Here is a 48,042-nt window from a genome sequence, read left to right on the forward strand (position 1 = left end):
TGTTGTGCAGGCGTTTCGTCGAAGAGGGCGACACGGTGCTGGCGCTCGACATTGACGCGGCGGCGCTCGATCGCCTCGCAAAGCAGTTGGGTGAATCACGCGTAATTCCGCTGGTTGCGGATCTCGGCGACGCCGCCGCGGTGCAGCAGGCGGTGTCCGCCGCGGTGGCGAGGCGCGGCCCCGTGGATGTGCTCGTCGCAAACGCGGGCGCCGCTGAAGGGCTTACGCTCGCCACCACGGACGTGGCGAGCTGGCAGCGCGATATTCATCTCAACCTGAACGGCACTTATCACACGGTCGAGGCCGTGCGCGCTTCCATGATCGAACGCGCGCGTGGCGCGCTCGTGCTGATCGGCTCGGTGAACGGCATGGCCGCGCTTGGCCATCCCGCGTATAGCGCGGCCAAAGCGGGCTTGATCAGTTATACCAAAGCGCTCGCGCTCGAACTGGGTCGCTATGGCATCCGCGCGAACATCGTGTGTCCGGGCACCGTGAAGACCCAGGCATGGCAGGCGCGCGTGGACAAGAACCCGCAAGTCTTCGAGGACCTGAAGAAGTGGTACCCGTTGCGCGATTTCGCCACGCCCGACGATATAGCCGACGCCGTACTGTTTCTCGCTTCGCCAATGGCGCGCGTCATTACCGGCGTCGCGCTGCCGGTCGACGGCGGCTTGATGGCCGGCAACCGTTTGATGGCGCAAGAACTGACGCTCGAATCGCTTTGACCTAAACCCGCACACGATGAGGACAGCATGGCAGCAGTGCAACTGAGCGGCATCTACAAACGCTACGGCGATACGCAGGTGGTGCACGGCATCGACCTGCACATCGACGACGGCGAGTTCGTCGTGCTGGTCGGTCCGTCCGGCTGCGGCAAGAGCACGCTCATGCGCATGGTGGCGGGGCTCGAGGAAATCAGCGGCGGCGATCTACTGATTGGCAAAACGCGCGCCAATCATCTCCCGCCGCAGCAGCGCAATATCTCGATGGTGTTCCAGAGCTACGCGCTATATCCGCATCTGTCGGTCTATGAAAATATCGCGTTCGGTCCGCGAATCCGCAAGGAAGCGCCGGCCAGTTTCAAGCCGCGCATCGAGGCCGCCGCGAAGATGCTCAACCTCGGCGGCTATCTCGACCGCCTGCCACGCGCGCTGTCGGGCGGTCAGCGCCAGCGCGTCGCGATGGGCCGCGCCGTAGTGCGCGAGCCGTCGCTGTTTCTGTTCGACGAGCCGCTCTCCAACCTCGACGCCAAGCTGCGCGTGCAAATGCGCACGGAGATCAAGGCACTGCATCAGCGCCTGAAAAACACGGTGATTTACGTGACGCACGATCAGATAGAAGCGATGACAATGGCCGATCGCATCGTCGTGATGAACGCGGGGCGAATCGAACAGATCGGGCGTCCGCTCGAACTGTATGACCGTCCCGAGAATCTGTTCGTCGCGAGTTTCCTCGGCTCGCCTTCAATGAATTTCGCAGAAGGCATCGTGGTGAAGCACGCGCATGCTTCCGGGCTCGCATTGAAACTCGCGGACGGCAGCGAGATCGTGCTGGAACGCGCGCCCGCGTCGGCCACAACGGGCGCGAAGGTGACGCTGGGCGTACGCCCCGAGCACATTGAAACCGTTACGCAGACGCCCGACGTCACCATGCAGGTCGAGGTAATCGAGCCGACTGGCGCAGAGACGCACTTGTACGGGAAAATAGGCGGCAATACGTGGTGCGTGACGACGCGTCAACGCTCGGAGATGCAGCCGGGCGAGCGCGTCACGCTGAGCCTGCCCGCGGCTCACATTCACCTGTTCGATACGGAGAGTGGACGCAGGCTGGTCTGAGCCGCGTGTTGCCGATTGAAGCTGCGAGCGACGCGGATTCATCTAACCCTTGAGGAACACCGGGTGTCCGCACCGAACTTGATTCCCCACATCCGCAGCGCACTGGCCAGTTTGCGGCCCGCCGAACGCAAGGTCGCCGACATGGTGTTGAACGACGTCGACTTTGCCATGCGCGCGAGCATCACTGAACTCGCGCAGCGCGCGGACGTCTCCGAGCCTTCGGTTACACGCTTTTGCCGGGCCATCGGTGCGCATGGACTGCGCGACTTCAAGATGCAACTCGCGCAGAGTGTGGCGGGCGGGTTGCCGTATTCGTCCGCCGCAATTGCGCGCGACGACGACGTACAAACGTTGATGGACAAAGTGGGCGAAGCCGCGGTCGAGGGCATCACGCACGCGCGCGGCGCGTTGGACCCCGCCGTGGTGGAAAGCGCGATTGCGGCGCTCGCTAGCGCGCGGCGTGTGTTCTTCTTTGGCGTCGGCTCCGGGTCGGGGCTCGTCGCACAAGATGCGGCGCTACGCTTGCTGCGCCTCGACATCGCGGCCAGCGCGTTTACCGACGCGCACCTGCAACGCCTCTACGCCGGCATGATGGAGCCAGGCGACGTGGCCTTCGGCATTTCGCACTCGGGGCGCAGCGTCGAGGTGAACGAAAGCATTCAGATCGCAAAGGAACGCGGGGCGACCACCATCGCACTGACCAATGTCGGCTCGCGCCTCGCGTGGCTCGCGGACATTGCGCTGCTGCTGCGCGTGCCCAGCCCCATCGATCCGAATACGCCGGGCGTGTCGCGGCTCGTGCATCTTTGCATCATGGACGCACTCGCCATTGGCGTCGCGCTGAAGGCCGGCCCGAAGACGCTGGAGAAAATGCGGCATGCGAAGGCGCGGTTGTCGTCGCATGAGCCGCAAACGGGCGATTAGGAAGGCAGACTAACTAACGCCTGCGCCGCGGGGTTTGTGGGTGTGGCCGTGGCTGTGGCCTGTGTTGCCGCTGCGGCCTGCGTTGCCGCTCGCCAATCCGTAGCTCACCCCATCCACCCGAATCGGCGCGACAGGCGCAGCGTTGCCGTGCGCAACGTCTGCGCGGGCCCGGCTGTCACGGCGCTGTCGAAGCTGCCGCTCGGCCCCATCAGCGCGAGCACGAGGCAGATGCTGCCGGTGTGATCGAACACCGGCGCAGCGAGTGTGTCGATGCCCGGTACGGGGCGGCTCAGCGCCGTGTCGATGCTGTCCGCGCGGATCTGGGCAAGGCGTTGCGCGTAGGTGTTTTTCAGCGCCGGCGGCGTGCCTTGGTCTGCGAAAACGTCGGCTTCGTACGCTCCTGCGAGGCGCAACGGGTCCTGCGCGAGCAGCCCGGCGCGCACGTCGTCTGCGATATGTGCCGCGAAGACTCGCCCGATCGCCGTGTTCACCAGCGACATCACCGTGCCTACGCGCAAACTCACGTGCAATGGACGCGGCGATTCCTCCAGCCGCACCACAGTCGGCCCGAGCGGACCAAGCACCGCCATTGCGACGCTCATCGCAGTGGATGCCGCCAGTTCCACCACTTCGGGCTCGGCCTCGCGCGTCGGCGAAAGGCGCTGCAGGCTGATCAAACCAAGTTCCAGTGCGAGCGGCCCAGCCTCGAAACAGCCGGACGCGTCGCGGCTCAGCAAGCCGGTCTTCAGGAGGCTCACGAGATGCGGAAACGCTTTTGCCGGCGGCATACCTGCTGCGGCTGCGAGGTCGCGCAAGCTTAACGGCCGCGCCGCCGCGACGAGCGCGGCGAGCAGTTCACCGGTACTGTCGAGCGACTGGATGCCGCGCTGCGGTTTCGCATCTGCGGAAACGGGAGAAGAATGGTCGGTCACGATGCGGACGATGCCAGCAGTGAAGGTTCAAGAGCGAGTTGCGCGCCGATTTCGCGAGCGGTGGCAACGAGAGCGCGCGCGGTCGGGCCGTCGGCGGCCACGTTGATTGCGCCCGTGGAGCCGATCACTGTCAACGCCAGCGCCAGATGCCCGCGCTCGTCGAACACCGGCGCGCTCAGACTGCTGATGCCGGGGCTCGGCGCGTCCACACTGCACTCCAGCCCGCGCGCGCGGATTCTCTCAAGCGACGCCTGAAATGCGGCGTCCCGCGGCGCGCTCGCCCCGCTTTCTGCCGCGCCCGACTGGTTTGCCCACATCGCCTCGAGCGTTTCGCGCGGCAGGTAGGCGCAGAACACGCGTCCCGTCGACGTCGCCGGCAGCGACATGACCGTGCCCACATGCAGATTCACATGCAGCGGAAAACCCGCATGCTCATACCGGACAATGGTCGGTCCTTGCGGCCCGGCAATACAAATGGCCACGCTAAAACCGATTGCTTCGGCGAGCGCAGCCACGCGCGGCACGGCGGCACGAAACGCCGGCTGATGTTCGAGATGCAGCAGCCCAAGCCGCAATGACAATGGTCCCGGCTCATAGCGGCCCGACAACTCGTCGCGCTTGACGAGACCGAGGCGGCTCAGGCTCACCAGATAAGCATGCGCCTGCCCCGGAGCCAGTTCGGCGGCAACGGCCAGGTCGGACAATGCAAGCGGCACGCGCGCCTGTGCCAGCGCGACCAACAGTCGTCCGCCCACTTCGACGCTCTGAATGCCGCGCTGCGTCTTGCTGCCTTCCGCTGTCTCGTTGACGCCCGGGCCTTTGCCCCTGACGCCTTCGGCTGCTTTCACTGCTTTGCTCACACCCGCGCCTGTCCGTTAAAAAGGTCCATGTTAACCGAACCGCCACCGCGCGCCGCGGCTGTCCCTGCCCTTCATGTTAGTCATTGTTGAATTTGCGTATAGCGATACATTTCGCTATTGACAAATAAACAGGCGCAGTCCTAAGATGCATTTACCCCGACATACACCGTCGCAGTCGCAGAATCAAAAATGGGGCGAGACAACCTTCAATACCGTCAGCCGGCGCCGCACGGCCGGCCGTCTCGCCTCACGTCCAACTTTTGAGGGAGACGAGCATGGCAAAGGCATTCGCATCGCAGGCCGATCTGGAAGTCAAGAAAGTCACGTGGACGCAGTTGTCCGAGAACGCCTACGCCTACACGGCGGAAGGCGATCCGAACTCGGGCGTGATCATTGGCGACGACGGCGTGCTGATCGTGGACACCACCGCCACGCCGGCCATGGCGCAAGACCTTATCGCGAAGATTCGCAGCGTGACCGACAAGCCGATCAAATACGTCGTGCTGTCGCACTATCACGCGGTGCGCGTGCTGGGCGCATCGGCTTATTTCAAGGAAGGCGCGCAGGAAATCATTGCGAGCCGCGGCACCTACGAGATGATCGTCGAGCGCGGTGAAGCAGACATGAAGTCGGAAATAGAACGCTTCCCGCGTCTTTTCGCCGGCGTCGAAACAGTGCCGGGGCTGACGTGGCCCACGCTCGTCTTCGAAAAGGAAATGACGCTGTTCCTCGGCAAGCTGGAAGTGCGTATCGCGCATCTGGGCGCCGGCCACACGAAGGGCGACACGGTGGTGTGGCTGCCGTCGCAAAAGGTGCTTTTTTCGGGCGATCTGGTCGAATACGACGCAGCCTGCTATTGCGGCGACGCGCAGCTCGAACAATGGCCGGCCACGCTCGAAGGTCTGCGTGCGCTGAATGCCGAAAAACTGGTGCCGGGCCGCGGCCCCGCGCTGACCACGCCCGAAGACGTCAACAAAGGTCTCGACTACACGAAGGATTTCGTCACGACGCTCCTGCAGCGAGGCCGTGAAGCCGTCGCTCAGAAGCTGGACCTGAAGGCCGCTATGGCGCACACGCGCAAGGCAATGGACCCGAAGTTCGGCCATGTGTTCATCTACGAACATTGTTTGCCGTTCGACGTTTCGCGCGCTTACGACGAAGCGAGCGGCATCACCCATCCGCGTATCTGGACCGCGCAGCGCGACAAGGAAATGTGGGACGCGCTGCAGGCCTGAGCGGCATGAAACTTTAGAAGCGAAGCGCAGCAGAGCCAGCCGAGCAAAGCGGGGATGGACGGAGACACAAGATGAGCATCAACTACCAGACGCTGTCGTTCGAATACCAGCCGTGCCGCGAGCAGGACCCGCGCAACGGTGGCGAGCAGGCGGTCTACCCGGTAATCGTGGTCGGTGCGGGGCCCGTGGGCCTTGCAACAGCAATCGACCTCGCGCAACAGGGCGTGCCGGTGATACTCGTGGACGACGACTGCTCGCTGTCTACGGGCTCTCGCGCAATCTGTTTCTCGAAGCGCTCGCTCGATATTTTCGATCGGCTCGGGTGCGGTCAGCGCATGGTGGACAAGGGCATTAGCTGGAATGTCGGCAAGGTGTTCCTGAAGGACGAGCTCGTCTACACGTTCAATCTGCAGCCGGAGGCGGGTCATCATCGGCCCGCGTTCATCAACTTGCAGCAGTACTACGTCGAAGGATTTCTGCTCGAGCGCGCGCAGGAAATGCCGAACATCGAGATTCGCTGGAAAAGCAAAGTGGTCGGCATAGAGCAGAGCGGCACGCCGGGCACGTGCGACGCCGCCGTCACGCTGACTGTCGAAACGCCTAACGGTCAGTACGCATTGCGTGGCCGCTATGTGGTTGCCGCCGACGGCTCGCGCAGTCCGATCCGCAATCTGATGGGACTCGACAGCAAGGGCGTGACGTTCAAAGACCGCTTCCTGATTGCCGACGTGAAAATGGAAGCGGATTTTCCGACCGAGCGCTGGTTCTGGTTCGACCCGCCGTTTCATCCGAACCAGTCGGTGCTGTTGCACCGTCAGCCTGACAATGTGTGGCGAATCGACTTTCAGCTTGGTTGGGACGCCGATCCGGTGCTCGAAAAAACGCCTGAGCGCGTGATTCCGCGTGTGCGCGCATTGCTCGGACCAGATGCGAAATTCGAGCTGGAATGGGTCAGCGTCTATACGTTTTCGTGCTTGCGCATGGAGCGCTTCCGGCACGGCAACGTGCTGTTCGCTGGCGACTCCGCACACGGGGTGTCGCCGTTCGGCGCACGCGGCGCGAATAGCGGCGTACAGGACGCGGAAAACCTCGCATGGAAGCTGGCGCTGGTGCTGGAAGGCAAGGCGTCGGACGCGTTGCTCGACACCTATGCGAGCGAACGCGAATATGCCGCAGACGAAAACATCCGCAACTCCACGCGCTCGACCGATTTCATCACGCCGAAAAGCCCGGTGAGCCGCGTGTTTCGCGACGCCGTACTGAAGCTCGCGCGACATCATCCGTTTGCGCGGCAGTTGACGAACAGCGGCCGCCTCTCTGTGCCTGCGGTACTGAACGATTCGCCACTCAATACGGCGGATAGCGACGCTTTCCAGGGCCTCATGGTGCCCGGCGCCCCGTGTGTCGATGCGCCGGTGCAGGCGCATGGCGAACCGGCATGGCTGCTCCAGCATCTCGGCCAGCAATTCACCGGCGTGCTCTTTTGCGACGACGAAGGCCCCGACGCGGCAGCTGCAACCGCGCTGAATGTACTTCGCACAAGCGCGATTCCGTTGAAGCTCGTAGTGGTCACGCGCGGTGAAACGCAGCCCGCAGGCATCGCGAACGCGACCCTTCTGCGCGACGCCGAAGGTCTTGCAAGCGCGCGCTATGACGCGAAACCCGGCACGTTCTATCTGATCCGGCCAGACCAGCACGTGTGTGCGCGCTGGCGGCAACTCGAACCGCTAAAGGTCGAGCAGGCATTAAAGCGCGCGTTGTGTGTGGAAGGCACTGCCTGAACACTGCGGCCTGAATGCAAAAATTAGAATCTGGAGACACACCGTGGCACTGAACACTCAACCCAATCTCGCGCGGCCGGACGATTTTTATGAGGCGCTGATCGACATGCATCGCGACCTCGACGACGCGCGCAGCCAGTCGGCCAACGCTCAACTCATTCTGCTGCTTGCCAACCATATCGGCGACCATGCGACGCTGCTCGAAGCAATCCGGCATGCGCGCGAAGGCGTGGCGGATGTGTCGCCGCAAGGCGGCGAAGTCCATCCGCTTGCCGCCTGATTTGCAAACGATGTAGAAGGAACGCGCGCGGCTCGTCAGGCGGCGCGCTGTTCACAGCGCCGGCAAGCAGGCCGACGTGCAAGTCCACCGGCAGGTTGCATATGACTGCGCGGCACAACTGCGCGACGTGACTGCGTGACGTGACTGCGTGACGTCACTGCGCGGTCCATCGACACCGCACGGCAACGCTACACAACAACACGGCGATTCACCACGCCGGACCCGCGGGTCCGTTGGACCCATCACGCCTGAAGTCTGGAGATAACCGATGAGTCAATCCCTCGCACCCGCACTCGAGCCGGCCTCGAGCGCCGCCGCGCACGACGATCTGCTGTATCGCAAGGTGTCGCTGCGCATTATTCCGTTCCTGTTTCTTTGTTACGTGGTGTCGTTTCTCGACCGCATCAACATCGGCTTTGCGCAGCTGCAGATGAAGCACGACCTCGGCTTTAGCGACGCCATGTATGGTCTGGGTGCGGCCGTGTTCTATGTCGGCTATGTGCTCTGCGAGGTGCCGAGCAACCTGCTGCTCGCCAGGTTCGGCGCGCGTCGAACGTTTACGCGCATCATGCTGCTGTGGGGCATGGCTTCGGTCGGCATGATGATGGTGTCGACACCCGCGCACTTCTATCTGCTGCGCTTTTTGCTCGGCGTGTTCGAGGCGGGCTTCTTTCCGGGCATCGTGCTGTACCTCACGTATTGGTATCCAGCCCGGCGGCGCGCAGCGGTGCTGTCGATCTTCTTTGCCGGTGTAGCGGTGGCGGGCGTGCTGGGCGGCCTCGTGTCAGGGTGGATCATGCGCGATATGGGCGGCGTGCTGGGTCTGTTCGGCTGGCAATGGATGTTCGTCATAGAAGGAGCGCCGGCGGTCATTCTTGCGCTGGTCGCCGCGGTCTATCTGGTCGACGGGCCGCAAGACGCAAAATGGCTCACGGCTGACGAGAAAGCGCAACTGATCGCGCAACGCGAAGAGAAAGGCGCGGCATCTTCACATGCGTCGCATTCATCGCATTGGTTTATGCAGGCTTTGCGCAATCCGCGCGTCTACCTGTTCGCCTTCATCTATTTTTCGCTGACCTGCGCGTCGTTGACGCTCAACTTCTGGATGCCGTTGATGATTCGCGACTTCGGCATTCGCGACGTTCTGGCGATCAGCTTGTACAGCGTCATTCCGAATGCAATCGGCGCGGTCGGCCTCATTCTGATTGCACGTCATTCGGATAGGCGCGGCGAGCGGCGCCGGCACTTTGCGGTCTGCACCATCGGTGGAGGCCTCGCGCTTTCGCTTTTGACCCTGCATTTAAGCAGTTTTCCCGCGATGCTCGCGATTCTCTCGCTTGCCGCCGTGCTGATTTTTGCGGCGCTGCCGATCTTCTGGACCGTGCCGTCGAGTTATCTGTCGGGTGCCGCGGCGGCGGGCGGCATTGCGTTGATCAGCAGCATTGGCATTACGAGCGGCATTGTGAGCCCATGGGTGATCGGCCTGATCAAGACGCACACCGGCAGCATGGACAACGCGCTGTATCTGTTGACCATTCTGCTGTTCGCGAGCGGTGGGGCGCTGCTGGTTGGCGTGCCGAAGGAGAGCAAGGCGGTGTGAAGGTCACGCGGTGCGTGAGAGCGCCATCGTGTAGAGTCGCAGAATTCCATTGCGCCTTATTCCTGCGATGTCTGCCACTCTCGCACCTGTCCCGCTTCAGCATGAAGGCCCGCCCGATGTGTCGTTGTGGCGGGTCGACGTGTCTTTCGATGCATCGCTCGATGCGCCTGCGTTTCGATCCCTTAGTGACGAAGAGCGCAACAGGGCGCAGCGGTTTCGCCGCCACGAAGACGCGCTGCGCTTTGCCACGACGCGCGCCGCGTTGCGCGATTTGCTCGCCCAACGCAGCGGCGCGGATGCGCGCGCTGTGCGCCTGAGCGTCGATGAAAACGGTCGTCCGCGGCTCGCGGCTTCAAGCGCGCTCGACTTCAACGTATCGCATGCAGGTGCCTGCGGCCTGATCGCGATTTCTGCGGCGCGGCGCGTGGGCGTGGATATCGAGCAATGCGTCAGCACCTTCGACTGGCGCTCTATCATCGCGTTGACGTTGGACCCGGATGAGGCGGCGTGGATCGAGCGCCTCGCTCCTTCGCAGCAAATGGCTGCGTTCTACGACGCATGGACCGCAAAGGAAGCGCTTGTGAAGACGACGGGCGCAGGCATCGCGCGCGGCCTGCAGCATTTGACTGTGTTGCCGCGCGAGGGCCGTTGCGTCACGCTGCGCAACGCGATTCCCGACGATATGCGGACCATAGCCGCGCAGTGGATTGCTGCGCCGCAGGGCTACGCTGCGTGCGTTGCGTGGTCGTTGACGCCGCTCGCCTCATAGCGCGCCGGTCGTTCAAGTATTCCCGCGCTTGTCAGCGAGCCCCGAATGCAACTAACTGTCAGCCCCGCGCCGCGTCTCCAGATAAGATGGCGAGGCCCCAGGCACTCGCAGCCGAAGACATAAAACCGCCTGGCAACCATGTCTGCTCACGCACATTAACTCATGCCGACAGATCCGTCCGCAGCAGCGCATTCTTCCGCCATCGCCGACGAAGCCCCGCAGCGCTTGCCAACGCTGATGCTGGCCGCGGCGTTGTCGCTAGGAAGCGCGATCGCACTGGGGTTCGCGCGCTTTGCTTACGCGCTGCTGCTGCCGTCGATGAAACAGGATCTTGGCTGGACCTTTGCGGAGGCAGGCGCGATGAACACCGCCAACGCGCTCGGCTATCTGCTCGGCGCGCTGGCTTTTCCGCATCTTGCACGCCGCTGGCGCCCAGACACCTTGTGCGTGGCCGGTTGCGCAGCTACCGCGTTGCTGACGGCTGCTAGCGGTCTGGTCGCGGACACGAATCTGCTGCTGTTGCTGCGCGTGATGACCGGCATGGCCAGCGCGGCGATTTTCATTAGCGGCGGTGTGCTGGCCGCGCGCCTCGCTTCAGCGAGACCACGCGATGCCGGGCTCGTGCTTGGCCTGTACTACGGCGGCACGGGATGGGGCATCGTTGCTTCGTCGGTGCTGGTGCCGTTCACGATACTCGACCGTGCACATGGATGGCAGTTCGCGTGGTTCGCGCTGGCTGCCGCGTGCGCGCTTTTTACCGTGGCGGCCGTGGGTGCTGCGCACAGAATCGGGCGCTTGCACGCGACGGCGCCACCGGGCGCGCAGGGCATGGCCGCGAGCGATGCCGCGCGTTGGCCGCGCTTTGCGTGGGTACTTGCCGGGTATGGCTTGTTCGGCGTCGGTTATATCGGCTACATGACGTTCATCGTCGCGCTGTTGCGCAACGCGGGCATGAGTGCCGCCGTCGTTACGGGGTTTTATCTGTTGCTCGGTGTGGCGACGGTGTTCTCCGCGCGTCTGTGGTCTGGCTTGCTCGACCGCATGCGCGGCGGTCAGGCATTGGCCGCGCTCAATGCGCTGCTGGCGATCGCGACACTGCTGCCCGCACTCTTCACGCAAGCGTGGATCGCTTTTGCATCCGGCGCGCTGTTCGGCGCGACGTTCCTGTCGGCCGTTGCATCCACCACGGCATTCGTGCGCCACAATTTGCCGGCAAGCCATTGGGCCAAAGGCATTAGTGCTTTCACCATCGTGTTTGCATTCGGGCAGATTGTTGGGCCAATGGTAATCGGCTGGGTATCGGACGGAGCGGGCCTTGCTCGCGGTCTCATCTATTCCGCGCTGTTGCTCGCGGGCGGCGCGTTGCTCGCCGTGTGTCAAAAGCCGCTGCGCGCCGACTAGACCGAGGTCGTGGTGCTAGACCTGCACCGACGGAATGCTCTTCATGCAGCGCAACGCGAACATCGAGCGGCTATGACGAATGCCAGCGATCTTGTATAGCTTTTCGCGCAGGAATCGCTCATAGCCCGCGGTGCCGTCTACGGCGACCTTCACCAGATAGTCGTAATCGCCGGATACGAGGTACGCCTCCAGCACTTCGGTGAGTGTCGCGAGCTCGGCGCCGAAGCGCGCGAGCGCGTCGTCATCGTGACGATCGAGCGTCACTTCGAGCAGCACGATGTCTGCTAGCCCCAGCTTCTGCTGATCGAGCAGCGCAACGTAGCCGCGAATATAGCCTTCGCTTTCCAGTTGACGTGTGCGGTTCCAGCAAGCGGTGGTCGACATGCCGACGAGTTCGGCCAGTTCCGCATTGCTCACGCGCGCGTTCTTTTGCAATGCGCGCAGGATTCTGCGATCCTGATTGTCCAGCGCGCGGATCTTGTTGCTCATGGGACGCCCCGGAAGATTGTTCGTTCAGACATGATTCTATCGGAAGAACCTTCCGCTAGTCGCCCGATCGCGCGGCGCATTCAGAAGCCTATCCAGCGCGGGTCCCGGTATATTTTGACGGTGCCTTCGTGCCCGGGACAACCGTCCGGATCGCCGATCTCCAGGCGGCCACGCGCGGCCACAAGCCGCTAGCGGTATAGCGCTGCTTTTACCGAAGCCAGCATGAGAGCGAATTGCGCCGCTACCACGTCGCAGTGAAACCCTCGACCGGGCCGAACGCATGTAGCGCACTCGCGTGAAGTGCGGCGTGAAAAGACGCGCGGCCACAAAAGGGCCGCGCCATGAAGCGTGTTTCGAATGATCAATGGAAGATGAGGTACAGAATCACCAGCACGATCACCGGAACACCCAGAAGCCAGCCGAGTAGGTAAGGCATGATGTTTCTCCTTTCGTATCGAGTTGGAACACGACGGAGATTCAGCATGACGCGTGCCTGGGGTGCGCGGCCTTTGCCTGACGAATGCGTGCGTACCGCGCATTGCTAGCCGTTGTCGATAAAGCCCGGATACAGCGCCATTCCGCCGTCGACGAATAAGGTTGTGCCCACAACGTAATCGCTTTCGTCGGATGCGAGCCAGACTGCAGCCTTGGCTATGTCTTCCACTTCGCCAACACGGCCGTATGGAATCAATTGCAGTAACTTCGTGCTTGCGGCGCTCGTGTCCCACGCGTCGCGATTGATCTTCGTGCGAATGGCGCCCGGAGCTATCGAGTTCACGCGAATACGCTCGGGTGCGACTTCTTGCGCGAGCGACTTCATAAACATCTGCACGCCGCCCTTCGACGCGGCGTAGTTGACGTGCCCGGCCCACGGAATGACCTCGTGTACCGAGCTCATGCAGATGATCTTGCCCAGCGCGTTCGATGCAGAGGTGGGCCCGCGCCGCCGGAACTCCTTCACCGCGGCTTGTGCAGTGAGGAACTGTCCCGTCAGATTCGTGCCGAGCACGGTTTGCCAATCGTCCATCGACATATCGGCGATACCGCTGTCCCTCTGCAAGCCGGAATTTGCAACCACGATATCCAGCGTGCCGAAGCGTGCGCGGCATTCGTCGAACATGACCTCCACGTCATCGGGATTGGATACGTCGCCTCGTACTGCGAACGCCGTGCCGCCGGACTGATTGATTTCGTCGGCAAGCTTCTCCGCTGATTCGGCATGCGAATGATAATTCAGCGCAACTGAGGCGCCCGCACGGGCAAGCGCCTGCGCGACGCCATAGCCAATGCCGGAACTCGCGCCCGTGACCAGTGCGAACTGATTGGCAAGTAACTTTTCCATCGCAATTCCTCGGTGCAGACTAGCGTTTGTGTCGACGTGCAGACGTAGCGAGGCCGCCGGGTAGGCGAGCAGTTCACTGCATCGCAACCCGGCGGCCAGGTCCGCATTGATCTACGTGTGTGACTGCGTCAAGCGAATGGCTATATGACGCCGGCGACAAGCAGCACAATTACGACAATCAGCACGAGACCCAGACCACCCGTTGGTGCATAGCCCCAGGAACGGCTATGTGGCCAGGTCGGCAACGCGCCGATAAGGAGAAGAATCAGCACAACCAGAAGAATAGTTCCCAACATATATGACCTCCGCTTGGTTGAAGGCGCTGTCTTGCGCGAAGGCCGAGCACGCGTATTGAACGTGCAACCGTACCGGGCGCAAGACAGTGTCGTGACCTAGGCCGAGCAAACGTCGTGCCCAATGCAGAAGCCGCAGGGTCCTTACACTGCTGGTGTATCCGCACCGGCGACGCGCGATGCGATCAGATCCGAGATGAACGCACCCGCCAGCGCAACAGCGCCGCATGCAAAGATCAGCGCGTAGTTGTTATGCGAATGCGAGAACAGATACGAGTAGCCATAACCGCCAAGCGCCTGGAAGAGTGCGAACGCCGTGGTCGCGCGGCTCCATGAAGCACGCTGTTCCGTATGATCGTGCGGCACGAGTTCATGAATGCGGCCGAGCGCGAGCGGCACGACGCCAGGCGTGAAGATGCCCAGTATTACCGTCGACAAGGCCAGCACCCATGCGTTGCCCGAGAGCGCGAGCAGCGCAACAGCGGCGGCTTGCAGCAGCAATGCCACGCGATAAGCCTTGCCGTAGCCGATACGATCCGCAATGTTGCCGGCGATCACCGGCCCTGCGATGGCGGCGAGCCCGTACAACACCCAGTAGTTCGCGCCGATTCCCGCACCGCGACCCAGGCCGCGCGCCACATAATCGACGAGCAGAATCATTGCCGGCACGAGACCAAGTGCGTTGGCTGCATATTGCGCATAGAGCACGCGCAGCCCGAGCGTGGCAGTTTGCGCAGCCTGATGATGAGCGGGTGCCGCGACGGGCGCGGGCGGGTTAGTCGACGGCCAGCCGAACCAGCTCACCGCGGTGAGGACGAGCGCGACTGTGCCGAGTCCGAACCATGTCGTTCGCAATCCGAAATGAAGCAGTTCAGGAATCAGCGTGCCCGATGCCGCAATACCAAGTCCGAGTCCCAGAAAGATCATGCCGCTCACGAAGCCGCGGCGCGGCGCGGGAATATGCGGAAGAATGGAAGTCGCGACCAGCACCATGATGGCGCCGCCGGAGATGCCCGACAGCAAGCGCCACACAAAAAACCAGCTTATCGACAGCGGATACGCGCATGCGAAAAATGCCGCGGTAACCACCGCCATCAACATGCGCAGGGCGGTCCGGTTCGACAACGCGGACGCAAGCGGTCGGCCGATCAGCGCGCCGATCAGATAGCCGGCGAAATTCGCGGCGCCCAATGTGACTGCTTGCGACGACGTGAACCAGTGCGCCTGAATCAGCGATGGAATGAGCGGCGTATACGCAAAACGCGCCAGTCCGATTGCGACGAGACTGCCGCTCAGTCCGGCGAGCGTGGCAAAAAGCGCGCGGGCGTCGAGCGATGTCGAAGCCGAAGAGGTTAACGAAGGCGCTGTAGACATGACGGTTCCTTTACCGGCCAACGTGCATGACGTAGCGCCGGGGTCTGTGAGACTGCAAAAGTGTGCGAACAGGTGCGCCCTGCCAGGCGCGGGGCTCAACCGTCGCGGGGTTTTGTCGGCAGTGCCGGCAGGCCGAATAGCACGAGTGCGCTCGCTACCGCACTGCTGAGCACGTCACGCTGCGGATCGACCCGAGCTAGCACGCGCATGCCGAGCACGGTGGCGAGCAGATGAGCGGCGGCGTCATCGGCGCGAATGGTTTGCGGCAGCGTGCCGTTCTTTTGCGCGGCGGTGAGGCAGCGGTAGAAGAACTCGCGTATCTCCGCGACTTCGGTCGCGACGAGTTTGCGGAATGCTTCGTCGTCCGGTGTCATTTCCAGCGCCGAATTGACCAGCATGCAGCCGCGCTTGTGCGGGTCGGACACTGACCGCTCTATCGTTTCTTCGAAGAAGCCGGTGATGGCTTGCGCGGGCGGCATGGTGCTCTCCAGGCGCCTGATGCGCTCGCGCAACGAGCGGTCCAGATAATGTTCGAGCGCGCGCAGATAGAGCCCGCGTTTGTCGCCGAATGCGTTGTAGAGGCTTGGCTGAGTGAGACCGGTGCACTTGACCAGGTCGCGCGTGGACGTGGCCTCGTAGCCCTTGAGCCAGAACGTTGCGCTGGCTGCTTCGAGCACCTCTTCCTCATCGAATCCGCGGGGTCGCGCCATGATCAATGTCCTTTGCCGCCGGCAGGTGGTTATGTATCAGTCGATATAGAACGGGATTATATATCGATTGATACAAAAGGCAAGGACTGGTCGCGGGCAGAGGGGACGGGACCGCCGCGCCTTGAGGGCGAGCCCGTGGCGCGGCGGTTTCCAATTACCGGCATGTGGAGCGTCCTACAGATAGGTGCCCTTGATGCGGCCTTCGAAGATGGCTGTGTTGATCGCAAAGTCGTCGACGTGACCGAGGGCGCCGCCGTCGACGGTGACGACGACTGACCGGCCGCCGCGCACGAGTTTCAACTGCTCGGCGGTGAGCGTGACTTCGTGCTGGACGCCTTCGGCGCAGCGGGGCAGATCCTTGATGATGACGGTGGATTTCATGGCGATACTCCTTGAGGTAGTAGGGCGAGCACGGCGGTGTGCTCGCTCCGGTTTCTGCAAGGCATATGCCAATTTGCGCGTGGAAAAGTGCCGGTCCGCCGCGCGCCGGCAGACGCAAGGCCAGGCAGGGACGCACGCCGCTCCTTCGCAAATCGTGGATTGCGGTCGGGGAAAATTTGAAGCCAGGTGTGCGGGCGCGCCCCACAGAAGAGGCGTCGAGTGTTGGTCTGCGAGCACGTTGAAGCCGTCGGAGTGCCGAGGCCTCGCTCGATTCGGCATACCCGCACAAACGCAAGCGGCACGCGCCGACGACGCGTGCCGCTGCACTGCTCAATCGAATGTGGATCTAGCTGCGCCGTGTCTGACGGGTCGCCGCCACTTTCGCGATGGTCCGATGCGCGGCCGGAAAGCCGGGCGGATATTCGACAACCCGCGCCGAGGCGGGCACGAGCGGCGTGGCGCTCGTCAGCCGTGCGCCAATGCGTGCGCCGCCGACAATGGCGGCCATTGCCTCACGGTCGAGTTCGACGCTGTCCGCGAGGTCTTTGATAAGAAGCTTGGCCATGATGTATTCGCCCGGAAAGCGGAGCGATGCACCGGTGCGATGGTCCGGTTCGCGCTCGCGAGTGTCGTCCAGTGTACTGAGGTCTCGTCGCACTATGAGTATAGGAAATCTGTTTTCAAGCTGCCTGCCGGATAGGGCGAGGCGGCAGTAGGGAGGCCCCCGGTCCTTCGCTACTGCACGCCGTCACACGACCGCGGTGTTGGATGCCCACAGCGCGGGGCTGACGTTCAGATGCAGAGGAACGATGCCGGCGCCGACCACGCCCACGTTGTTCAACGCCGCGACGTTCACGTATTGCAACTGGCTGAGGTTCTGGTTCACCGAGACATTGACATTGGCAATGCCACTCAGGCCGCTTACCGAAGGCACGCCGGGCACACCGCTGCCGGTGCCGCCCGAGACTGCCGACATGGCGCGGCGGTCGAGTTCGCGGGTACGGGAAAGATCGCAAATGATGAGAGATGACATGGTGTCGCTCCAAAGGTATAGGGAAGAAGGAGGCGCATCGCGCGCGGCGAAACGGCCCGCAACGGCGGCCGCTTCGCCGCGTCGCACATTACATGTGGATGTTGTTGCTCGACGTGACCGACGGGTTGAGCGTCGAGCTGATGCCGGCGGCGAAAGCAACGTTGTTGCCGTTGGCGTTCTGGATGTTGAGTTCGTTGCTGATCAGTTGCGTCGCGTTGACCTTCTTGCTGTAGTCGGGCGCGTAGACCGGGCTGAAGTTGAAGTACGACGTGGAGGGGCCGAAGCCGCCGCGCACGGCGCTCATTGCTTTGCTGTCGAGTTGTTCGGTGATGGACAGGTCTTTGATCATCAGCGTGTTCATGGTGAGTCTCCTGAAAGTGAAGGTTACGGTTCTGCGCTTGGGTTCGAGCAACTTGTCTGCTCGAGCGTCACTAATGCACAGCCTGTGCCAGATTTATTCAAGGTTCCTAATAAAGTGGCCCGAGCCTTGCCCCGCAAGGCTTACAAAGCGCTGCGGCGAATTCCGGTCTGTTCACTCAAGATGCGATGCTCTCGCGCAATGGTGGCGTCCGTCCGACAGCGCGCCCGATTCTGTTGGATCACATGCAACAGGCGCGCGGCATGCCTCGCGCGGGGCAATCCTGGTTTGCGAAAGCACAGGGTGGGAGCTAGTATCGAAGCGGCACATGTAACTGGTTACGACAGCTTTCCTATCGGCCGGAGCGACCCTGATAGCAGGCGAATGGGTCTACGGCAGCGGCGGCACTTCGCACAATATGGCTAGCCTTGCGCGTGTGATTCACGACTTCCAGAACGGCGAGCTGTCTCGTGACGAGTTCGTCGCTCAACTCGACAGCACGTTGGTGACCGAACGCCTCGGTCCCGCGCAGTTGCTGGAGATGCTCGGCGCGGCGCATCGCAAGGCGCCGCTGCCGGAGGACCTTTACATCGAAGTGCGGCGACGCATCGAGCAGTTGCGCGTGTCGAACGTGGCGGCGGGCGGCGAGGAAACCGGCATACAGACCACGGTCGAATTTCCCTCGGTGGTCCCAGGCGCGAAGGAGCGCGCAGGCGCCCCGGCGAGCGCGTCCAGCTCTTCGAGTATTGGGGCGCACGACCAGATCAAGGGTATTGGCGATACGCTGAACAACCGCTTCGTGCTCGAAGAGTGCCTTGGTGTCGGCGGAATGGGCACGGTCTATAAGGCGCTCGATCTGCGCAAGCTCGAAGCGTCGGACCGTAAGCCGTATCTCGCGATCAAGGTGCTCAACCTCCAGTTTCGCGGCAATCCTAATTCGCTCGTTGCCTTGCAGCGCGAGGCGCGCAAGGCGCAGGTGCTCGCGCATCGCAACATCATTACCGTGTACGACTTCGACCGTGACGGGCCCATCGTCTATCTGACCATGGAGTACCTGTCGGGCAAGCCGCTCAGTCAACTGTTGCGCACGCCGGGGTATCAGGGCATGCCGGTTCGAGCCGCGCTGCCCATCGTGCGCGGCATGTGCAGCGCGCTCGCATACGCGCACGAACGCGGCTTCGTGCACTGCGACTTCAAACCCGCCAACGTGTTTCTCACGACGAATGCCGAGGTAAAGGTGATCGACTTCGGCATTGCTCGTGTATTTCAACGGCCGGAGGAAGAGAGCGATGCAACCGTCTTCGATCCGGGCAGCCTGGGCGCGCTGACGCCTGCGTATGCGAGCCCCGAGATGATCGAGCATCGCGAGCCTGATCCGCGGGACGATATCTATGCGCTTGGCTGCATCACGTATGAACTGCTGACTGGGCATCATCCGTTCGACCGCCTGTCCGCCACACAGGCGCGCAATGCGGACTTCAAGCCGCAGCGTCCGTCCAGCCTCAACGCGCGGCAGTGGCGCGCATTGCGGGCCGCGCTTTCGTTCGACCGCGCGACGCGCATGCCGAGCGTGGCGCGCTTCATCGCCGAATTCGACAACGAGGCTCGCGCGGAAAAGTCGGGAACGTTGGCAAAGGCCGGCCTCGCCGGATTTGCGGTGATCTGCTCGGCCGCCGTGGGGGTATTCGCGTGGCGCGCGGCACCTGGCCGTCATGGCGAAGCGCAGGTGGCGGCAGGTGCTTCGCAACAGCGTGCGGGCGAGGTGACTGCGTCGTCGTCGGTGCAGGGAAGTGAGACGGTGGCTGCGCTTGCGGGCGGGAGCGGTAACGCGGCGAGCTTGAGCGGAGCGCCGACGAATGCAAGAACGGCAAGTGCGGCGGCGACAAGCACGACGACGGCAACTGCAACCACCCCCAGTGCAAGCCCGACAACTGCAACGACAACCAGCGCGCCGTCGTCGAACTCCCCCGTTGCCCTCGCACCACCCACACCGCCAGCAACGCCAAAACCCGCGCTGACGCTCGCGGCGGTCACGCCGACGCTTGCTCAGGTGCCCTGCTCCGCGTTATCCGCTGCGACGCAGGATCACACGTTGACGGTGCGCGGCTACGTCTCACAACGCTATGGTGTGGCGCGCCTGAAAGATGATCTGTCGGCGCTGCCCGGCGTCGATGCAGTGAAACTCGACGTAGAGCCCACCGCCGACGACAAATGCGCCACGCTCAAGGCGCTTGCGCCCTACTGGGTGCAGAACTGGCAAGCAGGGCACGTTGCGGGGCTGCAGGTGCGTCCGCCGGGCGGCAGGTTGAGCGAGGGTGATTCCCTGGTAGTGGACGTGAGCACCCCCGGCTACGACTCGTACGTGAACCTGGACTATTACCAGCTCGACGGCAATGTCGTACATATGGTGCCGAGCCCCCGCGCGAAGGACAACCAGGCCCCGCCGCACTATTCGGCGACGGTCGGCAGCGCGGGCGACTGGGTCATTTCAAAGCCGTTCGGTTCGGAGATGGTGGTATTGCTGATCACGCCCGCGCCGCTTTTCGACAAGCCGCGTCCCGAGGCCGAACCCCGCGCCGATTATCTGCGCGCCCTCGACACGCGTCTCACGCAAATTACCGCGAAATACGGCCGCGAGCGGATCGTAGCGGACTTCGCGCCAATCACCACAAAGCCGCATGCGCCGTGACACGCTCGCCGCGAGTTGGCCAAGCGCGCCGCGAATCACTTGAGGTCTTTGACCACCCGCAGACCATCTTGCGACTGACGCACGCCCGCGCTGTATTTGAAGCGCGTCGCGCTTAGCATGTAGCCGGCACCTTCGCGCCACGAGCCGCCGCGAATCACACGCATGTCGCAACTGGGGCTTTCCCACGCGCGGCCGTCGACGGGCGCGGACTGATACGAGTTGTGCCAGCAGTCGGCAGTCCATTCCCATACGCTTCCGTTCATGTCGTACAGGCCGTACGGATTTGCCGCGAACGAGCCCGCGGCCTCGGGGCCTTCCTTGTGCCACGGTTCGCCGCAATCCTTGCAGTTGGCGTTGCCCTTGCGCATCTGGTCGCCCCACCAGTAAGCGGTCGTGGTGCCGCCGCGTACCGCGTATTCCCATTCGGCCTCGGTGGGCAGCCGGTATGGTTTGCCCGTCGTTTTGCTGAGCCACTTCACGTACTGTTGCGCGTCGTCCCAACTCAGATCGCGCGCCGGTGCGGCCTTGTTGGCGTTCGTTTCGGGCGTCAGCCTGGCACAGGCATTGGCCGCTACGCATGCGTTCCACTGCTCGACGGTCACCTCATATTTACCGATAGCGAACGGCGCGCCAATCGTCACGTGATGAACGGGCTTCTCGGATGGGTCGTCGCTGTTGCTGCCCATCGAGAAGGAACCTGCGGGCAGCGCGATCATGATTGGGCACGCAGCGCAGTCACGGCTTTCGCCCGCAACCGGAGCGCGGGAAACGGGTTTTTGCGCGGCTACAGAGACCGGCGGCGCCGGCGGCACTGGCGGCGAGGCAGCGCTTGCGGCGGGCGTTGCGGCCCCCGCGCGCTGGCGGTCCTGCGCCGCGGAAGATGAGGGCGCGCCTGGTGCAGGCGCAGTCGACGTCGCCGGCCGCGTTGTCTGCTGCGGTGCTGTGGCCGGTGTGGCCGACGATGAAGCCTGCTGCGTCGGCGCGCCGGGAGTGGGTGCGTTCGATGCCGCCCGCAGGCGATCGATGCGCGCATGCGCGAGCGTGGCAAAGCGCCCGTTCGGATACGCCTTCAAATACGCTTCGTAGTCGGCGGGGTAATTGCTGTCCTTGATCGAATTCCAGAAGGTGATTTCGTATTGCTCGCTGCTGTCCTTCGGCAATATGCCGCGGCTGTGCGGGGCCACCACGGTCTCATCACTTGCTCCCGATCCGGCAGAAGCCACGGTCGCGCTGCGTGTCACAGCGGCGGTGACCGGCAATGAAGACGCGATCCACGGTTGCTGCGCCCCGCCCGTCGCAAGTCTGACTTGCGACGCGACGTTCGCGAACAGGCTCATTAGCGGCTGTGCGGGTGTCTCGTCGAGGGCGCGCAGCAACGCGTGCGTATAGATGCCGTGGCGCAAGCCGTCCGCTGCAAAGCCGCCGCGCGCCGTTGCGTAGGCAACGAGCGTGTGCGGCGGAAGTGCCGCGGCGCTGGCGACAACCTCGCCAGTGAATGGATTGTCAAGACAGGTGTCGAGAATTGCGATATTGAGTCCACCGCTGCGCGACGCGTGCATTGCCTGCAAGACGCTATCCAGGTCGATGCCTTCGCGAATCGGCGAGGCCGGCGAGCGCATATCGAGCCCGGCGGGAACCAACAACGTTTGCGTGCCGATGCGCATGCCGTGCCCGGCGAAATAGAAAAGGCCCACACCGCCAGCGCGCAGCCGCTCGCGGAATTCGTCAATCGCACGCTGCATTTGCTGCGACGTTGCGTCCGCAAGCAGCGTTACCTGGTAGCCGAGCGCACTTAGCCGGTGCGCAAGCGCTTGAGCGTCGCGTGGCGCATTCTGCTCGATGACGTTCGCCGGATCGCCGCCAATGGGATCATGCTGACCATAGGCACCGTTGCCGATAACCAGCGCGATGCGCGAAGCGCCAGCTTGCATTGGTGTGAAAGGTGCCAACGGTGTGACAGAAACGAGCGGTGCAATCGCTGCATCAGCCGCGGCGGCCGAATGCGCCGCGCCCGTGCCCGTGCCCGTGCGCGCAGCCGCGGCAAACGCACTGTCGCAATTCACCAGAATGGCCCCGGCCATCCATGTCAGCAGGAATAGTCGCCACATCTTCGCATCCTGTTTGTTCCGGACAGAACATAGGCATCCGGGCACCGCGCTTTCGCCGCTGTTCGTTGCCGTTTGCCGATACCGCGGCGCGGGAGATGGCGAAGTATCGACGCGCGTTCGACTGTCCGCGTTGCAACGTATCAACAAACATAGCACGCGCGTGGCGGGCCACAACCAACACTTTCACCGGGTGCCCCATACGGTTAACGAGTGTGGCGTATCTTTTTGGCAAGTTACGTCCTAAGCTGATTCACAAAGCAACGCGGCAAAGTCGTTTTAACTACGCGGCTGCCGCATCGAGCGCGCCCGCGATCGCAGCACCATCGCCTCGCTGCCTGTGCAGTCGGGGTGGTCACGACCGCTCTTCGGGAGAGTGCGCCATGCGAAAAACCAACGTCCCTGCTGTCTCCCCCTCCAGTTTCAATGGCATGTCGCGGCTGTGCGCAATGCGGGCGGCTTCGCGGACACTGTTAGCCGTGGCGCTTGCCTGCACTGCGCTACCGCTGCCCGCGTTGGCGCAGACCACTGCGGCACCCAGCGGTGCGGAGGAATACATCATCTGGCCGTCCGACGGGGCCGTGATTCACGGTGGCAAGCTCTGGGTGCGCATGGGCTTGCGCAATATGGGTGTGTGCCCGAAAGGCGTCAGCTTTCCGAACTGCGGGCATCACCATCTTCTGATAGACACCGACCTGCCGGCCCTCGACCAGGAAATTCCGTCGGACCGCAATCACCTGCATTTCGGCGCGGGCGAGACCGATGCGCGTATCGAGTTGCCGCCAGGCAAGCACACGCTGCAACTCATTCTTGGTGACCACAATCACGTGCCGTTTGCGCCGCCCGTGTACTCGAAAAAGATCACCATTACCGTGCAGAAAGACTAGCGCGTTTATCGTGTACCGCGCATTCGACGCGGCCTGCTCAGGACGGAGAGACCTTCATGTACAAACTCATCGCAATCGCGGCGCTGGTGGCGTCGGCGGCATGGGGCGTGGCCGATTTTGCCGTGGCGGCCGGGGCGTCATCGCCTTCCGGCGCTTATGCGTATATCGGTTATCCGAACGACGGTCAGGTCGTTCCCGCCAACAAACCCTTTCGCGTGTGGTTCGGCTTGCGTTATATGGGCGTGGCGCCGAAGGGCGTGAAGTATCCGAACACGGGGCATCATCATCTGCTCATCGACGTGGACTTGCCGCCGATGGACCAGGAGATACCCTCAGACCGCAATCACCTGCATTTCGGCGCGGGCGAAACCGAAACCATGATCCAGTTGCCGCCCGGCAAGCATACGTTGCAGCTTCTAATGGGCGACGACATGCACGTTCCCCACAACCCGCCGGTTTACTCGAAAAAGATCACGGTCATTGCGCGTTGAGTCAGGTGCACGTCGCACCCGGGCCGAAATAGAAGCCATGTCATGCCGCAGCCAACCATTTCGCGCCGCTTGTTGGCTGCAATCCATCACTTCGATGCCCACTCATCGCCATCTTATTCAGCGTTGCTGTGTTGCCGTTTCGCCGGAAGGCTTGGCCCACGGCACTCCAGCAAATTTCTTAGGAGCCTGAAGCAAAACTGGCACAGCCCATGCGTTAGTGACGCTCGAGCAGACATGTTGCTCGAACCCAACCGAAACACTGTGACCTTCCCTTCAGGAGATTTGCCATGAACACGCTGATGATCAAAGACCTGTCCATCACCGAACAACTCGACAGCAAGGCGATGAGCGCCGTGCGCGGCGGCACTGGCTACATGTATCCGTCGTCGTCGTATCTGAACTTCGCGCCGGTCTATGCACCGAACAACAGCAAGAAGGTCGATGCGACCCAACTGATCAGCACGACGATGAACATCCAGAACGCCAACGGCAACAATGCGGCGTTTGTCGCCGGAGTCACGACCACGATCGATCCGCACGTCACGTCGAGCAACAACATCTTCGTGTCGTAACTGGCGCGGGCGGACGCCAGAGCTTGCCGGCCCGCGCGTCCGCCGGCCCCTGAAAAACCCGACACATCAATCGTTCTTTTCACGCGACACCTCGTCACCGCACATCTCCCACGCCTATGTTCATGCACTGCTTCGATGGTGAAGCGGCGCCGGAGATGCTTTACTTGAATCGTGCGCTTGCATCGGGCAGATCGGGCAGTGAAGTGGGCGTCATCGGAGAAAACCGTGTCAGCGTTGCCTGAATCACAGAGTGTTCTGCGCTTCGTCAATCGCCCCGCTGCGGTGATGTTGCGCGGGCTTTGCGCCGCAACGATAGGCGCCGCGGTTTTGTGCGCGTGTGTCGATGTCAGCATGCCCGCCTATAAGCGGCCCGACACGCCGGCCAAGACCTCGTGGAGCGGCCAGAACGGCACCCCGGTCTCCGCGGCGGCCACCATCGAGCCCGACTGGTGGAAGGGCTTCAGCGATCCGACGCTCGACGCGCTGATTGCCAGGGCTATCAGTGGCAACTTCGACATCAAGGTACTGGCCGCGCGTATCGACGTGGCTCGCACCCAAATAGGCGAAGCCAGGGGGGGCGCGCTGCCGACCATGGATCTTGGCGGCGGCGCCAGCTTTCAGAAAACCACCGGCCAGACGTTTGCGAAGCAATACAACGTGGCAACGCAGGTCAATTGGGACATCGATATCTGGGGAAAAGTAGAGAAAGGCGTGCAGGCGCAGAAGGCTGAGTTTCGCGCGAGCGAAGCGGATTGGCGTGCCGGTTATCTCGAACTCGTTTCGAACGTATCGAGCACCTATTTCCAGATTCTCCAGTTCGACGATCAGATCGACCAGCAGCAGAAAACGCTTGTCACCAACCGCCAGATTCTGTCGATTTACGAAGGTCAGCGCCGCAGCGGTCTCATTCCGCAGACGCTGGTCTTGCGGCAGCAGGCGGAGATCAATCGGCTGACGAATCAGCTGCTCGAACTAGGGCGCTCGCGCGACCTGGCGAACAACGCGCTGTGCACGCTGATCGGGGTACCGGCGGGTGAATTCCGCTTGCCCAAAGGCCATTTACAGCAGCGAGTGCGCTTGCCTGGCGTGCCCGACGGCCTGCCTGCGCAACTGCTCGCGCGGCGCCCCGATGTGGTGGCCGCGGAATTCCGGGTGCTCGAAGCCTATGACCTCGTCGGTCAGGCCAAGCTTGCGCAATTGCCCTCTATCAGCTTGACGGGCCACGGCGGTACGGCGAGCTTCGCACTCACCGACTTGCTGAAGTCGTTCACTTACGGCTTCATGCCGAGTATCAACATTCCGCTGCTCGACCCCGGTGTGCGCGCGCACGTGAAAGTGACGCAGGCCCAGTCGACGGTGGCGGAGCAGCAGTACCGCGCGACGGTAATGGGCGCGTTCGAGGAGGTGGAGAACGCGTTGGTCAATCTGAACGCGCACAAGGCGCAGCGAATAGAACTGCAACAACAGGTGGACCGTCTGCAGATCGTGGCCGATCAGATCCAGTCGCAACTGCGGCTTGGCGTGGTGTCGCAACTCGAGGTGTTCGAGACGGAGCGCACGCTGCTCGAGGCGCAGTTGTCGCTACTCGCCAATCATCAATTGATTCTGTCGGACACTGTGCTGCTTTATAAGGCGCTCGGCGGCGGCTGGCCGAGTGTCGACGTACAGGCGCAAGTCAAAGAGCAGTAGAGCACGAGCCCGACAAAGTACCGGTAAGTAAAGGAGCATTGAGCTAATCCGCCGGGCCGCGCGCCGCGTCTTTTTCATTGCGCGCCGCACGTCCGGCGGCTTGATAACCGACGACTGAGAATTGACACTCGCTATGCGTGACTTACAATCTTTGAGGAGCCGGGTTTCGGACGGCTCCGCAAAACAAGATCTCTTCGCCGTCGTCCCTTCGTGCTGATTCCGTTGCGCTCTCGCCGCAGCGGGTAAACGATTAGTGATCCGGATAAAATGGCCGACGGCGAAATTCCGATTGCTGAGACACGCACAACAGCCGAAACGGTTTTCGACGTGCTGCTGTCTCCCCTTGCGTCCGGGCAGCGTCCCGCGCTGGACGCCATCAGGATTGTCGATAGTCTGTTCGCGATCGGCCGCAGCGAGGCACCGTTTACGGATTATCCCGCCGAGCGCATCGCGCGTCTGTCGCGCCGTCATGCACGCATCTTTATCGAACAAGGCGCGCTGTACGTCGCGGACCTGGGCAGCAAGAACGGTACCACCGTCAATGGCGTCGCAGTGCGGCAAACGCCGGCCCGGGTGCGCGCCGGCGACGAGCTGTGCTTCGGAGGCGACCTCTGTTATCGCGTGAGCATCGAGCCGCGCGCTCGCATTGTCGCGGCCAGCAACGCCGCGTGCGCGCCGGGTCTCTTGCTCGTGCCGCAGCGCGACGACCTTGGGCTGCAGCCCATTGAAGTGCAGGCGTTTCCGTTTCTCGTCAGCAAGGCGGATCAGGTGTTTTCGCGCTACAAGGACCGCTATCCGCATCAGGTCAACTATATTTCGCGCCGGCACGCGCACATCTTTCTGAAGGGCAACGAGCTTTACCTGGAAGATCTCGGCAGCACGAACGGTACGTTCGTCGGCGGCAAACGTCTTGACGAATCCGCTCAACCGCTGGTGGACGGCGACATCGTTGCATTTGGCGGCGACCACTTCGTCTACAGGGTGACGCTGCACAAACCGCCTGAAGCCGAGCCGACCGTGACGCAACTGTTGCTCGATCCCGCCGCCGCCGAAGCCGCCGATGCCGACAAGACCACCTTCGTCGGCGCAGCCAATTCGTTTCTCGACATCTTCTGCGTGGATCCGGCCCGGCAACGTGAAGACGAAATCAATGAGGCGGCGCACGCAGCGGGGGCGCCGGCAAGACGCGCTGCATCGACAGCGGCCGCGGCAAATGCAGCAAAGAGCGGCAATGGTGGCCCCGCTCACGACGGCACCGCAGACGGCGCGAAAAGCGGCCGTGCTGCCGGCGCGACGAAGCGCAAGCCGCGCCGCTGGCGCCTCGTGGCAAGCGAACTCAGAAAGGCATTCGTCGGCGACGAGCATGCGAACACGCGGCGAATCGCGGTATGGGGCGGCGTTGGCGTCATATTACTGGGCACTGTCGCATTGACGCTGTACCTGCGCGGTTCGTCCGAGCGCGAACTGAAGAGCTTGCTCGCGAGCGGCGACTATACGAGCGCGGTGCGATCGGCAAAGAGCTATCTGGCGAGCCATCCGACCGACACGAAAGTCAGTGCGCTCGCAAGCGAAGCACTCCTCAAGGCGAAGCTTCCGGACTGGCTCAACGCACTGCAAAAGGCGCAGTTCGAGCAGGCCGATGCGCTGCTTGCGGACATGAAGGCGTCGAGCGCGCACAATGCGGACGCCGCGGCGCTGGTGGGCGAATTGCACTGGGTGGGCGATCTCGAACGCTTCATTGCCGGGCGCGGCGGCGTGGAGGCGCCGATCCACATGTATCGCGACGAGGCGGCAATCGACGGCCTGCTGCAACGGTGGCACGACGATCCGCAAAGCCACCAGCGCGCCCTCGACAGAATCGCCTCGTATGTACCCGTTTTTACCGAGCCGTATGCGCAGGCCATGAGTCATCTGCGTAAGCTCGAAAGCGACGATTCGGTGTATCTGGCCGCCATAACGCGGCTTGACGGCGCTATTCGCACCGAGTTGGCGCGCGACAAACCGGCCGCGCTGCCATCCGTACTCGACGACTATGCGCAACGCTACCCGCGTCTCGCGGGTCTCGATCAGGTGCGCGACGATTTGCGCCAATACACGGCTGTACTGGAGGCCGCGCTCGGTCGTCAATTGAGCACCTTGCTCGCGCTAATGAAGACCACGCGGTTCGGTACGCCGCCGTTTCAGGCGCAATATCGGCAACTGGCCGCGACCCGTTTGCCTTCGGACGACGTGATCCGCCGCCACGACACAATTGCCGCTGCCTGGCAGCGCGGCGACGCGCAACAGGCGCTGGCGGGATTGCAGTCGATGCCCGCCGGACCCTGGTCCGATGTACTGGCCGCCGAAGCGGCGCACAAGAAAGCGCTGCTCGATCAATACAACGACCTGCAGAAAACGCGCGGCAGCAAGGATTATGACCAGCGTCTGCTGTCTTTCTACGCGAGCCTGGATCCGCAGACGGACGTCTGGTTCGCGCGGGCCATCGAGAAAGACGTCGCGGCGTTGCACGACAAAGCGTTGTCGCGTGCGCAAGACCTGATGCTGCGCGCGCAGAGCCTGTGGAAACAGTATCGCGCGAGTGGTCCGATTGGCGGCACACAGCGGCTGGAAGCGGGCATTTCGCCGGGCTTTCGCAACGAAGCGCGCCTGCTGTCCGATGCTCAGACGTCCGCGCAACAGGGCATGCGCATCTATTCGCAGTTGAAAGCGGACCATCCCGCAGACTTTGACCGCCTGCTTGCGGACATAGAAGCGGAGACCACCTTGCAGCGCCGCTCGCTCACCGAGTTGCGCATGGTGCTGGACCCCGCGCTTCTGAAAGCGAAGCTGGCGTTGATTGGAGGCGAGCAGAGTGAAACGCGACAGTCACCCTAGAACGCTGGCCGAGGCGCTGGAAGACCATAGCGTCGAAGGCATTGCAATACTCACCGCGGAGCCGGTGCGAATTGCGCGTGCGCTGATCTGGGCGATGGTCGCTCTGGTGGTGGCGGGTTTGCTGTGGTCGTTCGTGGGCCGTGCCGATGTGATCGTCAGCGCACAGGGCACGCTCTCGCCCGAGTCAGAGGTACGCCGCATTTATGCGCCTATCGACGGCGAACTTGCGGATCTCTATATCGCGGAAGGCCAACCGGTGTCGAAAGGCGATGTGCTCGCGCGACTGAATGCACGCGGCGCTATAGAGGCGGCGAGCAACGCGTTGCAGGCGCAACTGAAACTGGAAGATGCCGAGCGCGACTGGAAGCAGTTCCCGCAGAAGAAAGCGCTCATGGAGCGAAAGGCCGCTGCATTGAAGACGCAAATGGAAGTGGAAGCCCGTTTGCACGAAAACCGCGTGTCCGAAGGCACGACCAAGCTCGCTGAAGGGCAGAAAGCCGAACTCGACGAAGCGCGCAGCATACTCGACAACGCCCGGCGCGTGCGTGAGGCGGCGCACCAGGAACTCGACCGCTATTCGCGGCTCTTTGCGCAGCCAGGCGGCGGCGGGATTGCCGAATTGCAAGTCGAGCAAAAGCGGACGGCGGCAATGGAAGCCGACAACGCATACCGGGTCGCGCAGTCGAAGCTCGCCGAGCTGGACTTCCGTTTGAGTCACGAATACGCGAAGGCAAATGCGGAGCTGGAAACGAGCGGGCAGCAAGCCACCGAGCTGCAGCTTCAGTACGACGCCGCGGTGCGCGACATTACCGACGCCGAAGACAAGTTGCGCCTGCAACTGCAAAGCGCGCGCCTCGTCTCGGAAGCCGCGGCCCGAATCCGTTTCGAGAACATCGACAAGGACAACTTCCTGCTGATTCTGGCGCCGGTATCGGGGGTGATTACAGATGTCACATCGACACAGCGCGGCGACAAGATTCAGGCGAACTCGCCGCTTGGCGGCATTGCGCCGAAAGACGCCAAGCCGGTGTTGAAGATAGAAATTGCCGAACACGACCGCGCGTTTCTGCACGAGGGACTGCCGGTCAAGCTGAAGTTCAACGCGTTCCCGTATCAGCGCTATGGATTGATCGGCGGCACGCTCGCCTATATTTCGCCCGCGACCAAGCCCTCGTTGCAGAACAAGCAGCCGGTATACGAGGGCCGCGTGATCCTCGACAAGAACTACTACGAGATTGCCGGCACTCGCTATCCATTGCGTTATGGCATGACGGCGAGCGCGGAAATCGTGGTGCGCGAGCGCCGGCTGATCGACCTGGGCCTCGATCCATTCAGGCAGGTGGCGGGCTGATCGCACGGATCGCACGGATCGCACATTAACCAAAGGAGCGGACAACATGACCGCGATAGTGAGAATAGACGATGAAGTCGTGGATGTGGCCGAGTTTATTCGTCTTCTGAAGTTGACTGGCCAGTTCGAAAGCCTTATCGAGCAGATCGTGCGCGACAAGCTGACCGTGCATGCAGCGAAGAAGCAGGGCATTGTCGTGACCGCCGACGAAATCCAGGAGCGTGCCGACCAGTTTCGCCGCGTGCGGGGTCTGCACCGCGCGACGGACATGAACCAGTATCTCGACGTGCTCAACGTGAGCCTTGACGAATTCGAGGCGTTCATCACGGACGGGCTGTATCAGGAGAAGATGCTCGACCAGGTCGGCAACGAGGCGGCGGTCCGCGATTACTTCGCGCTGAACTCGCCCAAGTTCGACGCAATCGAAGTGAGCCACATCGTGCTGGACAGCGAAGGCAAGGCGAAGGAAATGATCTCGTATCTGCGCGACGATCCGGAGAGTTTCGCCGACATGGCGCGCGAGCATTCCATTGCCGATACGCGCGAGGCGGGCGGCGTGATCGGCAAGGTATTGCGCGGCTCGTTGAAGCCCGACATCGAGGCAAAGATTTTCAATGCGGCGGTGGGCGATCTGCTCGGGCCGTTTCCGTCGGCGGACCGATCATGCTTTGAGATTTTCGCGGTGACTGCGAAGTACCCGGCTACGCTCGACGCCGACGTGGCCGCCGAAGTTCGCCGCCTTCTGCGCGAAAGCTGGCTGATTGCGCGTGCACAGGAACATGTAATCGAAGCGCGCTGAACGGGCGCCGCCACCACAAGCTGAACCGAGGTCCGCACGTTTATGGATGCACCCCAGACCGCGCCATCCGCCGCCGAGTTTCTTGCCTCGGTGGAGATACTGTCGCCCTTCTCTCGCGATGAAATCGAGCGTTTAGCCGAATGTGCGCAGGCGCGCTTCTATTCGTTCGGCGAAACAGTATGCTCAGCCGGCGAGACCGCCGACGGTCTATACGTAGTCCGCTCGGGTTCGGTGCGCATTTTTGTTGAAGAGCACGGCAAGGAAACCAGCATGGGCGTGCGCAAGTCGGGCGAAATTTTCGCCGACATCGCGATGCTGCGCACCTATGTGCATGAAGCGTCGGTGCGGGCCTCCGCGAAAACCGAGTTGCTGTTCATTCCACGCGCCGCAATCGAACCGGTTATTGCAGGCAATCAGGCGGCGCTCGCCTTTGTCGCGAGCTATGTGGCCATCAACTCGGCAGGCGGTTTTGTCGCGCAGTTGTTCGATCTACGCGGCAAGCTAAACAAGGCAGAACTAGAAGAATATGTGCGCAGCGTTGGCGTCAAACGCGTGTCGGCGGGCAAGGAGATTCTCAAGCAGGACGCACGCGACGACCGGCGCTTATATGTGGTGCGCCAGGGCGAGGTGCGGATTGTCCGCCATGAGGAAGGGCGCGACTATACGCTCGCCACGTTAGGGGAGGGCGAGATATTCGGCGAGAAGGCTTGCTTGATGCGCCAGGAGCAAATGGCTTCGGCGATTGCGTCGACCGATACGCGGCTTCTCGTGATTCCCGAGCGGACGGTGCACTTTATTCTCGAGCGCAACCCCAAACTACGCGAAGTACTGGACGAACGCATTCGTTATGGCGACCGCGAATTGCAACGCCAGAAGCGGGTCGAGCAACGCCGCAAGCTGCCCCTTCTGCTCGATTTGCAGAGCAAACCCGAGTTCGGCGAGAAGGTGATCAGGCGCTTTCCGCTTGTGGAGCAGGCGGAAGAAATGGATTGCGGCGCTGCATGCCTCGCGATGATCTGCCGCCACTACAGCATTCCGATGACGCTCGGAAAATTGCGCGAACTCGCCAATGTGACGACTCAGGGCGCGACGCTGGACAGTCTCGCGCGCGCGGGCGAATCGCTCGGTTTCACAACGCGCGGCGTGCAATGCACATTCGATTCCCTACGCGGTTTCGATTTGCCCTTCATCGTGCATTGGGAGGGTTACCACTACGTGATTGTGTACGGCCTTTCCAGTGAATACGTGTGGGTTGCCGACCCGGCGCTGGGTTTTCGCAAGATGACTGTGGAAGACTTCGAGCGTGGCTGGAGCGGTACATGTCTGCTGTTTACCGGCGGACCGCAGATGTTGCAGATGTCGGCCGCGCGTTCGCCGTGGATACGATTTGTCGGTTACCTGAAGCCTTACCGCAAGATTCTCGGACACCTCTTTCTCGCCACGTTCGTCATCCAGGTGCTGGGCGTCATTCCGCCGCTCATCATCCAGAACATTCTTGACGGTGTGATCGTGCACCAGAACGTGAGCTTGCTGCACCTGCTGATAGGCGGGCTCATCATCGCCAACGTGTTCTCGCAACTTATGTCGTCGATTCGCGCATATCTCGCGAATTTCATGGTACGCAACATGGACTTCGCGATGATGTCGCAGTTCTTCAAGCACACGCTGTCGCTGCCGTTCTCGTTTTTCGCCAAACGCAAGACCGGCGACATCTTCGCGCGCTTTCAGGAGAACCAGACCATTCGCGCGTTTCTCACCGAATCCACGGTAACCACTGCGTTGAACCTGCTAATGGTGTTCATCTACTTCACGATCATGTTCGTCTACAACGTGAAGATGACGCTGGTACTGATAGGTTTCGTCATTCCGATCATGGCGCTGACCGCATTGGCGACGCCGAAAATCAAGAACTATGCGCGCGAGGTGTTCACTGCATCCACGGAATCCAAGTCGTTCCTGATGGAAGCGCTTGCAGGCGTGGAGACCGTCAAGGGCATGGGCATCGAGCGGCCGGTGCGACTGCGCTGGGAAAAGAAATACGCGAAAGCGCTTGAAGTGCAATATCGGGCGCACGCCTTCAACATTCTCGTCGGGCTAGGCAGCCAGTTGCTGAACGCGGCGACCACGATTGCCATTCTCTGGGTCGGCGCCAATCTAGTGCTGGCGCGCGAAATGACCATCGGCCAGTTGATTGCGTTCAATGCGTTCATGGGCAGCGTACTCGGTCCGTTGATGGGACTTGTCGGGCTCTGGAGCATGCTCAACGACGCGGGTGTCGCGATGGAGCGACTCGGGGACGTACTCGATATCGAGCCCGAACAGAAACCGGAAGATCTGCCCTCACGGGTGATGTTGCCGGAACTGCAAGGTGAAATAAGCTTGAGCGGTGTCTATTTTCGTTACGGCGACAACGACTCCGCTTACGTGCTGGAGAACGTCAGCTTCGATATCAAGCCAGGCGAACTGGTGGCGATTGTCGGACGCAGCGGCTCGGGCAAGACGACGCTGGCGAAACTGCTAGTGGGTTTTTACGAGCCGAGCGAAGGGAAAATGACCATAGACGGTTATGACCTGGGCGTGGTCGATAAAGCGTATTACCGTGCGCAGATCGGCTACGTGATGCAGAGCAATCTGCTTTTCTCCGGCACGATTGCCGAGAACATCGCGAGCGGCGACGACGCGCCGGACCGCCGCCGCATAGAAGAGGTTGCGAAAATGGCGGACGCCCACGCGTTCATCAGCAAGATGCCGCGTGGCTATGAGCAGATTGTGGGGGAACGCGGCATTGGCTTGTCGGGCGGGCAGATTCAGCGGCTGTGCATCGCGCGGGCGCTCTATCATGACCCGCGCCTGCTGGTGTTCGATGAAGCCACCTCCGCGCTCGATTCACAGTCGGAAAGCAACATTCTCGGCAATATGCACGACATTCTGAAAGGCCGCACGGCGGTAATTATCGCTCACCGGCTAAGTACGATCATGCGGGCCGACAAGATTCTTGTGCTGTATGAAGGCGCAATTGTCGAACAGGGCCGTCACGAAGAACTGCTCCAGCGCGGTGGCATGTACTACCAGCTGGTGCAGAAACAACTGAGCGCGTGATGATGAAGATACTCGACCAGATTGAAGACATCAGTCCGGCGATTTCATACGCGGGTTTGATCGAGCGAATTGAGATTTTGCGCTCGACGCTGCGCTGGTCGTCGCGACTGGAGCGCACGGATATCGACAAACTGCTGAGGCAGGCCACGTCGTTGCGCGATGAAGTCATGCAACTGTCGCACAAGGAGCGCTTCGTGCAGGCGGCAGTGGCTGCAGAACCCGAGCAGCGCGCCGAGCAGTCGCGCGGGGCGCGCAGGCAGGCGCTGCTCGAGCGCAGCTTCATTTTCGAAGGCACGTTCGGCGACAATCCGCGCCTGCTGGAATCGCTGGAAATTGCGGAAAAGGCCGCGCCGACTGACCTGCCGGTTCTGATAGACGGAGAAAGCGGTACAGGCAAGGAACTGATGGCCAAGGTCATTCATGCCAACGGCTCGCGTTCCGACAAGCCGTTTATCTCCGTGAATTGCGGCGCCATTCCGGACAACCTGCTCGAGTCGGAGCTGTTCGGTCATCGCAAGGGCGCGTTTACGGGTGCCGCGAACGACCGCAAAGGCAAATTCGAAAGCGCACATACGGGAACCATCTTTCTTGACGAGATTGGTGAATTGCCGCTCGCGGGCCAGGTGAAACTGCTGCGCGTTCTGGAGGCGCACGAGATTCAACGCGTGGGCTCGGACGAAACGATCGCTGTGGATACGCGCATTGTCGCTGCAACCAATCGAAACCTGCGCAAGCTGAGCGAGGAGGGCAAGTTCCGCGAAGACCTCTTTTACCGGCTAAGCGTGATTCACGTTACGCTGCCGCCGCTGCGCGAACGCCGCGACGAAATTCCGCTTCTCATTGCATGGTTTGGCGACGAGGCGGCCGGTACGCTCAAACGCCGGCCGGTGAGATTGACCCCGCGTTTAAGGGACTTTCTGCTGAACTACGCTTACCCCGGCAACATTCGCGAATTGCGTAATGTCATGTACCGGGTTTCGTGTCTTGCGGGCGATATGGCCGATATCGACCACTTGCCTACCGATATGCGCCCAGGTGCACCGGGTGCATTGCAAGGCGGCGCCAATGAGGCGGGCCAGCAGCCGATCAGCGTGGCGAACCTTATGTCGCTCAGCGACGCCAAGCGCGCCGCAAGCGACGACGCGGAAAAAGCCTTCCTGGAACGTGGGCTGCGCGAAGTGAACGGCACAGTGGCGGAACTGGCGCGGCGCATCGATATGAACCGCTCGCATCTGCAGATGCTGCTGAAGAAACACGGACTCCATTCAAAAGACTTCCGCAATCGCAATACGGCGGCATCTACCAGAAACGGCGCTGAGGACCGCGATGAAGATGACGGTGACGTATAAGCGCGGCGCCTTTCGTAAGGACCGAACGATGTCCTGCCATGCCACACCACCTCACGTCACGTCAGGGCGAGGGATTCAATAGCGTTTTATCCGCTGCGTAAGGATCTTCGGCGCGTACCACCACAGCGGTGATGTTGTCCCGCCCGCCGCGCTCCAGCGCGAGGCTAACCAGTTCAGCCGACGCATTCCCGTGTCCCTCCGCGCTCAGCACCGCCAGCATATCGTCCTCGCTGATCTCGTTGCTCAGGCCGTCGCTGCATAGCAGGAAGATGTCGCCGTCCGCGACTTCGATTGCGTCGTCGTCGAGTTCGAGCAGGTCTGTGGCGCCCACGGCGCGCGTGATCATGTGCTGCGCCGGATGATGCCTTGCTTCTTCATCGGTAATCACACCAAGCGACTTGAGCGCTTCGACCTGGCTGTGATCGCGGGTGAGCTGACGCAGTTGTCCGTCGCGAACCAGGTACAGGCGGCTGTCGCCGGCCCACACGTAGCCGCAAAACCGGTCGCATGCGAGAAGCGCGACCACGGTACTGCCGATGCGCTGCACCTGGCGGCGCGCGGCTTCCTGTCTTAACTGACGATTCGCCACCTGCAAATGCGCGCGTGCATCGGCGATGAACGCCTTCATGCTCACAGGCGGGCCGAGCCGTTTCAATGCGTCGATCACGAGGCGGCTTGCAAGGTCGCCGACCGCGTGCCCACCCATGCCGTCGGCGACGGCCCAGCGCCCGAGCTGGGCTTCGTCGAGGCACGCATCTTCGTTGATTTCGCGTACGCGTCCAGCGTCAGAACACGCGGACGACGTCCAGCGAAATTGGCTCGTGCAAGTCACAATGGCTACACCATGTCGTTTCTGCTGCGGGCGTCAGGAGAGACACTGATGTTCGAGTTCGCGCCGGTATTGCGCACGTCGACCGACTGGAACTGGTTGATCATCTGGTTAGCATAGAAGTTGTTGGAAACCTCGTACAGGTTCACGACCGGTCCAATGCTCGGCGTTTCCCGCACATACGGTTGAATCCAGCCGTACACCCACGGCGCGCCGCCGCCGCCTCGAATTGCCGCCATGGCCTTGCGGTCGAGCGCCAGGTTGAGCGAAAGATCGTTTACAGAAATGGAAGCCATGTCGTTCTCCGGTTGACCGCGCGCGCCACGCGCGCGGCTTGAATGGATCTGAACGACAACGGTGCAAGTGATATGCCAATTTGCGCGCGACGTCATGGTTGTTCCGGCAATGCAATGACTGGCGCGGGATAGCGAGCGAATCACACCTTGCCCTGCAACGCGCGGGAAGGGTGATAGGTCGGGCTCGAGCCAACATGCTTGCGCTACGACCGGTGCAACGCCCAACACTTCTGGCTGCATCGCGAACATGTCGCGCGGCGCCTGTAGGTGCATTGTCATGACCGCAAGAGAGCGCACGCCACCAACACATCCGCGCTTTTTCTGTCGGTTCCCGGCCGACATCCGTCTCCCGGCAAACCGCGTTCTTTCGCCGAAAACCCCGTAAACAAAGGCTTTCCGCCACATGGCCTGGATGATGCAAAAGACCTCGCAACAGTGTTGGAACCGGAACGAGGCAAGCCATGAACACGAACTCTCTTCAAGCGAGCAGCAAGGCCGGCGGTGAATCGTCATCCACCATCGACCTGCCGATCGGCTCGCATCTCGTCTCGACCCGCTGCGGCTATGAACATCACGGCATTTATGTGGGCAACGGCCGGGTGGTGCATTACGCGGGTTTTGCGGGGTCGGCGCATCGCGGCCCGGTTGAAGAAGTAGAACTCGAGCGTTTCGCGGCCGGCCATCCGCTGTCGATTCGCGCGACGCCCCGCGCGCGCTACCTCGGCGAGGAAGCGGTGCGCCGCGCTCGCTCGCGCCTCGGCGAAAACCGTTATCGCCTGTTGACCAACAACTGCGAACACTTCTGCGCCTGGGTACTGCTCGGCGAAAGCCGCAGCGAACAGGTGCATTGCAGCCTGCGCCATCCGCGCACTGGTATGCATGTGTTGATGTGCCTTGTTAAGGCATTCGTCGAGAACGGCGCGAAGAGCCGGCGGTTCACCGCACAACTTGCTTGAGCCGCCAGGCGGAATCGGTAAAGGAACGAAGGAGAGCATCATGGCTGCCGCTGAAAAGACCTTGCACTGGGCCGTCGAAAAATGGCTTGCGCCGACGCCCTCCATGCCCGCTCGAGTAGTCGAGTTCTGCCACCGCGCGTCACAGCATCGGCGCTTCGTGCGCGTCGAGGCTTTGCGCCCGGGCGGTCTGCTGTCCATCTTTTTCTTCCGTCACGACGACGGCTCCTGGAACGTGTTTCCGCCGCAAGCCGAACGTCCTGCGATGAACGGCTACCGTCGCACGGGTCTGTGCGCAGCTGCTTCCTTGACGAGCCATTGACTGAACAGCAGCATGGCAGGCGTCATTGGCTTGCCCTTCAACCAGGTGAGCCAGTAACTGCCGGCATGTACTTCGATATCGAACGGGCTCACCAGTCGCCCCGTCTCGATCTCATGGCCGAACATCAGCGCGGGCGCGAGCGCAATGCCCGCGCCCTGCATCGCCGCTTCGACCATCAGGCGCGAAGAGTCGAACACCGGCCCGCGAATGGGCCGCGGCGCAATGCCGGCCGCGGCGAACCAGTTGCTCCAGTCGTCTGCCCGATAGGAACGCAGCAGCGTTTCGCCGACGAGATCGGCGGACGTCGATAGTCGTTGCGCTATTTCCGGCGTACATAGCAATGCGAGCGGCGCGTCGAGCAGGCAGGTCGCGAGCGAACCGGGCCACGTGCCGTCGCCGAAACGGATCGCGAAATCCAGACCTTCGGTCGCGAGATCGACGAGATTGTCGTTTGTCAGGAGCCGCAATTCGACAAACGGATGAGCTTCGCGAAACGATCTTAGCCGCGGCATGAGCCAGCCGACGGCGAATGTGCCCACCACGCCGACCGTCAGTACTTCATGAAAATGGCCGCCTTCGAATTGCTTAAGCACGGCTTCTATACGGTCGAATGCATCGGTCAGCACGGGGCGCAATGCAAGGCCTTCGTCGGTCATCGCGAGGCCACGCGGCAAGCGCTTGAATAACGCGGTGCCAAGACGCTCCTCCAGCGCTCTCACCTGCTGACTGACGGCGGCCTGCGTGACGTTCAACTCGAGCGCCGCGCGCGTGAAGCTCAAGTGCCGGGCGGACGATTCGAAAGCGCGCAACGCATTAAGCGGAAGATAAGGTCTCATGGTGTGTCATGGCCAAGGCATAAGTTTTTCTTGTGAGCGCATTAACTTATCATCGTTTGTCAGCGAGGGCTGGAGAACCGATAGTTGCGGCTTCAAACAAGGAGCGGCAATGATCACGAGAAGAAAATTCGCGGGCGCGATGCTGGGTGTTTCAATAGCCGGGGTTGCGCTCGGCAATAGCGGCGCCTGGGGCAAAAACGCCGGATCGCTCACAGGGGCGCAGGCGGCAAGGCAGCGGCGAGAATTCGCCAGGCTCGATGCGATTCGTGCGCGGCTCTTGGAAATCGAAGCACAAAGCGGCGGGCGGCTCGGCGTTTCGATCGTCGACACCACCTCGGGCTTGCACGCAGGTCTGCGCGCGGACGAGCGTTTTCCGATGTGCAGCACGTTCAAGCTGCTCGCCGCGGGCGCAGTACTGGCGCGGGTCGATCGTGGCGAAGAGAACCTGCAGCGGCGCATCGTCTACTCGCAAAGCGAACTCGTGCCGAACTCGCCGGCTACGTCGAGGCATACCCGCGAGCGCACCGGCAGCGCGGGCATGAGCATCGCCGAATTATGCAAGGCGGCAATCACGCTCAGTGACAACACCGCTGCAAACCTGCTGCTGCAATCTTTTGGCGGGCCCGCCGCATTGACCGCATTCGCGCGCAGTCTTGGGGACGGCATGACACGTCTGGACCGCAATGAGCCCACGCTGAACGAGGCCGCGCCGGGCGATCCGCGCGATACGACCACGCCGAATGCAATGCTCGGCAATCTGCGCGCACTCGTGATGGGCGAGCAATTGAGTTCGACATCCAGAGTGCAATTGCTCGCCTGGCTCGCGGCCAATGAGACCGGCGGCGCGCGGATTCGCGCGAGGCTGCCGAAAGATTGGGGCGTGGGCGACAAAACCGGCACGGGCGATCACGGCACGGCGAACGACGTGGCCATTCTTTGGCCGCCTGGACGCGGCCCCATTCTGGTCGCCGTCTACCTGACCGGAACTGCTGGGAATGCGGCGCGCTGCAATGCGGCGATTGCAGACGTCGGCGCGCTGGTGGTCGAGTCTGTTTGACCGCTGCGCGAGGGAAGCAAAGCGGTAGAGCGGACGCCGCTATACCGACATCTTTTGCAGCAACGCGAGGAGCGCATCGAACGCTATCGGCTTGCGGGCGTATGCAATAAACGGATTGGGCTGCACGGGAATGTCGGCGGCCGCGCTGCACAAAATAACTGGAATCGTGCGCAGCTCCGGGTCGGCGTAAAGCGCCGCGCACAATTGAAGCCCCGACATGACCGGCATCATGCAGTCCGACACGATAATGTCCGGCTTTGTTCTGCGTATCTGCTCGAGTGCGACGGCGCCATTGGAGGCGGTTAGCACTGTGTAGCCGTGACGCTCGAGCAGCAGCCGCCATACCGTGAGGATGTCGAATTCGTCATCCGCGACCAGAATGGTTTTCATGAGCTAGGCCGGGCGCCGGGGCTGCGAGATCGCGAGGAGGCCGGACGCCGAGGACACGGAGAGGCCGGTCAGGCTTTCGACAATGTCGAGCCCTTGCGATGAAATGACCAGCTCGCGCGTGGACGGGTCATGCGCGCTTTCGCGCTGTTTGACGATGGAGATGGCGCGGCGCGCTCCTGCGTCCGTTTCGGCGTAACGCAACAGCACGAGGTTTTCCGTGAGTGCCGAAACACGCGTGCTTCTCGAATGGCCGTAGTCGGCGTAAAGCGGCACTTCTTCCGTGACGAGCGTCGTGATGCCGGCTTCGCGCAACTGGTGCAGCATCGCATTCAGGAAGAGACCGAAGCGCTCGATGCGCAGCGCCGAATCGCGAAACCCTTCTACGCCGTCAATCACCACGCGCGTCGCGCCCATCTGTTTCGCGGTGGCGAGTGCGTTTGCGGCGATTTCGTCGATGGCAAGCTCGACGGCGGGTTGCCATTGAATGACGAGCCGGCCGTCGCGGTACGCTTCGTCGAGCCCGATGGAAACGGCCTCGGCCTTGCCGATTAGCCGCTGGGGCCCTTCGTAAAAGCCGAGATAGAGGCAGCGTTCGCCGCGCTCGATGCCGGCCGCGAGAAACTGTAGACACAGCAAGGTCTTGCCGACGCCAGACGGTCCGATCATCGTCGTTGTCGAGCCGAGCGATAGCCCACCGCCGAACATGGCGTCCAGACGCGGCAGACCGAAACTGACTCGTGTTTTCAGATCCACCGGTCCGCGCGCCGCCGCGGGTTGTGCTTCCAGACGCGGATACATGAGCAGCCCGCTTTCGGCGATACGAAAGAAGTGCTTGCCCATCAGGTGGTTGCGCGCGCGCATCTTGTGCACCTCGATCTCGCGCGCGCGGCGCATGCCGTCGCTATAACGGTTCAGCTCGATGAGACCGTCGACAAGCGTGTGTTCCGGATGCGGCTCGTTGCCGGAGAGCGGCGCAAGCAGCAGCGTCGTGCAGTTCATGGCCGCGACGAGGGCGTTCAGTTCGTGAATGAACTTGGAGAGCGACAGCTCGGTTTCGCTGAATTCGCGGGCGCTGCGAAAGCCGTCGATGATCATCAGGCTCGGCCGGTAATCGTAAATGCTCGACGCGATCAGTTTCAGAAAGCCGTCCAGGCCGTCCTGCATCAGTTCGTGATAGCCGGAGACAAAAAGCATTTGCTGCGCGACCGCTTTTTCGTCGAAGAAAGACAGACCCTTCAGGTGCGCAAGCAACTTGTCGTGCGATTCCGCGATCAGCGTCATGTACAGCACTTTCTCGCCACGGCTCACGCGGTGGAACCCGATCTGGCTGGACAGAATCGTTTTGCCGGCGCCAGCCATGCCTTCCAGAAGATAGACGCCGCCTTGGACCAGACCGCCGCCCAGAATCTCGTCGAGGCCGGGCACACCCGTTTCAACGTTGGCGCGAGGGGAGGTCGACGATTCGTACATGGTCATTGTGATGTGTGGTTGAACTGCTGCTGGCGGCCGCTCGCGAACGTCAGCGCGATGCGTAGCCCAACGTGGGCAGCAAGGCGCGTTCCCGGTCGTCCCAAGCCGCGTGGCGTGCCGCACATTGGGCGTCGAATGCCCGCAATTCTACTTGCCCGAGGAGCGCTTGGTCACGAACATTCGCCGCGCGGCGCAAACATGTACGTGCTGCGCTGCTTAACGACGCGCCGAGTCGTTGTGCCGCTCAGCGAGTTCCCACGGCAGTAGAAAGTGCAACGCACGAAACGAGTGCTGGTTTGCGCGCGACGCATGGGCGTGTCGCTGGTTTCCCCGCAGCCCTTGTCGCTGGAGCTGCACCGCACTTAGCGACGCTATCCGCGCAGATTACGGACAAAAGTTTCCAGGTGGCGCTGTACCGTGCCGGCGGCTTCCAGGTCGATGCCTTCGAGCATCTGCTTTTCGATTGCTTTGACAGCCTGCTCGCATTGACGCAACACGGTGCGTCCCTCGTCGGTCAGTTGCAGAAGCACGATGCGGCCATGCGTGGGGTCTGGCTCGCGGCTCACCCAGTTGCGGCTTGCCATTGCGTTCATCACTTCGTTGGCGGATTGCGGTGTGATAAACGAGCGCTCGGCGAGCTGCGCATTTGAAGCTTGTCCTTTCGCTTCGAGCACGGACAGCGCGGTAAATTGAGCGAGCGTCAGGCCGAGCGGCGCGAGTGCCTCGCTCATTCGGCGCCGCAGAATGCGGTCGAGGCTGCCGATCACATAGGTGAGCCGCAGGCTAGGGCGGCGAGTGCGCGTGGTGGTGTCGAGAGTCGAGTTCTGGTTTCTGGTCATTGTCGGCGCGAGATTCGGGCTATGTCGCATCTTAGCGCGGCTTGCCGTATACAATTCGGCACCCCCTGAATTTTGCCAATACTGACATCGCAACCATGCCGACTCCGACCCGGGCCTTTCTTCTCGGCCCGCTCCTGAAAGGCGTATCACGCTCGTTTTACCTTACGCTGCGCGTGTTGCCGGCAGGCATGCGCGATCCGATCGGCCTGGCATATCTGCTCGCGCGGGCTGCCGATACGATCGCCGATACTTCGCTGATCGCGCCCGCACGGCGGCTCGAATTGCTGCTGTCGTTGCGCGACCAGGTCAACGGCGTGGCAAGCGACGGAGCGCTATTTCAGCGCATGGCCGCGGAAGTGGCGGACCAGCAGAGCCAGTCGGACGAAAAGGTACTGCTCGAATCGCTCGGCCCCGCGCTCGACGTGTTGGCGCAATTGAGCGAGTCCGACCGTAAAGCCGTGCGCGAGATTGTTTCGACGTTGACCGAAGGCATGGAGTTCGACTTGCGCACGTTTCCGGACGAACGCTCGGGACGCATCGCCGCACTGCATGAATATGGCGAGCTTGACCGCTATACGTATCTGGTTGCGGGTTGCGTCGGCGAATTCTGGACCACGATGACATACGCACACATGCCCGGCACGCTGAAGGCGCAGCCGGCGAACATGAAGGCGCGCGGCGTGCGTTTCGGTAAGGCGCTGCAAATGACCAACGTATTGCGCGATTGCGGCAAGGACCTGCGGATTGGCCGCTGTTATCTTCCGCAAACAATGCTCGCGCAGCATGGCCTGAGTCCGCAGGATCTTCTGCTGCCGGCCAATTCGCTGCGCGCGCGTCCGCTCATGGTCGAGCTGTTGCGCAAGACCCTCGACCACTTCCGCGAGGCACTGGAGTACACGCTCACAATTCCCGCGTTTGCAGTGCGTTTGCGGCTGGCATGCTTGTGGCCGATTCTCATCGGCCTCGACACGCTCTTGCTGCTCGTGGATAACGCGGCGTGGCTCGATCCGCAACAGGTCTCGAAAGTGTCGCGAAACCAGGTGTACCGGATCATCGGGACTTCTTTGCTGCTGGTGCCGTCGAATGCGCTGGTGCGCCGGGCGATAGAGCGCCGGATCCGCGACATAGAAGCGAGGTTCTGACTGGGCCCGGGGGGCGCAAGCGTGTTTCAACTTGCTCCCGAGGTGCACCTGACGTACTCCCGGCGTGCCCGATCGGGAAACCCCTAAGACCGCGCGTGGAAGCTTCGCGTTAGTCTCCTCGAAGGAGGAGACAATCCATGAGACAGGCGTTCAATATTGCAGTGGTACTGCTGCTCGGCTATCTGATGGCGGATCGGGCGCTTATGCGCGCGCAGGCGGGCGAAGTGGGGACAATCACCTGCCATCAGGGCGCGGAACTCGTCAAGGCGAAGGCGCTCAGGAAAGGTTTTGGCGAAGCCGGCGCAAGCAGCCAGGGCGAAAATTTCCTGTCGAGCTGTCTTGTCACGGGTCGTGGCAAAGTGGCCGATCTGATTGCTCGCGACTGAGCGGCGGATCAGACCGTTGCACGCGCAACGACCAGCAGTGTGAGTGGCAAAAAGCGCCTGGACCCATGAGATCCAGGCGAAGTCATCGGCAGCCGATGACGGAGGTATACATAAACGACTGGCCCGCGACCGGAACCACCGGTCGCGGGCCAGTTTCATTTGCAGCGGATCAAAGAGCTTATGCGTTGGCAGGGCGACCAGCGGCGGGTCGTTGTGCCTTAATTGCCGAAGTAAATCGACTTTGTGCCACTAGCGCTCACTGCACGGCCCGATTCGCTCGAACCGGCTGCCACACCGCCATAGCTCGACACTGCGGGCTGAGCCGTGCCGTTTTGCGCGTCGACGCGGCGCTGTGCGGCGAGCAGATCTTGCGGATAGTAGGGGTCTGCGCGGCCAGGCTGATAACCGGCCTTTTCGAGTTGTACCAGTTCGGCGCGCACCTGGGCACGGGTCACAGGCTGATTGGACTGCGCAAAAGAAGCGACAGGAGCGGCCAGCACAGCGGCGATAGCAACGGCTTGAATAAGTGATTTCATGATGAACCTCCAGTTTGGTCTTGATTGCGCTGCGGACCTTGTTGTTCGCAGCCAGTGATTGCATTGTAGGTCTGCCAACTGGAGAGAGTAATGGCGCAAATCGGTAAACTTCGTTGCTGGAATTGAGATAAATGGCCACGCAATGTGCCGCGAGCTGGCGCGCCCTGAGCGCTGTGCATATGTGCCTCACGTCGCGCAGCGCTTGTCGAGGATCGTCACGAATTCGAGCGACACTCTCTCGCAGCCGGTGGCGCACTGGCTAATTGCAATGAGGCAGGCGCTCGTTCACCTGAGCGAGCACACCCGACTTTTTCCACGCCATGTAGCGCAGGTAGCAGGTCTGCTGCGGCGGAAATGTGCCAGGCAGTCTGTGCCACTTTTCTTTGGTCTGCTGCAACCACAGTATCGCGTTGAGGATTTCGCGGTCGCTGCGGCGGGGGCGTCCGCGCGTGCGGATATGCTCCGGAAAGAGGTTCTGCACTAGCGCCCAGTCTGCATCGGAGAGGGGAATCTGTAGTGCAGGCTGGCTCGATTGACTGTGCGCAATGCCCAACAGTTGAGTCAGGTAGCTGCCGGCGCTATCCAAGGCTTTTTGTGTGGTCACATTGCCTCCCAATGAAGCTATTCGTCCCAATGAAGCCGCGAGCTGGCAGAGGCTTGAGCATTATCGTTTCTGCTGTTTCTGTCATACCGGAGCGCGCGAGCCAACTGCGCGAAGAGGCCGTTTCTCGCGATCCATTGCGCGTACGCGCGGTAATCCGGATCGTTCATCAGGTGTCTTTCTTCCGTCTTTGCCCGCATGAAATAGAGCAGGTTGACCGCGGCGAGCGCCGCGCAATGCGTGAGCGCGACTCGCCAATCCAGAGGCTCGATGAACGGCACGAAGATCATCCAGTACGACAGGTTCTTGGCAATATAAGCGGGGTGTTTCGTGAAGCGATAAGGTCCCGAGGTGACGATGCCCCGGTTGGTCAGATTGGAGAAACGCAAACCGAATGAGAGCGTGGCGCAGGCGTAGCACAACAATAACGCCACTATCGCGGTACCCCAGATGAATCGCAGTAGCGGCATGGAGATCAGCCAACTGTCCCAGAACATTGAACCTTCGTAACGGATGTACTGACTGGAAATCAGCGACCAGAACGGTTGATAGCAGACAAGCGCGACCAGCCAGCCGAGCGTGGTGGGTTCCGCGCTGCGCACGTGGCTGTCCAGAATGCGAAGCGTGCACACATAGCCGACCGTGCCGAACATCAGATCCATTGCAAACGTGAGGTCGTACATGAAGCGGAACGTTGCAAGAGAGAGCGGCGCGGCGAGCGCGGCGCCAAGCGACGCGTCCAGTTGCGTGGCAGTGGTGGACAGATAGACGACCATCAGCGGCAGGAAGAACGCCTTGACCATCCAGCCCGCCAGCATTTCGCGCAGGGGCCGCCAGTTCGACGGGCGTTTTCCGCGAAACAAGAGACGTGCGAGCACCAGGTAGGCGTCGTCCGTTTCGCGCTGATGTGTATCCATCCATGCGAAATAGAAGGGCGCGGCTATTGTCACGCAAGGTGCGAGTGTCGCGATCAGCGACCAGAACGGGGTGTAGAACGCACCGTGGTATTCGGGCAATAGCCAGTAGAGTGCGCCTATGCCTGCATAGACGCAGGCGAGAGCCGCGAGACGCATCGCGATACGCGCGATGCTGAGCGAGCGCAGTGCGCGACTCGCCAACCCGGCGCTCGGCCGCAGGTAGACGCGCGCGATAAACAGCTCGTACGTGCCAACTGTTGCGATGATCGCGAGACAGGCCACAGCGCTGCGCGCGGCGCCGCTCAACGCGGCGCTGTCGCGTACCAGCCAAAGCGCCGCGAGGCCGGCGAGCATGCCCAATACGCCGACCCGAAACGGCGTTGCCGAAGGTGGAGCAGGGTCGTCGACGTGCGCGAGTGTGTCGATGCTGGGGGTCATGTCATCCTCGTCGTCATGACATAAGCGCCGTTCGGGCGTGGCTTGTTTCGGGTCGAAATATTTAGGAATGCGACTTATTTCGAGGGCGCCACGCCGCCGAGCAATCCGCCGACGAGGTTCGTCACCGGCGCGAGCGGATTGGCGCTGGTCGACGAGCCACTATTCGAGCCACCTGTCAATCCGGTTATGAGGCCGGTGACCGGATTGACCGCTGTGCCGCCTTGCGACCCGCCGACCGTACGCCCGGCACCCACTGCACCCACTGCACCCACTGCACCCACTGCACCCACTGCCGAGGTCAGCGAGCCGACCAGCGTGGTGACAGGGGCAAGCAGGCCGCTTGTGGTGCCGCTCGCGCCGGTCCCGCCCGTTCCACCCGCGCCGGGCAATGACCGGACACTGCCGAGAAGCGTGGTGACCGGCGCAAGAAGTCCACTGACGCCGCTTGTGCTGCCCGCGCCCGTACCCGCGCCTGTACCGGCGCCCGTACCGCCGCCCAGCGCGCCCAGGTTGCCGATCAGGCCGGTCAAGGGCGGAATGGTCACGCCGCTGCCGCTTGCACTGCCGCCGCCGATGGGGCCGAGAATGCCTGTGAGCGGCGCGAGCGGATTGGTCGTCGCTCCCGTTAAGAGTCCGCCGGTACTCGTGACGGTCTTGCCCAACTGACTCACGACTGTGCCGACGTCTTTGCCGACCTGATCGCCAGTGGCCCCGGCTACGCTGACGCCGGCGGAGTCCAGTCCGTGGCCGATGCTGCTCAGCAGTGTGTTAAGCGGCGCGCCGAGCCCGGTTGCGGTGCCGATGGTCTGTGTGGTGTTCGAGACGGCGAGCGTGATGGGGTTGATCGCCGAACTGAGTTGGCTCTCGACCTGCTGCACAGGGCCGCTGGCGACAACCTGATTCAGTCCCGAGCCGACAGCATTCAAGCCCGTGCCTACGCCGCCGACGGCCGTGCCGACTGTCGACGTGAGAGGCGCAAGCGGCGCCAGTTGTCCGCTGCCGAGACTCGTGACTGCGCCGCCAAGCGATGTCACTGCGGCGGCTGTATTCGACACTACGCCTGACGTAGACGCGAGCGTTGGATCGAGCGGATTGGCCGTGCTGCCCAGGTTGCCGAGGCCGGCGGCGCTGCCGCTGCCCAGCGCCTTCACCGCATTGCCCAGGTCGCTGATCGCATTGCCTAGACCGGTTGTGGTGCCGCTGTCGACCCCGGGCACGGAAGTGCCCGTGACTTTGCCGCCAGTGTCGGCGACTGTCGTGCCGACGGCGGTGATGAGGTTGCTCGCATTGGTGACCACGCGGCCGATGGGCGTGGAGGAAGTGCCTGAGGTGCCCGAAGTGCCTGAGGTGCCTGAGGTGCCTGAGGTGCCGGAAGTCCCCGAAGTGCCGGAAGTGCCCGAAGTACCCGAAGTACCCGAAGTACCCGAAGTACCCGAAGTACCCGAAGTACCCGAAGTACCCGAAGTACCCGAAGTACCCGAAGTACCCGAAGTACCCGAAGTACCCGAAGTGCCCGAAGTCCCGGAAG

General features: G+C 62.1%; 47 protein-coding genes and 1 pseudogene (1 of these 48 cut by a window edge). 25 read left to right on the top strand and 23 right to left on the bottom strand.

Annotation, left to right across the window (positions count from 1 at the left end; genetic code table 11):
- The 3 genes from JNB89_RS25850 to JNB89_RS25860 all read left to right on the top strand — a co-directional run.
- Positions 1–725: the 3' portion of an SDR family oxidoreductase gene (locus tag JNB89_RS25850; RefSeq protein ID WP_135891012.1), read on the top strand. The gene continues 49 nt to the left of window position 1, outside the view; the window shows 725 of its 774 coding nt (coding positions 50–774); its start codon lies beyond the left edge, outside the window; the stop codon is at positions 723–725.
- 27 nt (positions 726–752) lie between these two features.
- Complete coding sequence (locus tag JNB89_RS25855; protein WP_220364109.1) at positions 753–1,835, top strand: ABC transporter ATP-binding protein; 1,083 nt, start codon at positions 753–755, stop codon at positions 1,833–1,835.
- A gap of 63 nt (positions 1,836–1,898) precedes the next feature.
- Positions 1,899–2,759, top strand: a complete 861-nt coding sequence (locus JNB89_RS25860) for a MurR/RpiR family transcriptional regulator (protein WP_135891014.1) — start codon at positions 1,899–1,901, stop codon at positions 2,757–2,759.
- A gap of 104 nt (positions 2,760–2,863) precedes the next feature.
- Here the strand turns inward: JNB89_RS25860 and JNB89_RS25865 are convergent, their stop codons facing one another.
- A complete protein-coding gene (locus tag JNB89_RS25865; protein ID WP_220364110.1) occupies positions 2,864–3,691 on the bottom strand; it encodes an IclR family transcriptional regulator in 828 nt (275 codons plus the stop codon).
- Positions 3,688–4,551, bottom strand: coding sequence for an IclR family transcriptional regulator (locus tag JNB89_RS25870; protein WP_220364111.1), 864 nt, complete (start codon positions 4,549–4,551; stop codon positions 3,688–3,690). The genes JNB89_RS25865 and JNB89_RS25870 overlap by 4 nt, the downstream gene beginning before the upstream one ends.
- Positions 4,552–4,826: 275 nt before the next feature.
- Between JNB89_RS25870 and JNB89_RS25875 the strand changes: the two genes are divergently transcribed.
- The 6 genes from JNB89_RS25875 (at position 4,827) to JNB89_RS25900 (ending at position 11,617) form a co-directional block, all read left to right on the top strand.
- Positions 4,827–5,786 (top strand): MBL fold metallo-hydrolase, encoded by a 960-nt coding sequence (locus JNB89_RS25875; protein WP_220364112.1) that lies wholly within the window; start codon positions 4,827–4,829, stop codon positions 5,784–5,786.
- A gap of 71 nt (positions 5,787–5,857) precedes the next feature.
- A complete protein-coding gene (locus JNB89_RS25880) occupies positions 5,858–7,567 on the top strand; it encodes an FAD-dependent oxidoreductase (RefSeq protein ID WP_220364113.1) in 1,710 nt (569 codons plus the stop codon).
- A gap of 43 nt (positions 7,568–7,610) precedes the next feature.
- Entirely contained in the window at positions 7,611–7,847 is a 237-nt protein-coding gene (locus JNB89_RS25885; RefSeq protein WP_013342336.1) for a DUF2783 domain-containing protein, read from the top strand.
- A 268-nt stretch (positions 7,848–8,115) separates the two neighbouring features.
- The gene (locus tag JNB89_RS25890) at positions 8,116–9,447 is read left to right on the top strand and encodes an MFS transporter (protein WP_220364114.1); all 1,332 of its coding nucleotides are present in this window, start codon (positions 8,116–8,118) and stop codon (positions 9,445–9,447) included.
- 67 nt (positions 9,448–9,514) lie between these two features.
- Positions 9,515–10,216: a 4'-phosphopantetheinyl transferase family protein gene (locus JNB89_RS25895; protein ID WP_220364115.1), complete on the top strand. Its 702-nt coding sequence runs from the start codon at positions 9,515–9,517 to the stop codon at positions 10,214–10,216.
- Between the two features lie 162 nt (positions 10,217–10,378).
- Positions 10,379–11,617: a YbfB/YjiJ family MFS transporter gene (locus JNB89_RS25900; protein ID WP_220364116.1), complete on the top strand. Its 1,239-nt coding sequence runs from the start codon at positions 10,379–10,381 to the stop codon at positions 11,615–11,617.
- 15 nt (positions 11,618–11,632) lie between these two features.
- On the opposite strand, the gene JNB89_RS25905 is transcribed toward JNB89_RS25900, so the two are convergent.
- The 9 genes from JNB89_RS25905 to JNB89_RS25945 all read right to left on the bottom strand — a co-directional run bounded on the left by JNB89_RS25905 (position 11,633) and on the right by JNB89_RS25945 (position 17,600).
- Positions 11,633–12,106, bottom strand: coding sequence for an Lrp/AsnC family transcriptional regulator (locus JNB89_RS25905; RefSeq protein WP_013342340.1), 474 nt, complete (start codon positions 12,104–12,106; stop codon positions 11,633–11,635).
- A gap of 541 nt (positions 12,107–12,647) precedes the next feature.
- Positions 12,648–13,448 (bottom strand): SDR family oxidoreductase, encoded by an 801-nt coding sequence (locus JNB89_RS25910; protein ID WP_220364117.1) that lies wholly within the window; start codon positions 13,446–13,448, stop codon positions 12,648–12,650.
- A 140-nt stretch (positions 13,449–13,588) separates the two neighbouring features.
- Positions 13,589–13,744, bottom strand: coding sequence for a DUF3309 family protein (locus tag JNB89_RS25915; protein WP_013342343.1), 156 nt, complete (start codon positions 13,742–13,744; stop codon positions 13,589–13,591).
- A gap of 141 nt (positions 13,745–13,885) precedes the next feature.
- Positions 13,886–15,115 carry a YbfB/YjiJ family MFS transporter gene (locus tag JNB89_RS25920; RefSeq protein WP_013342344.1) on the bottom strand — a complete coding sequence of 410 codons (1,230 nt, stop codon included), beginning with the start codon at positions 15,113–15,115 and terminating at the stop codon, positions 13,886–13,888.
- 95 nt (positions 15,116–15,210) lie between these two features.
- Positions 15,211–15,825, bottom strand: a complete 615-nt coding sequence (locus tag JNB89_RS25925; RefSeq protein ID WP_220364118.1) for a TetR/AcrR family transcriptional regulator — start codon at positions 15,823–15,825, stop codon at positions 15,211–15,213.
- A 174-nt stretch (positions 15,826–15,999) separates the two neighbouring features.
- Entirely contained in the window at positions 16,000–16,206 is a 207-nt protein-coding gene (locus JNB89_RS25930; RefSeq protein WP_013342346.1) for a hypothetical protein, read from the bottom strand.
- Between the two features lie 346 nt (positions 16,207–16,552).
- Positions 16,553–16,771 (bottom strand): hypothetical protein, encoded by a 219-nt coding sequence (locus JNB89_RS25935; protein WP_220364119.1) that lies wholly within the window; start codon positions 16,769–16,771, stop codon positions 16,553–16,555.
- Between the two features lie 183 nt (positions 16,772–16,954).
- On the bottom strand, positions 16,955–17,239 hold the full coding sequence (locus JNB89_RS25940; protein WP_013342348.1) for a hypothetical protein: 285 nt from the start codon (positions 17,237–17,239) through the stop codon (positions 16,955–16,957).
- A gap of 88 nt (positions 17,240–17,327) precedes the next feature.
- Positions 17,328–17,600, bottom strand: a complete 273-nt coding sequence (locus JNB89_RS25945) for a hypothetical protein (protein WP_027214875.1) — start codon at positions 17,598–17,600, stop codon at positions 17,328–17,330.
- A gap of 415 nt (positions 17,601–18,015) precedes the next feature.
- On the opposite strand from JNB89_RS25945, the gene JNB89_RS25950 reads away from it, so the two are divergent.
- Positions 18,016–20,286 (top strand): serine/threonine protein kinase, encoded by a 2,271-nt coding sequence (locus JNB89_RS25950; RefSeq protein ID WP_220364120.1) that lies wholly within the window; start codon positions 18,016–18,018, stop codon positions 20,284–20,286.
- Between the two features lie 35 nt (positions 20,287–20,321).
- Here the strand turns inward: JNB89_RS25950 and JNB89_RS31445 are convergent, their stop codons facing one another.
- Both JNB89_RS31445 and JNB89_RS31450 read right to left on the bottom strand, forming a co-directional pair.
- Positions 20,322–21,002, bottom strand: a complete 681-nt coding sequence (locus JNB89_RS31445; RefSeq protein WP_431026606.1) for a formylglycine-generating enzyme family protein — start codon at positions 21,000–21,002, stop codon at positions 20,322–20,324.
- 552 nt (positions 21,003–21,554) lie between these two features.
- Positions 21,555–22,394: pseudogene (locus tag JNB89_RS31450) on the bottom strand (caspase family protein); the annotation flags it as partial.
- Positions 22,395–22,774: 380 nt separating this feature from the next.
- Between JNB89_RS31450 and JNB89_RS25960 the strand changes: the two are divergent.
- The 9 genes from JNB89_RS25960 to JNB89_RS26000 all read left to right on the top strand — a co-directional run bounded on the left by JNB89_RS25960 (position 22,775) and on the right by JNB89_RS26000 (position 35,502).
- A complete protein-coding gene (locus JNB89_RS25960; RefSeq protein WP_220364123.1) occupies positions 22,775–23,278 on the top strand; it encodes a DUF4399 domain-containing protein in 504 nt (167 codons plus the stop codon).
- Positions 23,279–23,334: 56 nt separating this feature from the next.
- Positions 23,335–23,769: a DUF4399 domain-containing protein gene (locus JNB89_RS25965; protein WP_135891030.1), complete on the top strand. Its 435-nt coding sequence runs from the start codon at positions 23,335–23,337 to the stop codon at positions 23,767–23,769.
- A gap of 287 nt (positions 23,770–24,056) precedes the next feature.
- The gene (locus tag JNB89_RS25970; protein WP_013342354.1) at positions 24,057–24,341 is read left to right on the top strand and encodes a hypothetical protein; all 285 of its coding nucleotides are present in this window, start codon (positions 24,057–24,059) and stop codon (positions 24,339–24,341) included.
- Positions 24,342–24,626: 285 nt separating this feature from the next.
- Positions 24,627–26,030, top strand: coding sequence for an efflux transporter outer membrane subunit (locus JNB89_RS25975; protein WP_220364140.1), 1,404 nt, complete (start codon positions 24,627–24,629; stop codon positions 26,028–26,030).
- Between the two features lie 267 nt (positions 26,031–26,297).
- Entirely contained in the window at positions 26,298–28,904 is a 2,607-nt protein-coding gene (locus tag JNB89_RS25980; RefSeq protein WP_220364124.1) for an FHA domain-containing protein, read from the top strand.
- Entirely contained in the window at positions 28,882–30,255 is a 1,374-nt protein-coding gene (locus JNB89_RS25985; RefSeq protein WP_220364125.1) for an HlyD family efflux transporter periplasmic adaptor subunit, read from the top strand. The genes JNB89_RS25980 and JNB89_RS25985 overlap by 23 nt, the downstream gene beginning before the upstream one ends.
- 46 nt (positions 30,256–30,301) lie before the next feature.
- Positions 30,302–31,054 carry a peptidylprolyl isomerase gene (locus JNB89_RS25990; RefSeq protein ID WP_013342358.1) on the top strand — a complete coding sequence of 251 codons (753 nt, stop codon included), beginning with the start codon at positions 30,302–30,304 and terminating at the stop codon, positions 31,052–31,054.
- A 42-nt stretch (positions 31,055–31,096) separates the two neighbouring features.
- Positions 31,097–34,153: a peptidase domain-containing ABC transporter gene (locus tag JNB89_RS25995; RefSeq protein WP_220364126.1), complete on the top strand. Its 3,057-nt coding sequence runs from the start codon at positions 31,097–31,099 to the stop codon at positions 34,151–34,153.
- The gene (locus JNB89_RS26000) at positions 34,153–35,502 is read left to right on the top strand and encodes a sigma-54 interaction domain-containing protein (RefSeq protein WP_220364127.1); all 1,350 of its coding nucleotides are present in this window, start codon (positions 34,153–34,155) and stop codon (positions 35,500–35,502) included. Before JNB89_RS25995 ends, JNB89_RS26000 begins: the two co-directional genes overlap by 1 nt.
- A gap of 61 nt (positions 35,503–35,563) precedes the next feature.
- Here JNB89_RS26000 and JNB89_RS26005 read toward each other — a convergent pair whose 3' ends face one another.
- Together JNB89_RS26005 and JNB89_RS26010 are read right to left on the bottom strand one after the other, a co-directional pair.
- Complete coding sequence (locus JNB89_RS26005; RefSeq protein WP_220364128.1) at positions 35,564–36,334, bottom strand: PP2C family protein-serine/threonine phosphatase; 771 nt, start codon at positions 36,332–36,334, stop codon at positions 35,564–35,566.
- A 5-nt stretch (positions 36,335–36,339) separates the two neighbouring features.
- The gene (locus tag JNB89_RS26010; protein ID WP_013342362.1) at positions 36,340–36,627 is read right to left on the bottom strand and encodes a hypothetical protein; all 288 of its coding nucleotides are present in this window, start codon (positions 36,625–36,627) and stop codon (positions 36,340–36,342) included.
- A gap of 461 nt (positions 36,628–37,088) precedes the next feature.
- Here JNB89_RS26010 and JNB89_RS26015 point away from each other — a divergent pair, with 461 nt between their 5' ends.
- Together JNB89_RS26015 and JNB89_RS26020 are read left to right on the top strand one after the other, a co-directional pair.
- Positions 37,089–37,583, top strand: coding sequence for a lecithin retinol acyltransferase family protein (locus JNB89_RS26015; RefSeq protein ID WP_013342363.1), 495 nt, complete (start codon positions 37,089–37,091; stop codon positions 37,581–37,583).
- Positions 37,584–37,623: 40 nt separating this feature from the next.
- Positions 37,624–37,902, top strand: coding sequence for a hypothetical protein (locus JNB89_RS26020; RefSeq protein WP_220364129.1), 279 nt, complete (start codon positions 37,624–37,626; stop codon positions 37,900–37,902).
- On the opposite strand, the gene JNB89_RS26025 is transcribed toward JNB89_RS26020, so the two are convergent.
- On the bottom strand, positions 37,854–38,738 hold the full coding sequence (locus JNB89_RS26025; RefSeq protein ID WP_220364130.1) for a LysR family transcriptional regulator: 885 nt from the start codon (positions 38,736–38,738) through the stop codon (positions 37,854–37,856). The genes JNB89_RS26020 and JNB89_RS26025 overlap by 49 nt on opposite strands.
- 109 nt (positions 38,739–38,847) lie before the next feature.
- On the opposite strand from JNB89_RS26025, the gene bla reads away from it, so the two are divergent.
- Positions 38,848–39,795, top strand: coding sequence for a class A beta-lactamase (gene bla, locus JNB89_RS26030; protein WP_220364131.1), 948 nt, complete (start codon positions 38,848–38,850; stop codon positions 39,793–39,795).
- 39 nt (positions 39,796–39,834) lie between these two features.
- Here bla and JNB89_RS26035 read toward each other — a convergent pair whose 3' ends face one another.
- The 3 genes from JNB89_RS26035 to JNB89_RS26045 form a co-directional block, all read right to left on the bottom strand.
- On the bottom strand, positions 39,835–40,185 hold the full coding sequence (locus tag JNB89_RS26035) for a response regulator (RefSeq protein ID WP_013342367.1): 351 nt from the start codon (positions 40,183–40,185) through the stop codon (positions 39,835–39,837).
- Between the two features lie 3 nt (positions 40,186–40,188).
- Positions 40,189–41,661 (bottom strand): ATPase domain-containing protein, encoded by a 1,473-nt coding sequence (locus tag JNB89_RS26040; protein ID WP_220364132.1) that lies wholly within the window; start codon positions 41,659–41,661, stop codon positions 40,189–40,191.
- A 365-nt stretch (positions 41,662–42,026) separates the two neighbouring features.
- Entirely contained in the window at positions 42,027–42,494 is a 468-nt protein-coding gene (locus JNB89_RS26045) for a MarR family winged helix-turn-helix transcriptional regulator (RefSeq protein ID WP_049790003.1), read from the bottom strand.
- 95 nt (positions 42,495–42,589) lie between these two features.
- On the opposite strand from JNB89_RS26045, the gene JNB89_RS26050 reads away from it, so the two are divergent.
- Together JNB89_RS26050 and JNB89_RS26055 are read left to right on the top strand one after the other, a co-directional pair.
- Positions 42,590–43,636 (top strand): phytoene/squalene synthase family protein, encoded by a 1,047-nt coding sequence (locus tag JNB89_RS26050; protein ID WP_220364133.1) that lies wholly within the window; start codon positions 42,590–42,592, stop codon positions 43,634–43,636.
- A gap of 137 nt (positions 43,637–43,773) precedes the next feature.
- Positions 43,774–44,022: a hypothetical protein gene (locus JNB89_RS26055; protein ID WP_220364134.1), complete on the top strand. Its 249-nt coding sequence runs from the start codon at positions 43,774–43,776 to the stop codon at positions 44,020–44,022.
- 218 nt (positions 44,023–44,240) lie between these two features.
- Here the strand turns inward: JNB89_RS26055 and JNB89_RS26060 are convergent, their stop codons facing one another.
- The 4 genes from JNB89_RS26060 to JNB89_RS26075 all read right to left on the bottom strand — a co-directional run bounded on the left by JNB89_RS26060 (position 44,241) and on the right by JNB89_RS26075 (position 47,731).
- Positions 44,241–44,558, bottom strand: coding sequence for a DUF4148 domain-containing protein (locus JNB89_RS26060; RefSeq protein WP_220364135.1), 318 nt, complete (start codon positions 44,556–44,558; stop codon positions 44,241–44,243).
- A gap of 259 nt (positions 44,559–44,817) precedes the next feature.
- Positions 44,818–45,162, bottom strand: coding sequence for a transposase (locus JNB89_RS26065; RefSeq protein WP_220364136.1), 345 nt, complete (start codon positions 45,160–45,162; stop codon positions 44,818–44,820).
- A gap of 17 nt (positions 45,163–45,179) precedes the next feature.
- On the bottom strand, positions 45,180–46,514 hold the full coding sequence (locus JNB89_RS26070; RefSeq protein WP_220364137.1) for an isoprenylcysteine carboxylmethyltransferase family protein: 1,335 nt from the start codon (positions 46,512–46,514) through the stop codon (positions 45,180–45,182).
- Between the two features lie 74 nt (positions 46,515–46,588).
- Positions 46,589–47,731 carry a collagen-like triple helix repeat-containing protein gene (locus tag JNB89_RS26075; RefSeq protein ID WP_346656226.1) on the bottom strand — a complete coding sequence of 381 codons (1,143 nt, stop codon included), beginning with the start codon at positions 47,729–47,731 and terminating at the stop codon, positions 46,589–46,591.
- Positions 47,732–47,741: 10 nt separating this feature from the next.
- Here JNB89_RS26075 and JNB89_RS31390 point away from each other — a divergent pair.
- Positions 47,742–48,042: hypothetical protein (locus JNB89_RS31390; RefSeq protein ID WP_431026605.1), on the top strand; the 301-nt coding region annotated here is incomplete at its 3' end.

Origin of the sequence: Paraburkholderia phenoliruptrix, assembly GCF_019511605.1 — a bacterium.
GTDB lineage: Bacteria > Pseudomonadota > Gammaproteobacteria > Burkholderiales > Burkholderiaceae > Paraburkholderia > Paraburkholderia phenoliruptrix_A.

What these genes read in the sequence shown, in the direction of transcription:
- JNB89_RS25995 (WP_220364126.1), top strand. Translation starts at nt 31,097, where the DNA reads ATGGATGCACCCCAGACCGCGCCATCCGCCGCCGAGTTTCTTGCCTCG.
- JNB89_RS25900 (WP_220364116.1), top strand. Translation starts at nt 10,379, where the DNA reads ATGCCGACAGATCCGTCCGCAGCAGCGCATTCTTCCGCCATCGCCGAC.
- JNB89_RS26020 (WP_220364129.1), top strand. Translation starts at nt 37,624, where the DNA reads ATGGCTGCCGCTGAAAAGACCTTGCACTGGGCCGTCGAAAAATGGCTT.
- JNB89_RS25910 (WP_220364117.1), bottom strand. Translation starts at nt 13,448, where the DNA reads ATGGAAAAGTTACTTGCCAATCAGTTCGCACTGGTCACGGGCGCGAGT.
- JNB89_RS26055 (WP_220364134.1), top strand. Translation starts at nt 43,774, where the DNA reads ATGAGACAGGCGTTCAATATTGCAGTGGTACTGCTGCTCGGCTATCTG.
- JNB89_RS25920 (WP_013342344.1), bottom strand. Translation starts at nt 15,115, where the DNA reads ATGTCTACAGCGCCTTCGTTAACCTCTTCGGCTTCGACATCGCTCGAC.
- JNB89_RS25945 (WP_027214875.1), bottom strand. Translation starts at nt 17,600, where the DNA reads ATGAACACGCTGATGATCAAAGACCTGTCCATCACCGAACAACTCGAC.
- bla (WP_220364131.1), top strand. Translation starts at nt 38,848, where the DNA reads ATGATCACGAGAAGAAAATTCGCGGGCGCGATGCTGGGTGTTTCAATA.
- JNB89_RS25880 (WP_220364113.1), top strand. Translation starts at nt 5,858, where the DNA reads ATGAGCATCAACTACCAGACGCTGTCGTTCGAATACCAGCCGTGCCGC.
- JNB89_RS31445 (WP_431026606.1), bottom strand. Translation starts at nt 21,002, where the DNA reads ATGATCGCGCTGCCCGCAGGTTCCTTCTCGATGGGCAGCAACAGCGAC.
- JNB89_RS25940 (WP_013342348.1), bottom strand. Translation starts at nt 17,239, where the DNA reads ATGTCATCTCTCATCATTTGCGATCTTTCCCGTACCCGCGAACTCGAC.
- JNB89_RS25890 (WP_220364114.1), top strand. Translation starts at nt 8,116, where the DNA reads ATGAGTCAATCCCTCGCACCCGCACTCGAGCCGGCCTCGAGCGCCGCC.
- JNB89_RS26000 (WP_220364127.1), top strand. Translation starts at nt 34,153, where the DNA reads ATGATGAAGATACTCGACCAGATTGAAGACATCAGTCCGGCGATTTCA.
- JNB89_RS25990 (WP_013342358.1), top strand. Translation starts at nt 30,302, where the DNA reads ATGACCGCGATAGTGAGAATAGACGATGAAGTCGTGGATGTGGCCGAG.
- JNB89_RS25925 (WP_220364118.1), bottom strand. Translation starts at nt 15,825, where the DNA reads ATGGCGCGACCCCGCGGATTCGATGAGGAAGAGGTGCTCGAAGCAGCC.
- JNB89_RS26050 (WP_220364133.1), top strand. Translation starts at nt 42,590, where the DNA reads ATGCCGACTCCGACCCGGGCCTTTCTTCTCGGCCCGCTCCTGAAAGGC.
- JNB89_RS25855 (WP_220364109.1), top strand. Translation starts at nt 753, where the DNA reads ATGGCAGCAGTGCAACTGAGCGGCATCTACAAACGCTACGGCGATACG.
- JNB89_RS25930 (WP_013342346.1), bottom strand. Translation starts at nt 16,206, where the DNA reads ATGAAATCCACCGTCATCATCAAGGATCTGCCCCGCTGCGCCGAAGGC.
- JNB89_RS25915 (WP_013342343.1), bottom strand. Translation starts at nt 13,744, where the DNA reads ATGTTGGGAACTATTCTTCTGGTTGTGCTGATTCTTCTCCTTATCGGC.
- JNB89_RS26070 (WP_220364137.1), bottom strand. Translation starts at nt 46,514, where the DNA reads ATGACCCCCAGCATCGACACACTCGCGCACGTCGACGACCCTGCTCCA.
- JNB89_RS26015 (WP_013342363.1), top strand. Translation starts at nt 37,089, where the DNA reads ATGAACACGAACTCTCTTCAAGCGAGCAGCAAGGCCGGCGGTGAATCG.
- JNB89_RS26040 (WP_220364132.1), bottom strand. Translation starts at nt 41,661, where the DNA reads ATGACCATGTACGAATCGTCGACCTCCCCTCGCGCCAACGTTGAAACG.
- JNB89_RS26025 (WP_220364130.1), bottom strand. Translation starts at nt 38,738, where the DNA reads ATGAGACCTTATCTTCCGCTTAATGCGTTGCGCGCTTTCGAATCGTCC.
- JNB89_RS25950 (WP_220364120.1), top strand. Translation starts at nt 18,016, where the DNA reads ATGGCTAGCCTTGCGCGTGTGATTCACGACTTCCAGAACGGCGAGCTG.
- JNB89_RS25965 (WP_135891030.1), top strand. Translation starts at nt 23,335, where the DNA reads ATGTACAAACTCATCGCAATCGCGGCGCTGGTGGCGTCGGCGGCATGG.
- JNB89_RS25935 (WP_220364119.1), bottom strand. Translation starts at nt 16,771, where the DNA reads ATGGCCAAGCTTCTTATCAAAGACCTCGCGGACAGCGTCGAACTCGAC.
- JNB89_RS26045 (WP_049790003.1), bottom strand. Translation starts at nt 42,494, where the DNA reads ATGACCAGAAACCAGAACTCGACTCTCGACACCACCACGCGCACTCGC.
- JNB89_RS25895 (WP_220364115.1), top strand. Translation starts at nt 9,515, where the DNA reads ATGTCTGCCACTCTCGCACCTGTCCCGCTTCAGCATGAAGGCCCGCCC.
- JNB89_RS25905 (WP_013342340.1), bottom strand. Translation starts at nt 12,106, where the DNA reads ATGAGCAACAAGATCCGCGCGCTGGACAATCAGGATCGCAGAATCCTG.
- JNB89_RS26010 (WP_013342362.1), bottom strand. Translation starts at nt 36,627, where the DNA reads ATGGCTTCCATTTCTGTAAACGATCTTTCGCTCAACCTGGCGCTCGAC.
- JNB89_RS25960 (WP_220364123.1), top strand. Translation starts at nt 22,775, where the DNA reads ATGCGAAAAACCAACGTCCCTGCTGTCTCCCCCTCCAGTTTCAATGGC.
- JNB89_RS25980 (WP_220364124.1), top strand. Translation starts at nt 26,298, where the DNA reads ATGGCCGACGGCGAAATTCCGATTGCTGAGACACGCACAACAGCCGAA.
- JNB89_RS25875 (WP_220364112.1), top strand. Translation starts at nt 4,827, where the DNA reads ATGGCAAAGGCATTCGCATCGCAGGCCGATCTGGAAGTCAAGAAAGTC.
- JNB89_RS26035 (WP_013342367.1), bottom strand. Translation starts at nt 40,185, where the DNA reads ATGAAAACCATTCTGGTCGCGGATGACGAATTCGACATCCTCACGGTA.
- JNB89_RS25970 (WP_013342354.1), top strand. Translation starts at nt 24,057, where the DNA reads ATGAACACGCTGATGATCAAAGACCTGTCCATCACCGAACAACTCGAC.
- JNB89_RS26060 (WP_220364135.1), bottom strand. Translation starts at nt 44,558, where the DNA reads ATGAAATCACTTATTCAAGCCGTTGCTATCGCCGCTGTGCTGGCCGCT.
- JNB89_RS25975 (WP_220364140.1), top strand. Translation starts at nt 24,627, where the DNA reads ATGTTGCGCGGGCTTTGCGCCGCAACGATAGGCGCCGCGGTTTTGTGC.